Raw genomic sequence first — 53,027 nt, forward strand, 5'->3', positions numbered from 1 at the left:
CGTCATCGAGCGCCGCTACTGCCACATCAAGCAATGGCGCGGCCTCGCCACCCGCTACGACAAACACGCCGTCGTCTACCGCGCTGCCGTCGTCCTCAACGCCGTCCTCGCCTGGACCAAGACTTTGTCAGACACGCCCTAATCGGGCCGTAGCCGAGGTTGTTGCCGGACGGGGGCGGGGTGGTGCTTTCGGACTCGCTCACGGCGGGTCACCTCCTTGACGGATGCGGCCGAGAACTTGGTGTTCTCTAGGAGACCGCTGACCGTCAATGAGGCCCGGAGCGGGTGCCAGAACTGAACTGCAGCACCCGCAGGGTCTCAGTAAACGACAAGATCGCCCCGGTGCCAACCGTCCGATCGGACGCATCAAGCCGGTCGAGCTACGCCTTCGATCGAGGCGAGTGATGAGCGCAGTACCAGGCGTCCAGATCTTCTATTGCGGATTGAGCAAACGGCTAGATAGCATCGCGCCAGTAGCCAGGGTGGTCACGAATGGGGGGAAACATGAAGACCAAGGCTGGCATCGGCATCGCCGGTATCGTCCTCATCGCTGCGGGCACGCTGAGTGCACCGCTCGCCGCGAACGCCGCGTTGTCACAGTGCAACACCGGAAAGGCTTGTGGCTGGCTCAACAACAACCTCGACGCCCTTCTGATCGAACGCGGATCGAACACGGCCTACACGAGCAACACTCTGGGGGACGCCAACGACCGGATCAGCTCAGTCGCTAACCGTGGGTCGAAGGACATGGGGTGGTACACCGACATCAACCTGCAGGGATCGAGGCTGTGCAACAACTCGAACTCCTACTACAACAGCGTCGGCTCGTTCAACGACACGTTTAGTTCGATCATCGTCTACTCGAACGCGGTTACCTGCTGACGTGCTCCCTACGGAGGCTGTGAGCGGCAGCGTTCCTGCCGCGAGGGTGGTCGACGCAGTCAGAGTGTTCGTTTCGCGCAATGAGTCCGTCCGAGGTCTCCAGGGCTTCTCGATCGATCTGCACGCCGGCGAGGTCTGCGCCCTCGTCGGCATTAGTGGTAGCGGCAAGTCGACCCTGCTGAACGTGATTGGTGGGCTCGAGATGCTCGACAGCGGCTACGTCGAGGTTAACGGGGCACGCGTCTCCTCATTGTCGCGATCGGATCTTGCTCGATTTCGACGCGAAACCGTGGCGACCGTGTTCCAGGAGTACAACCTTCTCCCGATGCTGACGAGTCTCGAGAACGTGTCGCTCCCTGGACAGCTCGTGAGCGCGAACGTCGACGAGGTCTATGAGGCCAGCAGACGGGCCCTTGATGTGCTCGGGATGGCTGACCTGGTCGACAGATATCCGGGCGAACTTTCCGGCGGGCAACGGCAACGCGTCGCGATAGCCCGGGCGATCGCCGGAGCGGGCACAGCAGGAAAGGTGATTCTTCTCGCCGACGAACCGACGGGCTCTCTCGATACCTCGGCGACGCGTGATGTCATGCACGCGTTCCGAGAAGCTGCACGAGCGGGCCTTGCCGTTCTCGTTGCGACGCACGATCCGGAGGTAGTTGCGACGGCAGACCGGGTTGTCGCGATCCGAGATGGACAGAACGCTCAGGTACCCCTTCTAGCTGGAATGACCCCGCGTTGAAGCTTGTCGCGCATGTCGTCCGCCGAACGTTAACTCGCAACCGCAGTCGAGCGTTGCTCACCGCCGCATTGACCTTCGCTCTGACAGCAATCGTGACGGCCGGGTTTGTCTTCTTGAACGCATTGACCCCGTCGACGGAACAAATCCACGATTCAACGCTGCGCGGTGCCGACGTTGGTTTCAGCTACGGGTCGCTACCAGACGATGGCGTTGCTGCCGTGCGACTGGAATCACTACGGGCACTACTGACCGAGCGGTACGGCAGCGACACGCGAATAAGCGAAGGTCTCCAAGCTGTCGGCATCGATGTAGGTGTCAAAGGTGGTACTGCAATCGCGGCCAACCTATGGGAGTTGGACTCGGACAAGCTCGACCTCGCCAGCGCCGATCGACTCGTCACCGGCGCCTTCCCGAACCGCGCGTGCGACGGTGCGGTGTCGCAGGATCTCGCCAGCCGCCTTGGCGTGGGCGTCGGCGATGTCATATCTGTCGCTCTATCGGACCAACTGATCCGCGTTACCGGTGTCTACGAGCCTCGTCTCTCTCACAGCGGACAGAGCCTATTGGTCGCTCCTGGAACGTGGGAGCGCTGCATATCAGAAGCTCCCGGCGGCGCCAGTGCGACCGCGTTCCTAACCGCATGGGTGTCCATACCTCCGACGTCCAGCCGAACATTTGAGTCCGATTTCACTCCTCGCCCGAGTGATGGGGTTCTCCCAGTCGCCGAGTACCTTGACCCTGACGTCGCGATAACCGCCGTGTCGACAACCGACGATGGTTGGGACCCGTTCTGGGTACAGCGTCCGATTGCATTTGCACTCCCCGTCTTGAGCCTCATGGCGATTGCTGTAACTGCCCAGATCGCGATTCGAATGCGCCGAGAGACGCACTTGATGGGTTCTCTACAAGCCCTCGGATTCCAAAACGCACGAGTCGTGTCCATCGTGCTCCTTAGCTCCTTGTTGCCAATCGCAGCAGGAGCAGCGGCAGGCTTCGCGGTGGGTCTCGGGGTAGCCGTCGCATTGCAGGGTGTGGCGGCGGCGTTCGCTGGACGCGACGTGACTACAAACCCGCTCCCGGTAGACGCGATAATCTCGGGGGTGCTGGTCTTCATGGTGGTGTGCACCATTGGCCTCGGCCTCAGCGCGTGGGGTTTCGCCCGCAAGGGGGACCTCGCCCGTAGCTCGGTGCACTTCGTCGAGCGAATGCCTCCTCCACGCGCCTCCCGCGCCTTCACCGTGGCGTTCTACATTCTTCTGGCCGCAGCAGTCGGATGTTGGCTGCTACTGCCCCCTGACGATGTCTTCGGTCTCATCCGCGGCGCGCTCGTCTGTGCAGCTCTCATCGCGTCGGTTCCGCTGATGATCCAGTGGCTAGCCGTTCGCGCTGACCCGCGGTGTCCCATTCGCTGGCTTGGAGCTCGCGTCGCGCGGTCGCAGCCCGGACGCATGGCGACAATCGCGGCCGCTGTCGCAGTTGGCCTCGCGACCCCCCTGGCAATGCAGATGCTCCAGAGCACCTATGCGGCTGATGCGGAGCTTGCCTACCAACCCAGCATCCCGGCTGGCCAAGTCGTCGTGCTCCTGCAAAGCCCACTCGACAGCGGATCAATCCAACGACTCACGGACGCCGCAGGCGTAGACCCGGTAGTGCAATCTCGGGTCGTTTCATCAAGCGGCGGCGACGTCTTTGCGGCGCCTGCCGGGGTAGACGAAGCGCAGGCGCAGATCACTGTCGTGGATAATCCCGACGAGGCAGCAGTGACCCTCGGCTGGAGTATGCCTGACGATGCGTGGGAGGCGATCAACGCTGGTGATGCGCTATGGATAAACGATGCGTCGCAGCCCCGCAACATACAACTTGTGGCTTACGACAACGCGGGGGCGCCCGAAATCCTGGGCGAGATACCCGCCGTGAGCCTGACCCAAAGCGAAATGGTCCCGTCGACGGCCACCCACGATGGCGGGGTTATCATCACCAGCGAGACGGCTTCACGCTTGCAGCTCGACCTCGAGCCGTTCTGGCTGCGATTCCCAGATGCTGCCCCCCGATCCGAGGAAATCGTGTCTGCGGCTGCTGGCGTCGGCATCGCTAGCTCCGACGTACGAGTCGACACTGGACCAGAAGCAAGCTCACCCCCCTTGTCCTATTCTGTCGCGTTGGTCATGGCGCTTGTCCTTGTCGGCTGCGTGGTCTTCATCGTCATCATCAGCTCAGGCAAGGAGGATCGTAGAACGACGGGCGTCCTAATCTCACTGGGCGCCGACCGGGACTTGGTCCGGAACCTCTACCTTTACCTCTCGGCTCTTGCTCTGGTCGTCGGCGTCGTTGTTGGCCTTATCTCGGCGTTCGCGGTGTTCACGGCCGAGTACGTCTACGTCGGCTATTCCACGATCAGCGTCCCGTGGTTGGAAGTTCTCGTCACCCTGGGCGCCGTCCTGCTCGTCGGCGCCGCCGCCGCCATCACAGGAGCGCTGACTCAAGCCCCAGCTCGATCGACACAATCCTGATGCGCGTAGTTGCGAGCAGCAATGACACGCTGTTCGACGTGGCGTCTTTTGTCGTCCCGCGTCCAGGAGGTCCGTTCGGACTTCAATGGGCAGCGTGTCATGCGAGCGCTGCTACTCGATAACGTTGCGGCCGATCGCCACATAGATCACGAGCGCCGTGAACGCGAATGACGCGAATCGGAAAGCGACTCGGCCACCGGGCCCTTCTGATATCCCTCCGAGCCAGATCGCAGGACCGAGTACGAGCGCTCCTACGATGAGCGGATTGAACGCCAGCGAGCCGACCACGTCCCCACGAACCAATAGTGCGAAAGCTCGGAGTCCTCCGCACCCGGGACAGAGCCACCCGAAGCGTTCGCGGATTAGGCAGGGGGCCACGACCTCCTCGGAGAACGGGTCCCGAAGGACCGTCCATACGGCGAGTCCACCCAAACCGACGATCAGAGCGACGACGAGACTAGGCGACGCCGCGCAGCCGGGCGCCGGCACGCGGCAGCAGCTCCGCGAAGTCGTCAGGGGTGTCGAGGTCTCGCCGAAGCCCGGACGTCGCGCGCACCGGCAACGGCTGGCATCCCAGTTCACGGTGACGCGCGAACGAGTCGGGACCGTACGCCGACGCCCACACTGTCCCCGCCCGCGCGGTGAGGAGGGTGGACCCGGTGCCCGCGGCATCCGCCACCACCGCCCGCGGCACCGCAGCCGCGATCGCGAGCGCGGATGCCAACTCGGCCGGTGCGAGCGCGGCCAGGTCGGCCGGGAGCGCCGCGCGGTGGCGACGGAGCCCGATGCGCGACGCCGCGAGCGCCAGTGCCGCATCGATACCGGTCGCCTCGCGCTCCGGCACGAGCACGACACCCGCGGGCAGAAGCCGCGCGATGCCGTCGTCTGCCGTCACCACGACGACGCGTTCCACGCCCGACGTTCGCGCGGCGACCTCGATCGTGTCGAGCGCCAGAGCCCGGGCGAGGTCGGAGCGCGCCCCGCCGACCACCCCGAGCCGCGACTTCGCCTCGGCGAACGGCTTCACCGGGATCATCACCGTCCACGCCCCGCTCACGTGAACCGCTTCCGCAGCCGCGGCAGGATGTCGTCGGCATACCGCTGCAGGAAGGCGAGCTGGTCGTCGCCCGGATCGTGGAAGACGAGCTGCCGGAACCCCATCTCGACATACGCGGCGATGCGCTCGACGTGCTCGTCCGGATCATCCGAGACGATGAATCGGGATGCCGCGCGCTCGATCGGCAGCGCGGCGGCACGACGCTGCATCTCGCGCGGATCGTGGATGCCCATCTTCTCTTCCTGCGACAGCGCGAGCGGCGCCCAGAACCGGGTGCGCTCGCGCGCCGCCTCGATGTCGGGGTGATACGACACCTTCACCTCGATCATCCTGTCCACCTCGCTCGACGCCCGTCCTGCCTTGGCGATGCCGTCGTCCACCGCGGGCAGCAGCGTCTCGGTGTACAGGGCGGGATCCTTGCCACTCGTGGTGATGAACCCCTCGCCGATCCGCCCCGCCAGCCGCGCGGCGGCGGGACCGGCAGCGCCGATGTACACGGGGATCGGCTCGTCCGGACGGTCGTAGACCGTGGCATCCGAGACCCGATAGAAGGACCCGTCGAAGGTGACGCGATCTCGCTCCCATAGCTCGCGCATGAGCCCGATCGACTCCTTGAGCCGCTGGAACCGCTCCGGCCCGTCGGGCCAGTCGAGCCCCAGCGTCACCTCGTTGAGCGCCTCCCCCGTTCCCACCCCGAGGACGATACGGCCCGGATACAGCACGGCGAGCGTCGCCACCGACTGCGCAACGACGGCCGGGTGATACCGGAACGTGGGCGTCAGCACCGACGTGCCCATGACGATGCGGGAGGTGCGCGCACCGAGAGCACCGAGCCAGGGCAGCGCTGCGGGCGCATGCCCGCCGTCGTGCATCCACGGCTGGAAGTGGTCGGAGATGTAGACGCTGTCGAACCCGGCGTGTTCGGCGGCGACCGCGTACTCGAGCAGCTTCGCCGGGCCGAACTGCTCTGCCGACGCCTTGTAGCCGAAGCGGATGGTCATCGGGCTCCTTCCGTCACGGTGAACGCGTCGCGCACGGCGGCGCGCATCGCGGAGTCGAGGTCGTCCGTCGTGCCCGGCCACAGCAGCGTGACCCGGCCCGAGCGTGCGTCGCGGTACCAGCTGCGGCATCCGGCGACCCATGGCGTGCCCGCGACACGGTCCGCGATCGCCGCGGTGGCGGCACGCTCCGCCTCGGGCCGCGCGCGAACGACGCCGCCGGCAGCCGTCAGCTCCCGCACGAGCGCCGCTTGCCGTTCGAGCACGAGCAGCGACGACGAGTGCGGCAGCGCCGCGTTCGGACCGTTCAACACGAACAGGTTCGGAAAGCCCGCGACCGCCACCGTGCCGACGGCGGTCATGCCGTGCGCCCAGTGCTCGGCGAGGGTCACGCCGCCGTCACCGCGCACGAGAGCGGCGAACGGCTGCTCGCTCGTCTCGAACCCGGTGGCGAGCACGATGCGGTCGATTCCCCTGTGACGAACGCCCGACGAACCCACGAGGGTGTCGCCGTGCACCGCGGCCAGCGCCGATGCCTCGAGTGTCACGGCGCGCGACGCGACCGCAGGGTAGAACGTGTCGGACAGGACGACCCGCTTGCACCCGAACGGGTCGGTCGGGGTCAGCCGTCGGCGCAGCCCACGGCTGCGCACCTGTCCCGAGAGGTGCGCCTGCGCCGTGCGCACGGCACGAGCGGCTGCCGCGGCCTCGCCTGCCCGCGCCGAGAAGCGCTCGTCATCTCCGCCGAGAGCTTCGGCGCGCAGCGCCGCGATGCGACCGGGGTCGGCGGCGAACGCGGCGCGGTCGGCGGAATCGTACGATCGCCCGCCGCGCGGCAGGACCCACGCGGGCGACCGCTGGAACAACACGACCTCGGCCCCCGCCGCGACGAGCTCGGGCACGAGCTGCGCCGCGCTGGACCCGGTGCCGACGACGGCGATCCTGGTTCCCGCAACCGACTCCGAGGCATCCCATCGGGCCGTGTGCATGACGGCTCCGGGGAAGCCGGCGAGACCCGGGATGTCGGGGACGTGCGGTTCGGCGAGGCGGCCGCACGCGAGAACGAGCACGTCGGCCGTCTGCGGCCCCTCCCCCGAGAACGCCAGTCGCCAGTGCTGCGCGGCCTCGTCCCACGCGGCATCCGTCAACGCGCTCTGGAACCGGATCGATGAGCGGATGCCGCTCGCGTCGACGACCCGCTCGAGGTACGCGGCGATCTCGGCACCGGGTGCGAACTCGGCCGACCAGTCGGGGTTCGGGTGCCGCTCGAGGCTGTACAGGTGCGCCGGAACGTCGCATGCGACGCCCGGGTAGACGTTGTCGCGCCACGTGCCGCCGACCCGGTCGGCGCGCTCGACGACGACGACCTCTCGCCCGGCTTCGCGCAGTTCGATCGCGGCGAGGACGCCGGCGAAGCCCGCACCCACGACGACCGCGTCAACATGCCCGGTCATGCGGCCCGCTCGCGGGTCGCGGTTGGCGTGCCGTAGTCGGTCGTCCGCACCCGAAGGCGCCGGAACAGTCCCGACACGAGCCGCTCCGCCGCGTGCAGCGGCAGCTCGAGCCCCTGCTCGATGCCGGTGTCGGGGCGCACCCGGCCGTCGAGGAGCGTGCCGCCCAGGTCGTCGCCACCGGCCCGGAGCAACTCTGCGGCGGTCGCGCTGCCGTGGCGCGTCCACGGGATCTGGATGTGCCGGATGCCGTCATTCAGCAGCAGCCGCGACACCGCCACCATCGCGCGGTGCTCATCGAGCGGCGCACGGTCGGCGAGCGCCGCCCCGTGACCCGGCAGCGGAATCGGAACGAACTCGCTGAAGCCGCCGGTCTCGTCGTGGATGCCGCGCAGCGTCAGGAGGTGCGCGACGCGCTGCGCCGCAGTCTCGACGTGTCCGTAGAACAGTACCGAGGTGGAGCGGAGCCCCGCTCGGTGGGCGGCGCGGACGATCTCGAGCCAGCGGTCGACGTCGAGGTCGTCGGGCGCGACGCGGCGACGGACATCGTCATCGAGCACCTTCACGCCGGTCCCCGGGAACGTGTCGATGCCGGCGGCGAGGAGCTGCCGCAGAGCTTCCGTGAGCGGCATCCCGCCGCGGTCGACGAGGTCGGCGATGTCCTGCGGACGGTACGCGTGGAGGTGCAGCTCGGGTGTCGCGGCCCGGACGATGCGGACGAGGTCGAGGTACGCGGACGACGGGAGTGCGGCATCCATCCGCCCCTGGATGCACAGCTCGGTCGCCCCGAGCGCGGCGGCGTCGCGGGCGATGTCGGCGGCGTCGTCCAGGGTGAACTCCCCGAGTCCGGATGCCACGGTCCGCAGCCCCGACGACGTGAGGTTCCGGTTCACGACGATGCTGATGGTGTCGCCCACCGTGAGACGGCGCACCTCGTCGGCGACGGCGATGAGGCGCTCCAGGCCCTGCCCCTCGGCGACGAGCAGCCGTTCCCACTCGGCGGCGTCGAGGTCGCGGGGGGCTGTGGCCGCGCGATCGAGCAGGTCGTCGGCGCGACGTCGACCGGACGACCGAGGCCGATCGGTCGCGGCGAGCCCGGTTCCCGGGTCGGCGAGACGCGTGACCGCTCGGTGCAGCGCAGGGTCGATCCACTCGTCCGCATTGCGCACGAACTCGGGGTGGGCGGTGAGCCGCTCGGTGAGTGTGAAGCCTGCGGCGGCGGTGTGCGCCGCGAGGTCATCGAGGTGCGGCCACGGCCGCTCCGGGTTCACATGGTCGGCGGTGAGCGGCGAGACCCCACCCCAGTCATCGACCCCGGCGCGCAGCAGCATCGCGAGCTCGGCGGTGTCGCTGAGGTTCGGCGGTGCCTGGATGCGCATCGCGGGACCGAGCACAAGCCGTGCGACCGCGACGGCAGCGAGATACGCGTCGCGGTCGGCATCGGGTGAGTCGTACATCGCGGTGCGGGGCTTGGCCCGGAAGTTCTGCACGATCACCTCCTGCAGGTGACCGTGGCGGGCGTGCGCGTCGCGCAGCGCGAACAGCGACGCGGCGCGGTCGGCGAGCGTCTCGCCGATGCCCACGAGGATGCCGGAGGTGAACGGCACGCGCGCCGCACCGGCATCCTCGATCACTTGCAGTCGGAGTGCCGGGTCTTTGTCGGGCGAGCCGTAGTGCGCGGCACCGGGCGTCTCGAACAGGGCGCGGGACGTCGTCTCGAGCATCATGCCCATCGACGGGGCGACGGGACGGAGCGTCGCCAGCTCGTCCGGCGTCATGACACCGGGGTTCGCGTGGGCGAGCATGCCGGTCTCGGCCGTCACCAACCGCGCGGCGTGCGCGACATAGTCGATCGTCGTCGCGAAGCCGTGGGCGTCGAGCCAGGCCCGCGCCTCCGGCCAGCGCTCTTCGGGACGGTCGCCGAGGGTCAGCAGCGCCTCTTTGCACCCCTGTGCCGCCCCCGCCCGCGCGATACGCAGGATCTGCGCGTCGTCGAGATACGCCGGCGCCTTCTTCCGCAGGAGCTGGGCGGGTGTGTCGACGAAGGCGCAGTAGTGGCACCGGTCGCGGCACAGCGTCGTCAGCGGCAGGAAGACCTTGCGGGAGTACGTCACGATGCCGGGCCGCCCCGCCGCCGCGAGGCCGGCGTCGCGAACGGCGGCGGCGCGCATCATGAGCTCGTCGAGCTCCGGCCCGGTCGCGGCGAGCAGGCGCTCGGCCTCGCCCGGGTCGGTGAGGGCGTCGTCGAGGAGGGGCATGGCGGATCTTTCAGTCGTGCTGTGGGAAGCCCAGGTTGAGGCCGCCGTGCGACGGGTCGAGCCAGCGCGAAGTCACCGCCTTCTCCCGGGTGAAGAACGCGAAACCCTGCGGTCCATACGCCTTGGCGTCGCCGAACAGCGACGCCTTCCAGCCGCCGAAGGAGTGGTACGCGACGGGAACAGGGATCGGCACATTCACGCCGACCATGCCGACACTCACCTCGCGCTGGAAGCGACGGGCCGCGCCGCCGTCGTTCGTGAAGATCGCGGTGCCGTTGCCGTACGGGCTCGCCTCGATGAGCGCGAGACCCTCCTCGTAGCCGGCGACCCGCACGACCGAAAGCACCGGGCCGAAGATCTCGTCGGTATACACGGCGGACGAGGTCGGCACCTTGTCGATGAGTGTGGGGCCGAGCCAGAATCCGTCACCGTCGGCGTCCGGCGCGACGTCGCGCCCGTCGACCACGATCTCGGCGCCGTCGGCCTCGGCCACGCCGAGGTAGCCGGCCACCTTGTCGCGGTGCTCGCGCGTGATGAGCGGGCCCATGTCGCAGCCGCGGGTGCCGTCGCCGGTGCGGAGCGTCGCGACGCGCTCCGCGATCTTGCCGACGAGCGCATCGGCGATCGACTCGGTCGCGAGCAGCACCGACACGGCCATGCACCGCTCCCCTGCCGAGCCGAAGCCTGCGTTGACGGCGGCGTCGGCGGCGAGGTCGAGGTCGGCATCAGGCAGGACCAGCATGTGGTTCTTCGCACCGCCGAGGGCCTGCACACGCTTGCCCTGCGCGCTCGCCCGCTCATAGATGTAGCGGGCGATCGGCGTCGATCCGACGAAGGAGACCGCACCGACCGTGGGGTGGTCGAGGATCGCGTCGACGGCCTCCTTGTCGCCGTGGACGACGTTCAGCACACCGGCCGGCAGCCCCGCGTCGGCGAACGCGCGCGCGATCCAGTCCGATGCGGTGGGGTCCTTCTCGCTCGGCTTGAGCACGACGGTGTTGCCCGCGACGAGCGCGATCGGCAGGAACCAGAGCGGCACCATCGCCGGGAAGTTGAAGGGGCTGATGACCCCGACGACGCCGACCGGCTGCTTCAGGGTGTAGACATCGACACCGGTCGAGACGCTGTCGGAGTACTCGCCTTTGAGGAGGTGCCCCGACCCGCAGGCGAACTCGACGACCTCGAGGCCGCGGGCGATCTCACCGAGGGCGTCGGAGAGGACCTTGCCGTGCTCGGCGGTGAGGATCTCGGCGAGCTCCTGCTTGCGAGCGTTCAGGATCTCGCGGAACGAGAACATGACGCCCTGCCGCTTGGCGATGCTCGCGTCGCGCCACCCGGGGAGGGCCGCGGCCGCCCGCTCGACGGCAACGCCGACGTCTGCGGTGCTCGCCAGGCGGACCTGCCCGCTCACGCGGCCGGTCGCGGGGTTGTAGATCGGGCCGGTGCGGCTCGAGTCACCGCTCCATCGGGCGCCGTCGATCCAGTGTTCGAGCACGGGAATGGAAGTCTGGTCGGTCATGATTCCTCCGGAATGCGGTGCGGGTCAGAGTGCGGCGAAGGCCGCGTCGTAGATCTCGAGGGCGCGTCGCACCTCGTCGTCGGTGACGACGCAGGGCGGGACGACGTGGATGCGGTTGTCGGCGGCGAAGGGCAGCAGACCGCGAGCCATGAGGTCCTTCTTCAGCGCACCGATGACGGCGGGCGCGACGGGTTCGCGGGTGCCGGGGTCGGCGACCAGTTCGAGTGCCCAGAAAACACCCTCCCCGCGCACTTCCCCGATGATCGGGTGCTTGTCGGCGAGGGCCCGCAAGCCCGGCCCGAGGACGTCCTCGCCGATGCGGCGGGCGTTCTCGACGATCCCCTCGTCCTGCATGGCGTCGAGGGCTCCGACGATCGATGCCGCGGCCAACGGGTGCCCGGAGTAGGTCAATCCGCCCGGGAACACCCGCTCGTCGAAGGTGGCCGCAACGGCATCCGAGATGATGACACCACCGATGGGGACGTACCCCGAGTTCACACCCTTCGCGAACGTGATGAGGTCGGGCACGACGTCGTGCCCCTCGAAAGCGAACCAGCGTCCGGTGCGGCCGAACCCGGACATCACCTCGTCGAGGATGAGCAGGATGCCGTACTCGTCGGCGAGCCGGCGGACACCGGCGAGGTAGCCGGGAGGCGGGACCATGATGCCCGCCGTGCCGGGGATGGACTCGAGCAGGATGGCGGCGATGGTCGCCGGCCCCTCCGCTTCGATCACCCGGCGCAGGTGGTGCAGCGCGCGCTCGCACTCCTCCTCGGGAGTCGTCGCCCAGAACTCGGAGCGGTACAGGTACGGGCCGAAGAAGTGCACGTGGCCGCGAGCGTACTCGTTGGGGATGCGGCGCCAGTCACCGGTCGCTGCGATCGCCGCACCGGTGTTGCCGTGATAGCTGCGATAGCGCGAGAGCACCTTGTCCCGCCCGGTGTGCAGGCGCGCCATCCGGATCGCGTTCTCGTTCGCATCCGCGCCGCCGTTGGTGAAGAACACCTTCGAGAACCCGTCGGGCGCGAGGCCCACGATCCGTTTCGCGGCCTCGCCGCGGGCGAGGTTCGCGGTCGAGGGTGCGATGGTCGTCAGCAGCTCGGCCTGCGCCGTGATGGCGTCGACGACGGCCGGATGCTGGTGCCCGATGTTCACGTTGACGAGCTGGCTCGAGAAGTCGAGCCAACGGGTGCCGGCGTGATCCCACACGGTGGTCCCCGACCCGCCCGCGATCGGGAAGGGGTCGATGAGGGCCTGCGCGGACCAGGAGTGGAAGACGTGCGCACGGTCCAGCTCACGGGTGCGGGTGTCGAGGTCGTCGGTAGACATCGGGTGCTCCAGGGGTAGGGGACGGTCCCGGGGCGCGGGGTGCACGCCCCGGGACCGTCGTCGTGATGCGGTTACTGTCCGCCCTCGGTGAGGGTGACCTCGATCGGCGTGTACTCGCCGTCGAGGGTGACACCCTCATCTTCGAGCTCCGCGAGAGCTTTCTCGATGTATTCGTTCGAGAAGGCGGACGCGGGGGGCTCCGCGGTGATGAGGTTCAGGCCGTCCTGGTTGACCGCCGCCAGGGCGCCGTCGACAGTCTGATCCCATTTGTCCTGCTCGATCGTCCCGAACGGGGCGTCGGTCCAGATGAGCTTGTTGACCTCGTTGAGCTGCCAGAGCTGGTGCACCGGGCCGACCGGGAAGGCGGCTTCGGCGTTCGAGGCGACGTCCCACACGAGCTCCGCAGACTCTTCGACGTTGTCACGGGCGTAGAGCCAGCCCTTCGTGACGGCCTTGAGGAAGCGCACGGCGGCGTCGGCGTAGGCCGGGTCCTCCTCGAGGCGCTGGGTGTCGGCCCAGATCGCGTCCTGCAGCATGGCGCCCTCGGTGTCCTCGTACGAGACCACGTCGAGGTCGTCCAGCGTGTACAGCTCCCCGGTTTCGGGGTTCACGGTCTCGAGCACCTGGGCGAGCTCGTTGTAGGTCATCGCCTGCGCGGCATCCACATCACCGTCGAGCAGGGCGTTCATCGAGAAGTCCTGCGTCGTGATGGAGACGGTGGAGGCGTCGACGCCGTCGGCAGCCATCGCGGCGAAGATCTCCCACTCGTTGCCGAAGCCCCAGGACCCGATCCGCTTGCCTTCGAAGTCGGCGACGGAGGTGATGCCGTCTCCCTTCCACGACACCTGGGTGGTCCCCGAGCGCTGGAAGACCTGAGCGATGTCGGTGAGCTCGACGCCCGAGGTCTCGATGGTGCCGAGCACCTTCGGGACCCACGCGACGGCGAAGTCGACATCGCCTGCGGCGAGTGCGTCCTGCGGGACGATGTCACCGCCAGAGGGCAGGATGTCGACGCTGTCGAAGCCTTCCTCCTCGAAGTAGCCCATCTCCTGGGCGACGTAGTAGCCGGCGAACTGCGCCTGCGGCAGCCACTGCAGCTGCAGGCTGATCTCGGTGAGCGGCTCGAAGTCGTCGTCGCTGCCGGCGGGTGTGGTGCTGGTGGTGCCCGCGCACGCGGACAGGGCGAGTGCGCCGGCGGTCACGGTCGTGACGACCGCGAACCGGCGTCGGGTGCTGTGTCGCATGGTGTTCCTTTCGGGAGTTCGGGTGGTGCGGGTGGAGCCGGCCGGTCAGACGGGCGTCAGACCGGCCTCCGCCTGGTCACGAGGTGCTCGATGAGCACCGTGACGAGGAAGAAGACGAGACCGACGGCGATCGCGGCGCCGACGTAGGTCCAGGCGACGGCGGCGTTGCCGGTCTTGGCGTAGCTGGCGATCGCGGTGCCGAGGCCGTCGGTCGGTCCGCCGAAGTACTCCGCGACGAGGGCGGAGATGACGGCGACGGAGCTCGCGATACGGATGCCGGTGACGAGGTAGGGCAGTGCCACGGGCAGCGTGAGTCCTCGGAACTGCTGACCGGGAGTTGCGGCGTAGGCGAGGAACAGGTCGCGCTGCACGGGGCGCGACTGCCGGAGCCCGCGGAGCACGTTCACGAAGACGGGGACGAATGCGGCGATACCGGCGACCAGCTGCCGGCCGGTCTGAGCCGACGCGCCGAACATCGTGTTCAGCAGCGGGGTCAGTGCGACGATCGGCACCACCGCGATGGCCGCGATGATGGGCGCGAGCATGCCATCAGCCGGCCGCAGCCACGCCGCGAGCGCCGCGAGCGCCACGCCCAGGACCGTCCCCGCGACCAGTCCGACGAGCGTGTTCCCGCCCGTGACGAGCGCGTCCTCCGCAACGACGCCGCCGATGCGCGCCGCCGTCTCGGCGACGTCCGCGGGTGCCGGGATCAGCGCCAGCCGGCCGATCTTGACGCCCGACAGCACCTGCCACAGAAGAAGCAGCAGGATGCCGGTGGCCACCGGCGCGGCGACGCGGGAGATCCGATCGGTCATCGTCATCGTGTGCTCACCGCTCGTTCGCGCGGGCGACGGGTGCCCCGTGGAGCGCCTCGCGCACCTCGGTCACCTTCTGGAAGAACTCGGGCGATTCGCGAAGCGCGTCGGGACGGTCGCCGCCGAACGGGATCGTCACGAGATCGGTGATCCGTCCCGGGCGGGGGGACATCACGACGACCCGATCGGAGAGGTAGACGGCCTCGGGGATGGAGTGCGTCACGAAGACGACGGCGGCCCCCGTCTCTGCGGTGATGCGGGTGAGCTCGGTCTGCATCCGCTCGCGCGTCATTTCGTCCAGCGCACCGAACGGCTCATCCATGAGCAGGAGTTTGGGCTGCGACGCGAGCGCTCGAGCGATCGCGACGCGCTGCTGCATCCCGCCGGACAGCTCGTCGGGGTAGCGTCGCCCGAAGTCGGTGAGGCCGACCATCTCGGCGAGGTCCGTGGCGCGGGCCCGTCGCTCCGCACCGCCGACACCGTGGAGCTCAAGTGGCAGCGAGATGTTCTCGAGCACCGTCCGCCAGGGCAGCAGTCCCGCCTGCTGGAAGGCGATCCCGTAGTCCTGGTCGAGACGAGCCTTCTTCGGCGTCTTGCCGAAGATCTCCAGCGAGCCTGCGGTGGGCTGGTCGAGGTCCGCGATCAACCGCATGAGGGTCGACTTGCCGCATCCGGACGGCCCGATCAGCGAGACGAACTCCCCCGCCGCGATCTCGAGGTCGACCGCGGTGAGGGCGTGCACCTCCGTCGTGCGGCGGCCGCCGAAGGTGCGGCCGACGCCGGCGGCGCGGACGGCGATCTCGCTCATGCGGTGATTCCTCTCGGTAAGGCTCGGAAAATCATGCGGATGCCTCCCCGCGGCGATATCGGCGCAGCGCCGACGCGGCGAGGGCGACCACGCCGGCCACGACCAGACCGAGCAGCACCGCGCCGAAGAGCGGCCCCCACGGCAGCGCGGGATCGGCCGAGGCGGACTGGGCGGTCTGCAGCAGCATCCGTCCCAGTCCTCCGCGCAACCCGATCGACACCTCGGCGACGATGGCGCCGACGACGGCGTTCGCGGCGGCGAGGCGGACGGCAGGGATCAGATACGGGACGGCGGACGGGAACCGCAGGCGCCGGAGCGTCTGCCCGTAACCGGCCGCATAGCTGCGCATGAGGTCGAGATGGATCGCATCGGGAGACGACAGACCCTTGAGCGCCCCGATCGAGACGGGGAAGAACGCGAGGTACGAGGCGATGACGGCGACCGAGAGCCACTCCGGCCACGGGAGACCGGCGCGATCGATCTGCGACCCGATCCGCGCGACCAGCGGCGCGAACGCGATGAGTGGCACCGTCTGCGACACGACGATCCAGGGCAGCAGCCCCCGCTCGACGATGCGCCACCGCTGCATCAGCAGCGCGAAGGCCACACCGACCACGACGCCGATGACCCAGCCGACGAGTGCGATGCCGAGGGTGACAAGGCCCGCCCCCGCCACCGTGGCCCACAGCGGCGGGGTGTCGGCGCCGCTCGTGGCGTCGAACAGCCGCGCGATCATGTCGATGACGTGCGGCATCGCACGGTCGTGCGTGCGCGGCAGGATGCGCAGGCCATCTTCTCCGCCGATCACGACACCGTCCGCCGGACCGAGCCACTTGTACGACTCCCACAGCACGACCAGAGCCAGGACGCCCAGGGCGCCCCACCCCCAGGCGGCTGCGGAGCGGCGCGTCATGACTTGGCCGTGATGTGCTCGGAGAGGGCGGGGATGACGCGCTCGCCGTACACGCGCATCGTCTCCTCCTTGTTGTCGTGCTGGAGGTAGCCGGCGAACTGGGTCACGCCGAGGGCGCGGAGCTGCTCGAGCTTGGCGATGTGGTCCTCAGCAGTGCCGAGCAGGCAGAACCGGTCGACGATCTCGTCAGGGACGAAGTCGACGTGGTCGTTGTCGCTCTTGCCGTGCGAGTTGTAGTCGTAGCCGGTGCGGCCCGCGATGTAGTCGGTGAGCGCCTGCGGCACATCGCCCTCCGTGCCGTACTTCGACACGATGTCGGCGACGTGGTTGCCGACCATCCCACCGAACCAGCGGCACTGGTCGCGCATGTGCTCCCAGTCGTCGCCGATGTACATCGGGGCGGCGACGCAGAAAGCGATGGAGTCGGGGTCGCGACCGGCCGCCTCCGCGGCATCCCGCACGACCTTGATCATCCACGCGGCGATGTCGACGTCGGCGAGCTGCAGGATGAACCCGTCCCCGACCTCGCCGGTGAGCTTGAGCGCCATGGGGCCGTACGCGGCGACCCAGACGTCGAGTTCGGAGCCGCGGCTCCACGGGAACTGCAGCGTCGCACCCTTGTACTCCACCGGCCGGGAGTTGCCGAGCTCCCGGATGACGTGGATCGATTCGCGCAGCTCCCGCATCGTGACGGGCTTGCCGTTGGTGACCCGCACCGCCGAGTCGCCGCGCCCGATGCCGCAGATGGTGCGGTTGCCGTACATCTCGTTGAGGGTTGCGAAGACGGATGCCGTGACCGTCCAGTCTCGGGTGGCGGGGTTCGTGACGAACGGCCCGACCGTGATGCGCTTCGTGGCATTGAGGATCGCCGAGTGGACGACGTAGGGCTCCTCCCAGAGGAGGTGCGAGTCGAAGGTCCAGACGTGGCTGAAGCCGTGGGCCTCGGCGAGCGCGGACAGCTGCACGGTGCGTGAGGCGGGCGGGTTCGTCTGCAGGACGACGCCGAAGTCCATGAGTGCTCTCTTTCGGGGTTCGGGTCAGATGAGGTACTGGCTGAGACCGCGCTTGACGAAGCGGCCGTCGCCCTTTCGACCGAGGTAGGCGCCGTCGTCGACGATGACCTTGCCGCGGGAGAGCACGGTGTCGACGTGTCCGTCGATTTCGAAGCCCTCCCACGCGGAATGGTCCATGTTCATGTGATGGGTCTTCTCGTACCCGATCGAGGTGTGCCCATTCGGGTCGTAGACGACCACGTCGGCATCGGCGCCCGGGGCGATGACGCCCTTCTTGCCGTACATGCCGAACATGCGCGCGGGAGTCGTGCTGGTGAGCTCGACCCAGCGCTCGAGCGTGATCTCCCCCGTCACGACGCCCTGGTACATGAGGTCGAGGCGGTGCTCGACCGACCCGATGCCGTTGGGGATGGCGCGGAAGTCGCCCCGACCGAGCTCCTTCTGGTCCTTCATGCAGAACGGGCAGTGGTCGGTGGAGACCATCTGCAGGTCGTTCGTGCGCAGGGCCTGCCACATGTGGTCCTGGTGCCCCTCGGCGCGGGAGCGCAGCGGGGTCGAGCACACGTACTTCGCGCCTTCGAACGATCCCCACTCCGCACTCTTCGCCCCGAGGTGCTCCTCGAGCGATAGGTAGAGGTACTGCGGGCAGGTCTCACCGAACACGTTCTGGCCGCGGTCGCGCGCCCAGGCGAGCTGCTCGACGGCTTGCTTCGCGCTCACGTGCACGACGTACAGCGGCGCCCCCGTGATGTTCGAGAGCATGATCGCGCGATGTGTCGCCTCCTCCTCGGCCTGCCACACGCGGGCCTTGCCGTGGAAGTAGGGATCGGTGTTGCCGGCGTTCACAAGCTGCTCAGCGAGGACGTCGATGACGGGGCCGTTCTCGGCGTGCATCATCGTCAGGAGGCCGGTGTCGGCCGAGACTTGCATCGCCTTGAGGATCTGCGCGTCGTCGGCGTAGAACACCCCGGGGTAGGCCATGAACATCTTGAAGCTCGTGATGCCCTCGTCGATCAGCGTCGGTAACGCCGCGAGCGAGTGCTCGTCGACCCCGCCGATGATCTGGTGGAAGCCGTAGTCGACGGCGCACTCCCCCGCCGCGAGGGCATGCCACGCCGCGAGCCCGTCTTCGACCCGCTCGCCCTGTCGCTGCACGGCGAAGTCGACGATGGTGGTCGTGCCGCCCCATGCGGCGGCGCGGGTTCCCGTCTCGAAGGTGTCCGACGCGCTCGTGCCGCCGAACGGCAGCTGCATGTGCGTGTGCGCGTCGATGCCGCCCGGGATCACATACTTCCCCGTCGCGTCGATGACACTGTCGACGGATGCCGCAAGGTCGTGCCCGAGCAGGGTGGAGCCGGGCGTCAGCACGGCGACGATCGTCTCGCCGTCGATGAGGACGTCGGCGGGGCCGCGACCGGTAGACGAGACGACGGTGCCGCCGGTGATGAGGGTGGTGGGCATGTGTCCTCCGAGTGCAAGCGGGGTTACGGGGCGACGATCTCGGCGTACGAGTCCGGCCGGCGGTCGCGGTAGAACTGCCAGTCGTCGCGCATCTCCCGGACGAGGTCCATATCGAGGTCGCGGATGAGGATCTCCTCGTCGGTGCCCGACCCGAGCTCGCCGACGTAGTTGCCGCGCGGGTCGACGATCTGGCTCGTGCCGTAGAAGGTGACCGCCTCGTCGCCGTACTCGTTGTCCTCACGCCCGACGCGGTTGGGCGCCAGCACGAAATACCCGTTGGCGACGGCCGCGGCCGGCTGCTCGACCTCCCAGAGGCGGTTCGACAGGCCCGGCTTGGTGGCGTTCGGGTTGAAGGCGAGGTGGGCGCCGTTCAGTCCGAGCTCGCGCCACGCCTCGGGGAAGTGCCGGTCGTAGCAGATGATGACCCCCACCTTCCCGACGGCGGTGTCGAAGACGGGGTAGCCGATGTTGCCCGGACGGAAGTAGAACTTCTCCCAGAACTTCTCCACGTGAGGGATGTGGTGCTTGCGGTACGAGCCGAGGATCGTGCCGTCGGCATCCACCACTACTGCCGTGTTGTAGTAGACGCCCGTTTGCGCCTCTTCGTAGATGGGGAGGACCATGACCATGCCGAGCTCCTTCGCGAGCGCCGCGAAGCGCTGCACGATGGGGCCGTCGACGGGCTCGGCGTACCGGTAGTACTTCTTCTCCTGCGTGATGCCGAAGTAGGGACCGTAGAACAGCTCCTGGAAGCAGATGACCTGCGCGCCCTGGGCTGCGGCCTCCCGCGCGAACTGCTCGTGCTTGTCGAGCATCGACTCCTTGTCGCCGGTCCACGTCGTCTGCGTGATCGCCGCTCTCACCGTTGCCATCTCGGCCTTCCTTCCCTCGGTTCTGTTACTGTCCTGCTTGAACATTTCTCGACAGTTTCCGAGTGTGTCGCGGCCGTTAATCCTCCGGACACCGTCGGTTCCGGCGAACAGGAGGACGGATGCTGCGCCCCGAAGCGCTGGAGAGCCGCACACCCCTGGGCATGGCGGGCGAGATCGCCCGACTCGTGGCCGACGGATCGCTCGAACCGGGCGAGCGCCTGCCGACCGTGCGGGAGATGTCGGCCGCGCTCGGCGTCTCGGCGGGGACTGTCGCCGCCGCGTGGCGGGCCCTGTCGGACGCCGGCACGATCGTCTCGCGCGGCCGCGCCGGGAGCTTCGTGCGCGCTGAGCCGCGGGAGTGGCTGAGTCCACGGGTGCAGGGGCTGGCGGGAACCTCGCAGCCGGTGCGCCTGGACCTCTCGCACGGAACCCCCGATCCGGCGATGCTGCCCGCGCTCGAAGGTGCATTCTCACGGGTCGCCCCCCGCGCCGACACGGGGCGGTACCACGACCTCCCCGTGCTCCCCGAACTGCACGCCCACATCGCCGAGACCTGGCCTGCCCCGGGCGTCGAGACCTTCACCGTCGTCGACGGCGCCCTCGACGGCATCTCCCGGACCCTCGAGCAGGTCGTCCGCTTCGGGGACCGCGTGGCGATCGAGTCACCGGGCTTCCCCTACTTCTTCGATCTGCTCGAGGCGCTCGGCGCGGAGCCCATCCCCCTCACCCTCGATCGGGACGGCGTGACCCCCGGCTCGCTCTCGCGCGCACTCGCCCGCAAGCCCGCGGCCATCGTCCTGCAGCCACGCGCGCAGAATCCGACCGGCATCTCGATGACCGTCGAGCGCGCCCGCACCCTGGCGCAGCTCATCATGAACGCGCCCGACGCGCGGCGCGTCACCGTGATCGAGGACGACCACTCGGCGCTCATCGCGTCGGCGCCCGACGTGACCCTCGCGCGCTGGATCCCGAACCAGGTCGTGCACGTGCGGAGCTTCTCGAAGTCGCACGGACCCGACCTCCGGATCGCCGCCCTCGGCGGACCCGCCCGCGTCGTCGAACGCCTCATCGCGCGCAGGATGCTCGGCCCCGGCTGGACCTCACGACTGCTGCAGACCGTGCTCCTCGGGCTGCTGACCGATCCCGGCTCGGTCGCGCGCGTGCGGACCGCGCGGCTCATCTACCGCGATCGCCTCGACCGGATGGCGACGGCGCTCCGCAAACTGGGCGTCGATGTCGGCGATCCCGACGGCATCAACCTGTGGCTGCCGGTCGCCGACGAGCGGGCCGCTCGGATGCGACTGGCCGCTTCGGGGATCGCGGTGTCCGCCGGCATCCCGTACCGAGCGCCGGGCGATGAGTCGACGACGCCCCACGTCCGCGTGACCGCCGGCGTCGTCACGGAGAACGTGCGGTTGGTCGCCGAGGCCCTCGCCGAAGCTGCGGAGGCGCCGCCGTTGCCGTGAAGCCGGCTGCGCCCCGTCAGAGCCCCGCCGCCAACGCCGCGACCGCGAGAGCGCGAGTGCGACCGGCATCCGACATCCAGAGGGGCTCGACGCGGGCACGGATGCCGAGTGCGTCCACCTCCGCAGCCGCACGGGCGTCCTCCTCGGCGAGGAGCCAGGCATCGAGCAGACCGCCGTTCGATCGGGCGCCGTAATGGCCCGCCACGCCCGCAGCGGTGCACGGCACGCCGGCGACCCTCAGGCACACGTCCGCCATACCGCGGACCGGTGCGTCGCCGATGATGGGCGAGACACCGACGACGGGCGCGGAGGCCTGGCGGAGGGCGTCGCCGAGCCCGGGAACAGCCAGGATCGGACCGATCGAGACGATCGGATTGGACGGGGCGATGAGGATCACGTCGGCGGTGGCGATGGCCTCGATGACGCCCGGGGCGGGGACGGATGCCTCGATGCCCGGATTCTCGAAGCGGACCGGTTCCAACCCGGCGCGGTGACGGGTCCACCATTCCTGGAAGTGCATCCGCCCGGAATCCAGCACGACGTGGGTGTCGACCTCCGTATCGGTCATCGGCAGCAGCGTCGCGCCGAGATCCCACCGCGACTGGAGCCGCGTGATCGCCTGGCTCGGGGTCAGCCCCTCGCGCAGCCACGAGGTGCGGGCGATGTGCGCGCCGAGGTCGAGGTCGCCCAGGAGGAACCATTCCCACCCGACACCCCACGCGGCGAGCTCATCGGCGACGCGACGCGAGTCACCCGCGCGACCCCACCCCTGACCGAGGTCTTTCACCCCAGCGAGGGAGTACAGCATCGAGTCGACGTCGGGCTGCAAGCGCAGGCCGCTCAGCCACAGATCGTCGCCGGTGTTGCAGACGACGGTGAGCTCACCGCCGCGCTCCCGCACCTCGTCGCGCAGACCACTCGCGAAGGTGGAGCCGCCGACGCCACCGGCGAGCAGGACGACGCGGAGGCTGACGGTGAGGTCCTCGGTGGTCATCTCCTCAGCGTAGGGGGACGTATCCTGACGCCATGCCCGACTCCGATGCGCTCACGATCTGGCCCCTGAGCGGCATCGGCGAGGTTCAGGCGGGCGATGACCTGGTGGGCACGATCGTCGCTGCGGCGCGCGGACGTCTCGCCGACGGCGACATCCTCGTCGTCACCAGCAAGATCGTGTCGAAGGCCGAGGGACGCTACCGCCCTGCCGCCGACCGCGACGCGGCGATCGCCGAGGAGACCGTACGGGTCGTCGCCGAAAACGAGGCCGGAACCGTCCGCATCGTCGAGAGCAGGCTCGGCATCGTCGCCGCCGCGGCGGGAGTCGATGCGAGCAACACCCCCGACGGGCTCATCCTGCTGCTGCCCGTCGATCCTGACGCCTCCGCCCGCGCGCTCGCGAGCGGCATCCGATCCCGCACCGGAGCCCACGTCGGTGTCATCGTGTCGGACACCCTCGGCCGCGCATGGCGCGAGGGTCAGACGGACTGCGCGATCGGGGCCGCCGGAGTCGTCGTGATGGAAGACCTCCGCGGCGGAACGGATGCCTCCGGTCGCCCGCTCGCGGTGACCCTGCCGTGCGTCGCCGACGAGCTCGCCGCGGCCGGGGATCTCGTGAAGCGCAAAACGAGCGGGATGCCGGTGGCCGTCGTCCGCGGTCGCGCCGACCTCGTGGGCGGCCTCGATCTGCCGGGAGCACGCTCGATCGTCCGCCCCGCCGAACGCGACCTCTTCAGCGAGGGCACCCGCGAGGCGTACGCGCGCGGACGCACGGATGCAACCGGGGGATAACCCGAAACGAGGTCTCCGGACCGCCCCGATGTGACGGTTCGCGCGCCGCCCTACGTTGGTGACATGACTTCCGACACTCCCCCGCTGGTGCGGCGCCACCGCGTGCTCGTGCGGCTCGGCGCCCTCGCCCAGCTGGCCGCGATCGCACCCCTGGGCATCGCCTTCGTGACGATCATCGCGACGCTCTTCTCCACCGGCATCGGCACCCTCCTCGTGCTCGGCTTCGGGGCGCTCCTGCTCATCGCCTCCCTCTACATCGCGTGGGCGGCATCCTGGATCGAACACGAACGAGTCGAGGGTCTCTACGGCTACGGCCTGCCTTCGCTCCGGCCGCGCACCAGCGGTCAGCCCGGCTTCGGTGGGTTCCTCCGCACCCTGTGGGTCCAGTTCACGGATGCCGCGATGTGGCGGGGCATCGGCAGCGCGGCGATCGCCACGGTCCTCGGCTGGGTCGTCGTCGGCGCGGTGTGGAGCACGATCTCGAGCATCGGCCTCGCGCTCTCTCCCCTCTACGACCGGTCGGCCGGCAGACTCCCCTTTACCGGCATCGCCGTCACCGACGGCTGGGTCGTCGTCGGCGGTATCGGCGGGGCGCTGCTCTCCCTCGGCATCCTGTTCGGTATCGCGCTTCTCGACGGGATCATCACCCGTGCCGTCCTCGTTCCCTCGAAGGAGGCCATGCTCGCCGAGCAGGCCCGCACCGCAGGCATGCAGCGCGCCGGCGCCGTCCGAGCCAGCGAAGTGGAGCGCACGCGCATCGAGCGCGACCTCCACGACGGCGTGCAGCCGCGCCTCGTCTCGGTGGGGATGACGCTCGGCATGGCGCAGCAGAAGATCGACACCGATCCGGCGGCCGCTCGCGCGCTGATCGACGAGGCGCACACCTCGACGAAAGCCGCGATCACCGAGCTGCGCCAGCTCGCCCGCGGCATCCACGCCTCCGTCTTGGACGACCGCGGTCTCGACGCCGCACTGTCTGCCCTCGCCGCCCGGTCGCACGTGCCCGTCGCCCTCGACGTCCGCGTCGACGGCCGCTGCAGCAGCACCAGCGAAGCCGCCGTCTACTTCGTCATCGCGGAGTCGCTCACCAACGCCGCCAAGCACGCCCGGGCCACCGACGTCCGCGTCGTCGTCCGCAGCCGCGACGGGGCGAACGGCCGAACCCTCTGGGCCCGCGTCGAGGACAACGGCATCGGCGGGGCCACCGTCCTGCCCGGCGGCGGACTCGACGGCATCATGAACCGCATCGTCGCCGCCGGCGGCACCGCCCGCCTCGACAGCCCCGTCGGAGGCCCGACCGCCCTGGAGGTGAGCGCCCCGTGCGCATCCTGATCTGCGAAGACTCCACCCTGCTGCGCGAAGGCCTGGTGCGCGTGCTCGAAGACGCCGGCCACGTCGTCGTCGCGTCCCTCGCCGACGCCCGCGGCCTCGTCGAGACGGTCGCCGAGACGGCGCCCGAGCTCTGCATCCTCGACGTGCGGCTGCCTCCCACGTTCACCGACGAGGGCATCCGGGCCGCGCTCGACCTGCGCACCCAGCATCCTGCCCTCCCGGTCCTCGTCCTGAGCCAGTACGTGGAAGAGCGTTACGCCAGCGACCTCATCACCGGGCAGAACGCCGCCCTCGGCTACCTGCTGAAGGACCGGGTCGCCGACGTGCGGGACTTCCTCGAGTCCGTCGACCGGATCGCCGCCGGCGCCACCGTCCTCGACCCCGAGGTCGTCGCGCAGCTGCTGACACGGCGATCGCGAGACGACCGGATGGCGCGCCTCACCGACCGGGAGCGATCCGTCCTCGCGCTCATCGCCGAGGGCAAGAGCAACCACGCCATCGCCGCGACCCTCTTCGTCTCGGAGGCGAGCGTCGAGAAGCACATCACGTCCCTCTTCCAGAAGCTCGGCCTCGAGCAGGACGAACACGGCAACCGCCGCGTGCTCGCCGCACTCGTCCACCTCGAACACGGCCAGAGTCCCCCTCCCTCGAACGGAACAGTCCGATGAACACCGACCTGACCCCGCCGGCCGCCACGACCCCCGCTGCCACTCCGCCCCCATCTCCGCCCCGCACCTCCGCCCGCGTTGTCGCGATCACCGCGATCGTCGTTGGCGGCGTCATCATCCTCGGCACCCTGTCGACCGCCCTCGCCTCGACCCTGTGGGCGGCGGGCGACCGAATGACGGGCTCGCGCTCCGCCGAGGTCGGCGGGGTGTCCCGGCTCGTCGTCGACGTGGCATCCGGTGATGTCGACGTCGTCTACGCGGATGCCGCGCGCGCCACGCTCCAGATCGACGGCAACCCCCGCAACTGGAGCCTCGAGCGCCGCGGCGACGAGCTGCACGTCTCGAACAGCCGCCCCTGGTGGGCGGGGTGGAATTTCGGGTCGTGGACCGACCGCGCCACCCTGACCCTGCCGACCTCCCTCGCCGACGCGGACCTCGACGCGACGTTCGACGTCGCGGCGGGCTCCCTCTCCGCCACCGGCGATTACGACGAGGTTGACCTGCACGTCGGCGCGGGCGAGGCAGAGCTGAGCGGCACCGCCCGGTCGGTCTCGGTGGACGTCAGCGCCGGCCGCGCCGACGTCGACCTCGACGGCGTCGCCGAGGGCGCCCTCGACATCGGGGCCGGGGAGATCGTGGCATCCCTCAACGGCACCGTCCGCGACCTGACCGTCGACGTCAGCGCAGGGTCACTGACCGCGTCGGTCCCCGACACCACCTACGACGTGACGTCGGATGTGTCGGCGGGGTCACTGGACAACCAGCTGTCCACGGCGTCTGACGCACCCCGCAGCATCCAGGTCGACGTCTCCGCGGGCGACGTCACCCTGCTCCCCCTGCCCTGACCGGGCGCGATGGCCGCTCCGACACGTCGGGGCGGCCATCTGGCGATACAGATGCACGACCGGTGGGGCGGGAGTGAACTCCTGCGGCCCATGAGACCCGTTTCGCCGTGTCCGTCGTGCATCTGTATCCGGATGCCGCACCTCACCCGACCAGCCCTCCGCCCCGTGCGGGTGAGAGACGATCACCCGAGCCGCCATGGCTAGCTTGAATGGATGCGCACGTTCACCGGACACCTTCCGGGGACGCGCGCATATCGGCGGCTTCTGGTGGGCATGTTCTTTGCGGGGATCGCGACGTTCGCGCAGCTCTATTCGACGCAGGCGGTGCTCCCCTCGATCGCGGCGGAGTTCGACGCGTCGGCGGCCGATGTCGCCCTCACCGTCTCGGCCACGACGCTCGGGGTCGCCGGCGCCGTGCTCGGCTGGTCGGCCGTCGCCGACCGGATCGGGCGAACCCGGGCCATGGCGATCGGAATCGTCGCGGCGACGACGCTCGCCCTCCTCGCCCCGCTCGCTCCGACGCTAGGCGCCCTCATCGCCGTCCGACTCGGCGAGGGGATCGCGCTCGGAGCCGTCCCCGCGATCGCGCTCGCCTATCTCGCGGAGGAGGTCGCCCCCGAGCACACGGCTTCCGCCGCCGGAAGCTACATCGCCGGCACGACGGTCGGCGGTCTCGTCGGCCGCCTCGTGACGGGGCCGTTCGGCGATATCGAACAGTGGCGACTCGGTGTCTTCGCAGCCGCGCTCGTCTGCGCCCTGTCTGCAGCTCTCTTCCTGCGACTCACACCGCCGGCCCAGGGGTTCACCCGGCGCGCGACGCGCGGGATCGGGCACGCGATCGCCGTCAACCTGCGCGACCAGCACCAGATCTCGATCTACCTGCAGGGATTCCTCCTCATGGGCGGGTTCGTCGCGGTCTTCAACTACCTCGGCTTCCGACTGACGGCCGCCCCGTTCCACCTGCCCGCCTGGCTCGTCAGCCTGCTGTTCCTCGCGTACCTGGCCGGGTCGGTCTCCTCACCGTGGGCGGGCCGGGCCGCCCGCCGGTTCGGTCGCCGACCTGTGCTTTTCGTCTCGCTCGCGCTGACCGCTGCGGGCGCCGCACTCACCGTCGTCGATCCGCTGCCGCTCGTGCTGATCGGACTGCTCGTGTTCACCGCCGGGTTCTTCGGCGCGCACACCGTCCTCTCCAGCTGGGCCCCCGCCTCCGCCCGCCCGGAAGCGCGTGCGCAGGCTGCCTCGCTCTACTACCTCGGGTACTACGGCGGCTCGAGCCTGTTCGGCTGGGCGCTCGGTCTGCCGTTCGCCGCGCTGGGATGGCCGGCGGTCGCGTGGGGCGTCACCGGCATGGTGCTCCTGGCCGCCGCGGCATCCCTCCTCCTCCGCCGTACTCCGGCGTCGCACCCGGCGTAACCGACCGGTCGCCCGCGGCACGACGGACTACCGTAAAGGGGTGACCACTACGCCGATCGATGCCACCACCACCACCGCCTGGGCCGAGCTCGAGGCCCTGAAGGCCGGCTTCACGCCCGATCTGCGCGGATGGTTCGCTGCCGACCCCGGCCGCGTCGATCGCCTCACCCTCGATGTCGCCGATCTGCACGTCGACCTGTCGAAGAACCTGGTCGACGATGAGATCGTCGCCGCCCTTGTGCGCCTCGCCGAGCAGACCGGCGTCGCCGAGCGCTACGCCGCGATGCTGGCCGGCGAGCACATCAACACGACCGAGGACCGCGCCGTCCTCCACACCGCGCTGCGCCGCCCGAAGGGCACGCTGCCGAGCCTCACGGTCGACGGGCAGGACATCGACGCCGACGTGCACGAGGTGCTCGACGCCCTCGCCGAGTTCGGCGAGCGCGTGCGCTCGGGCGAGTGGACCGGCATCACCGGCAAGAAGGTCGACACGGTCGTCAACATCGGGATCGGCGGCTCCGACCTCGGGCCCGCGATGATCTCCGCGGCTCTCGAACCGTACGCGGATGCCGGCATCTCAGCGCGTTTCGTCTCGAACATCGACCCGTTCGACATCGCCGCGAAGCTGAAGGGCCTCGACCCCGAGACGACCCTGTTCATCGTGGCGTCGAAGACCTTCACGACGCTCGAGACCCTCACCAACGCACGGCTCGCTCGCGACTGGCTGTGGGAAGGGCTCGCGGCATCCGGCGCCATCGACGGCAGCGACGAACAGAAGAAGGACGCCGTCGCGCACCACTTCGTCGCCGTGTCCACCGCGCTCGACAAGGTCGCCGACTTCGGGATCGACCCGGCCAACGCGTTCGGTTTCTGGGACTGGGTGGGCGGCCGCTACTCCGTCGACTCCGCGATCGGCCTGTCGCTCGTCATCGAGTTCGGGGCCGACACGTTCCGCGAGCTGCTCGCCGGGTTCCACGCCGTCGACGAGCACGTGCGCACGACGCCGCTCGCGCAGAACGTGCCGGTTCTCATGGGCCTCCTCAACGTCTGGTACACGAACTTCCTCGGCGCGCAGTCGCACGCCGTGCTCCCCTACGCGCAGCAGCTGAGCCGGTTCGCCGCGTACCTGCAGCAGCTGACGATGGAGTCCAACGGCAAGTCGGTGCGCTGGGACGGCACGCCCGTCACCAGCGACACCGGCGAGGTCTTCTGGGGCGAGCCCGGCACCAACGGCCAGCACGCGTTCTACCAGCTCATCCACCAGGGGACGCGGCTGATCCCGGCGGACTTCATCGCGTTCGCGAACCCTGCTTACCCGCTCGCCGACGGCGGCCGCGACGTGCACGGGCTGTTCCTCGCGAACTTCCTCGCGCAGACGAAGGCGCTCGCGTTCGGCAAGACGGCCGAGGAGGTCGAGGCCGAGGGCACCACCGGCGCGCTCGTCGCTGCGCGGACGTTCCCGGGCAACCGTCCGACGACGTCGATCTTCGCGCCGTCTCTGACACCCTCCGTGCTCGGCCAGCTCGTCGCACTCTACGAGCACATCACCTTCACGCAGGGCGTCATCTGGGGCATCAACTCCTTCGACCAATGGGGTGTCGAACTCGGCAAGCAACTCGCGCTGCAGATCGCCCCGGCGATCGAGGGCGACAGCGCGGCACTCGAGGCGCAGGACGCCTCGACGAAGGCGCTGCTCGAGTACTACCGCGACCACCGGGCCTGAGGGTCAGTCGTCGAGCTCCTGTTCACGCCACGCTGTACAGCTCCGGCGTGTCTCGCGACGCGTGCCAACGTTCGCATGTCGCTAATCTCGTGCTGTGATCCATCTCGTCGCTCGGCGCCTTCGCCCTGATCATCGCGATCGAGTGATCGATTGGTTGCGAGAGCTCGATGGGCCTCGTCGTGCCGAGGCGCTGGAATCGTTGGCGGCGGAGGGCGTCGATCACGAGACGGCGATGATGATCGACACACGCGAGGGTCCGATCATCGTCTATGCGATGCAGACGGATGATCTCGAGCACTCTCGGGCGGTCGCGGACACGTCCCCACGTCCCGTGGACGCGGAGCACCGGTCCGTGATGCGCGCCGCGGACGACGGCCCAGCAGCTGCCGAGATCGTCCTCGATCTGCGCGCGGATGGACGCTAGCCGAGCGTCGCAAGATATCGTTTCCGCCACGCGGCTTCGCGGGCCACGACGGCGCGGCACGTCATGGCGCGGGTGTTGATTCGGCGACAACGCGAGCGCGGGCGGGCGGGTCAGTCGCGGGCGGCGGCGGCCGCCGCGGCGGCGCGGGCCAGCCACGCGGGGGGATCGCCGTAGCGCTGGAACGAGACCAGCTCGCCCGCCGAGCAACGCGCCACGAGCTCAGCGATCCTCCGGGCGCGGGTGTCCTCACGCTTGGCACCGGTGATCCAGTGCGTCACGGCGCGCCGGTACGAGGGCGTCGCGGCATCCCAGAACGCCTGCGCAGCGGCATCCGCTGCGAGGGATGCCGTCTGCTCGGCCGACGGTTCGCTCAGGTTCTCGTGCGAGTAGACGCCGGAGCGCTCGGGCGTGCGGGCGGCGAAAGCGGCGAGTCCGGAGGGGTGCATGCGCCCCTCGGCGATGAGGCGTTCGACGTGCGCGATGTTGACGTCGCTCCACACCGAGCCGCGGCGGCGCGGCGTCCACCGCTGCCGGCGCGCGGTATCGTCGATGCGCTTGCTGGTCGAGTCGATCCAGCCGAAGCAGAGCGCCTCGGGAACCGCGTCCTTCCAGGTCAGTCCCTGCCGGGGATCGCCAGTGCGGTAGAAGCCGGTCCAGATCTCCGTCGCGGTCTCGTGGTTCGCGTCGAGCCAGGCGCGGAACGCCGCGGCATCCGCGAAGAAAACGACCTCGGGTTCGTCCGACATGGCGCGACGGTACCACCCGGGTCCCCCACGCCCCGCTCAGGTACGTGCGATGAGGACGGACGCGAGGTAGGCGAGGTACGCGGCGACCATGACGCCGCCTTCGAGACGGGTCAGGGCGCGGCCGCTGATCATCAGGACGCCGATGACGAGGGTCGCGGCGATCATCATCGGCAGGTCGACCAAGATGAGCGCCGGCTCCACCGCGATGGGCGCGGCGAGAACCGCGGCACCCAGGATGAACGTCAGGTTGAACGTGCTCGAGCCGATCAGGTTGCCGATCGCGATGTCGCGGTCGCCGCGGATCGTCGAGACGATGGCGGTGACCAGCTCGGGTGCGCTCGTGCCGATCGCGACGATCGTGAGGCCGATGACCACGCTTGAGACGCCGGCGGCCTCCGCCAGATCGACCGCGCCCGTCACCAGCCACTCCGCACCGACGATGACGATGACGATGCCGACTCCCAGCAGCAGGAGCGGGAGGAGCATCGACCGCCGGCGCGTCGTGATCGGCTCGGTGAACTCGTGCGCGAACTCCGCGACCACCTCGGCGTTCTCCCGCCGAGCCGCGCGGACGATCGCCACGGTGTAGGCCACGGCCACCACGATCAGGAGGACGCCGTCGAACAGCGAGAGCACGCCGTCGACGCAGACCGCGAGCAGCAGGATCGCGACAGCGCCCATGGTGGGCAGGTCGATGCGCAGGGTCTGCATCGTCAGCGGCAGCGGCAGCAGCACGGCGCTGAGCCCGAGGATCAGCAGCAAGTTGACGAGGTTCGTGCCGGCGATGTTGCCGATCGCGAGAGATCCCTCACCCGCCAGCGCCGCGTCGATGCCGATGGCGAGTTCGGGGGCGCTCGTGCCGACCGAGACGATCGTGAGGCCGATGATGAGGGGCGGGATGCCGAGACGTGCGGCCAGCCGGGCTCCGTACCGGACGATCAGCTCGGCCCCGACCACCAAGAGGATCAGGCCCCCGATGATCGCGGCCCACTCCATGATCCGACCCTATCGTCACGCGATAGGCGAGCTCGGGGCGGTGCCTCCCGCGGGTGGGGCGGGGACGCGGGGCCGCGGCAGTGCGGGGCGGTCAGCGCAGCGCGGGGCGTTCAGCGCAGCGTGGGGTGGTTCCAGGCGCCGGGCTCGTCGAGTTCGCCGTAAAGGACCTCGGCGCCGGCGGCGGTGACGGATGCCGCGCACACGAGCAGCGAGAGCGTCGGGAATCCGTGCGGCCTGTTGTCGCGGATGATCGCGCGATCGTCGGTCGGCGGCACCTCGGTCGTGGCCTCGAGCGCGGCCAACCACGGACGCCACCAGTCATCGCCCGGGGCGGGCGTCGGAAAAGCGTCGTGCCAGGCGGCGATGCGCGCCGTCTCGGTGTCGTCGACGTCGCCGTGCGCGATCATGTGCACGCCCGGGCCGAGCTCGACGGTGCGGACGGCGTCGCCGTCCCAGTGGTGCACGCGCGTGCGTCCGCCGACGACCTCGACGAGGTTGAACCCGTGCGTGGGCGGCGCGTCCGCGACTCCGCGTCCCGCGACGGCCTCGAGCACGACGTGCCCCCGCGACCCCGTCGCGCGCTCTTCCGGCAGCATGTCGGCACGGTTGAGGACGACGGCGAGCCGACCGGCATCCGTGTCCGCCGCAAGCCACGCCCCGCCGGCGCGCGTGTCGCGAACACCGACGACGCCGGGCAGCTCCGGCCACCAGGAGCCGAGCGGATCCCACGCTCGCGTCGGGTCCTCATCGCGGACGGCGAGCACCCGCGTGGGGGCGTCGGCGGTCTCGGGGACGTGGACGATGACGGTGCACATCGGTGTTCCGGCCTCTCGGGTCCGCCGCCGTGGCAGGATCGGACCATGTTCGTCGTCGTGGGCGTCTCGGGCGGCATCGCCGCGTACAAGACGGTGCAGCTCGTGCGAGCGCTGGTGGGAGGCGGGCACGAGGTGCACGTCGTTCCCACCGAGGACGCGCTGCGTTTCGTGGGGACCGCCACCTGGGAAGCGGTCAGCCGCCATCCTGTCACGACGAGCGTGCACGAGGACGTCGCCGAGGTCCGCCACGTCGCGCTCGGCACCCGCGCCGACCTCGTCATCGTCGCCCCCGCGACCGCCAACACCCTCGCGAAGATGGCCGGCGGCATCGCCGACAACCTGCTCGGCGTGACCCTGCTCGCCACGACCGCTCCCGTCGTCGTCGCCCCCGCGATGCACACCGCGATGTGGGAGCACGCCGCCACGCAGGAGAACATCGCCACCCTGCGCGCCCGCGGCGTGCACGTCGTCGGCCCTGCCGACGGTCCGCTCACGGGGGGCGACTCCGGCCCCGGCCGCATGGCCGAACCCGACGAGATCGCCGCCGCAGCCCTCGCCGTCATACAAGAAGCGGATGCCGCGGCTGCCCCCGCCTCCCCCGCGGCGCAGGATCTCGCGGGCCTCACCGTCGCGGTCTCGACCGGCGGGACGCGGGAGCCGATCGACCCGGTGCGCTTCCTCGGCAACCGTTCCAGCGGGCGACAGGGCGCCGAGGTCGCCCTCGCCGCCGCCGACCGCGGTGCCACCGTCCGCCTCGTCGCCGCGCACGTCGACGAGGGCGTGCTGGCGGCGGCGGAGCGGCATCCGCTCATCGATGTCGTCCGGCTATCGACGGCGGCGGAGCTGGAAACGGCGATGACGGATGCCGCGGCCTCCGCCGACGTCGTCGTCATGGTCGCCGCGGTCGCCGACTTCCGGGTGGCCGAGGTCTCGCACGAGAAGATCCGCAAGGAGAACGGCGCGGCGCACCTCGACCTCGTCGAGAACCCCGACATCCTCGCGGGGCTCGTCGCCGCCCGCCGGCCCGGGCAGACGGTCGTCGGCTTCGCCGCCGAGACGGCCAGAGACGATGCGGAGCTGCGGGAGCGCGGTATGCGCAAGCGCGCCCGGAAGGGCGTCGATCTGCTGGCGGTCAACCGGGTCGACTGGGACGCCGGGTTCGAGGCGGCCGACAACGCCGTGCTGCTCATCGACGGGACGGATGCCGTGGTCGCCGAGGCCGCCGGCAGCAAGCGCGCCGTGGCCGACGCCCTGTGGGACGCCGTCCTCGCTCTCCGCTGACCCCGTTCGACCGGCGTCGGTCGCCATGGCCGGCCGGCGCCGATACAGATGCACGACGCCTGGGGCGGGTGTGAACTCACGCGCCCGGTGAGACGACACCAGTCCCACCGGTCGTGCAGGTGTATCGGCACAGCCCGCGAAAGTGATCCGCTCCTGTTCGTCATCGCCCGCTTCGCGAAGCGGCGCGAGGGGCGGAGTGCCCGCGCGTCGTGATCGGACGTGCATCTGTATCGGCACGGTCTCGCGCAGGACAGCGAGCGCGGCCGCCGAGACCTCCCGCCCCGCGCCGTAGGCTCGAGGGATGGCCATCGGCTCCGTCATCCACACCTTCACCGTCGCGCTGGCCGACGTCGACCGCGGCGTGTACGAGGAGCTCTCGCTCCGCACGGCGCAGCACCCGTCGGAGACGAGCGTCAACCTCCTCATGCGGGTGCTCGCGTACGCACTCCAGTACGAGGAGGGCATCGGCTTCAGCGAGGGCATCTCCGCGACCGACGAACCCGCCGTGCACATCAAGGACCTCACCGGGCGGCTCCTCGCGTGGATCGAGGTGGGGGCTCCGGATGCCGCGCGCCTGCACACCGGCAGCCGCGCCGCCGAACGCACCGTCGTCTACACGCACCGCGAACCCCAGCGCCTGCTGACCTCGTGGGCGGGGAAGACGATCCACCGCTCCGCCGAGATCATCCTCTACAGCTTCGATCGCGCCGTCATCGAGGACGCCGCCACGCACCTGGAGCGCCGGAACACGATGACCGTCTCGGTGACCGAGCGCCAGCTCTACCTCGACCTCAACGGCGCGACGTTCACGACCGAGATCACAGCGCAGCAGCTGCCCTGACAGCGACCGCTTTCCCGCCCTGGCCGAGACCGCGAGCGTCGGATCAGACCTCGAGGCCGACGGCCGCCGAGCACCGCGCAAGCTCGTCCGCGGTCAGCTCCAACCCCATCGCCTTCGCCGAGTCGGTGATGGATGCCGCGCGGCTCGCGCCCGGGATCGGGATCACCGTCTCGCCGAGCGACAACTCCCACGCCAGCACGACCTGCTGCGGGCTCACCCCGTGCGCATCACCGATCTCGCCGAACGCGGCGAACCGCGACCCGACCGCGCGCGCACCGCCGCCGGTGCCGCCGAGCGGACTCCACGGCAGGAACGCGATGCCGCGCTCCGCGCAGTACTGGAGTTCGTCGAAGCTGCCCGGATGCCGCGGCGAGAACTCGTTCTGCACGCTCGTGAGGTTCCCCTCCCCCAGCACCTGCTGGGCGATCTCGATCTCCTCGACGCTCGCGTTGGAGATGCCGACCGCCCGGATCTTGCCCTCCTGCTGCAGCGTCTTCAGGTTCTCCATCACGTCGCCGTAGACCATCCACCGGTCGGGCCGGTGGTACTGGTAAAGGTCGATCACGTCGACCTGCAGGTTCCGCAGCGACGCCTCCACCGCTGACCGCAAGTAGGCGAGCGACCCGTCGCGGCCCCACTTCTCCCCCTCCGACCGGGTGATGCCGCCCTTGGTCGCGACGACGATCGACGACCTGTCCCCGCCCCACCCGGCGAGCGCGTCGGCCACGATCTTCTCGTTGTGGCCCATCGTGTCCCAGCTGGGCGCGTAGATGTCGGCGGTGTCGACGAGGGTCACCCCGGCGTCGAGTGCGGCCCGCACCGTCGCCACCGCATCGTCGTGCGACGGATACGTCTTGTCGTTGTTCATCGACACCGGCATGGCGCCGAGGCCGATGGCCGAGACGGTGAACGGTCCGAGGGTGCGCTGCCTCATGGGTCTCCTTCGAGGGATGCCGGATAGCGGATGCCGGGGATGCGGCATCCACTCTCTCAGCCCCCGCGCACCCCCGGGCGAGGGCTTGACAGGGTCAGCGTGCGGTGATGCGCTCGCGCACCTGGCGGCGCAGCACCTTGCCGATCTGCGAGCGGGGCAGATCGTCGACCTGCACGACCCGCTTGGGCACCTTGTAGTCGGCGAGGTGGGCGCGGGCGAAGTCCTTCAGAGCGGCGGCATCGAACCGGGCGCCCTGGCGTGCGACCACGGCCGCGACGACGTCCTCGCCTCCCGACGAGCGCTGCACACCGACGACGGCGACCTCTGCGACATCGGGGTGGAGGATCATCACGTTCTCGACCTCGCTCGGGCTCACGTTGAACCCGCCCGTGATGATGAGCTCCTTCACCCGGTCGACGACGGTGACGAAGCCGTCCTCCGACACCGTCACGATGTCGCCGGTGCGCAGCCAGCCGCCTTCGAGGAGCACCTCGGCGGTCTCGGTCGGGCGCCGCCAGTACCCCTGGAACACCTGCGGTCCGCGCAGCATCAGCTCGCCCTCCTCGCCGATCGCGCGATCGACGGTGGGGTCGGCGGGATCGACGACGCGGATCTCGGTGCTCGGGAACGGCACGCCGACCGTCCCTGGCCGGCGCGTCGGACCCATCGGGTTGCCGAGAGCGACGGGCGAGGTCTCGGTCATGCCGTAGCCCTCGACGAGCAGACCCCCGGTCGCCTCCTCCCAGCGCCGCACGGTCGGGACCGGCAGACTCATCGCCCCCGAGATCGCGAAGCGGATGGAGGAGAGGTCGACCCCCGGGCGGGTGCTCGCGCGCGAGAGCGCGTCGTAGATCGGCGGCACACCGGGCAGGAACGTGGGCGGCGACTTCGTCAGCGCGTCGACGACGAGCTCGAGGTCGAACTTCGGGAACAGCACGATGCGGGCGCCGATCGACACGGCGAAGGTCAGGCAGAGCGTCAGACCGTACGCGTGGAACATCGGCAGGACGGCGTAGAAGGTCTCCTTGCCTTCCCGCAGTCCCTGCACCCACGCCTCGCCCTGCGCCGCGTTGGAGCGGAGGTTGCGGTGCGAGAGGACGGCGGCCTTCGGCACGCCGGTCGTCCCGCTCGTAAGCTGCAGCAGCGCGACGTCGTCGAGCGTGGGCGCCGGCCACTTGCGGGGCAGGCGGGGCGCGCGCACGAACTGGGCCCAGCGGATGACACCCTTCGCCGTGGGCTTCGAGGTCATCGCCTCGCGCTTCTCGCGGGCGACGGGGACCGGCAGTCGCAGCGCGAGACGCTTCCCCAGCGGAAGCTCCTCGGTCATGTCGACCGAGACGATCGCGGCCGGGGCGATGTCCTTCGGGAACTCGGCGACCATGTCCGCGACCTTGTCCCAGACGATCGCCACGACCGCCTCGTGCACTTCGAACTGGTGGCGCAGCTCCCGCGCCGTGTACGTGGGGTTGTGCTCGACGACGATCGCGCCGATGCGCAGCGCGGCGTAGAAGGCCACCACGTGCTGAGGACAGTTCGGCATGACCAGCGCGACCCGGTCGCCCTTCTCGACGCCGAGCTTCCGCAGCGCGTTCGCCGCGCGAGAGACTTGCTCGCCGAGCGTCGCATAGCTCGTCCCGGCACCGAAGAACTCCAGCGCGGTCTTCGAGCCGTGACGCGCGACCGCGTGCGCCAGCATCTCCGGCAGCGTCTCGGTCACGGGGTCGATGTCGTGCGGCACCCCTTCGGAGTAAGCGTGGAGCCAGGGGCGACTCTGCAAGGCGGATGCGGCGTCATCGGTCACGGATATCTCCTTCGGTGTCCAGCCAGCGTATGTTGTCCGATGACAGTGATTCTGTCGTCCGTGCCACCGATCCTGTGATCGCCTTCCGCGTCTTCGCGCTGCTTGGCCGTTGGGGGCACCTCGACGGTGGCGGTATCAGCGCCAGCGGATGTGTAGTTCGTCGAAGCGGCATATGCATCTGAGTCACCTCGGCCGAACGGCCCGTGTTTGGATCGACGTGAGTATTGGGCGGATTCGCGCATGGGTTGTGTGAGGACGCACGCGGGGAAGCCACGTGGGCGACAAAGCTGTATGCGTGTCGAAACGCGCGGACCCCGACAGTCCTCACTTCCCCATGGCAGGCCAGTACTCATCCACGGAGGTTGTCGGCACGCAACGGTGGGGGCACATATCCCGGTCCACCGGCCGATATGGCAGCGTCACGACGCATCTGGTCGTATACCCGCCCGACTCGTTCGACCGGGAACGTCTCTGGGCCGACGCGTCTCGCACACTCACCCCCCTCGGCATAGGCGGCGCGGTTATCGCCGCGATCGTTCTGCTGGGAACCGGGGCGTCGCCCGAGCTGACGCTGCTGTCGATCGCAGGCCTCTTCGTGATCGGCTGGGTGGTTCTGTCTTCCCGGACGATCGGGGTCCGTCGCAAGTCCGCATCCATCTGGGTGTGCACGTCGGCGATCTCGCCCGACCACGATCGTTCCCGGGCGCAGACTCATCTCGAGGCTCTCGCGGAGACGATGACGGAAGCAGCGAGCGCCCGTCGCGCGGGAACGATCACGGCAGACCAGTACACGAGAGCCTGGCGTAACGTGTTCGGCGAGGTGACACTGCTCAGTCTGCAACGAAACGGCTAGCCATCGGCTGGCCGTCGGGCAGAGGACATCGCCCCCGCCTGGTTTCGATCGCGGTGTGGCCGCGATCAGGCGAAGATCTCCGCGGCCACGTCGTGGACGGATCGGTCACGGACGTCCGCCCAGTCCAGCGAGAGCGCGCCCCAGATATTGGGGGAAGGGTGCGTGCGGACGTACTGGAGAAGCCGAGCGTTCAGCCGCGCGTGGGACGCGCAGTCGGTCACGTCGATAAAGACGACATCGACGTCCCACCCCAGTTCTCTCTCGGCCCGCGCGTGAAAGTCTGTGGCCGCCGCGTAAGCGAACCGTTTGCAGGAGCGAGGGCGATGGCCGGGACCCCGCCGGTACAGCACGATCACATGATGCACGGTCGGCGAGCGACGCAGCACATCGCGAATGGGCCGCCAGGAACCGCGGAGGCGGTTGCGTACCTGTAGCCCCGCTGCGCTGTCCTCCAGCTGGATCCCCCACACGATGCCGCCCACGAACGAAGAGCTCGCACCTTTGTCCGTAGCCGGCTGCTCTGCGTCGGGTCCATGTAGAGATCCGCCGGTCAGCAAGCACATCCTGCCGGAGGTGGAGGTGCGGAAGGTCATTTCGCGCATCGCGTCCACGTCTCCATCGAGTTTCTTTCGTTTGGGGTCGTGGCGGGGTGGTGCCGTACGGTGGCCAGCGCGATCGTTCCCGCGCACGGGACGACCAGAAGATCCCCAGCCTGGATTTCCTGGGGCACCTCACCCGGCAGCGGTGCTGCTCCGATCGTTTCGATGCTGGCGGGCGCCCGACTGCCAGCGTCGGGGCGGCCGAGCACGGTCGACCCCGCCCAGTCCGGGGTGACTTCCGTCATGTCGCCGTCGACGCGGACGTGCAACGCGCCGCGCGTGTCCCCGGCGACAGCGAGGACACGCGTGATTACGAGGGTGACATAGGCGTCAGAACCTCCAGTCCGTTCGGGGTGTCCGGCGGGGTGGATGAGTACCGCGGGTGTGCCCCGCGTCGTGGCGAGTCCGAGCAGCGAGTGCCCACCGACCAGCACGTCCTCGCGAGTGTGAACGGTGTCCATGGGCCACCCGTGTGCCCGCGGCGTCGCTGCAGGGATCCGGTTCCGGAGGAGTCGGGCGCTGAGGATGGTGTGTAACAGAGTCACGTCAACTGTCTCCGTTTCAGAGCTGGGGGGTCAGGGCGGACAAGAGACCTGGGGCGATGTCGATGGCCGGGGACACCGCGATAGCCGGAGACAACGGTGCTGTGTCATGGCGCGGCAGTGGCACCGGACGCACGCGCCCCAGGGGCACTGTGCCTTCGCACGGCAGTGCCAGCAGGTCGCCTTCGGCGAGGTCGGCGGGAAGCCGCACCGGAGGAGACGGGTAGGCCGGGGCGGCTGCTTCCGCGGCCAGCAAGATGCCAGGAGCCGACGCGGCGGCGGAGATCCGGTCGATCAGGCGCGCCTCGGACCACACCGCAGGGACGTCGCTGAAGTTCGCGTCGATGAGGATGACGCGTTGGGAGTCGAGGTTGTTCACTGTCATCACGACACGGGTGATGACGACCGACACGTCCGAGCGGAGCACCTCGGCCTGGCGGGGGTTCGTGCGAATGATGCGGTCAGTGTTGTGGACGCAGGGGGTGCCGCACATCTCGGCCAGACGCCGCATCGACACTCCGGCGACGACCACGTCGGTCGTCGTCGGCGTCGTGTGATCCGGCCAAGCCCTCGCCCGAAGTGGAACGGGAAGGGTGCGTCGCAGCGTGGGGACGATATCGGTGAGAGTCACACCGTCTGTCCTAGCCCGCCCATCCGCACGATCGGTGGGGTCCGAACGGAATACATGCGCGGAACGGCCCGCTTCGCCCGGATTGCTCACGGTCTGCTGACATGACGAGCAGAAGCCGGGCGGGGTATGAGCACTCGGGGCGGAGGTGGTCGCCGGCATCGGGGAGGGCGCGGGACGTCGGGGATGTATGGACGGCCGTTAGCTTTCGACGGGTGGCCGTATGCGTTTCGTTAGGGCTGTGATTTCGCCGTGAGCGCAGGTGTTTGATCGGGAGTTGCGTCTGAACGACGCGCGGCCCTCGCCCGGGGGTTCGACAGCTTTCGAATGGAGTTCCTCGTGCTCGACATCGTGTACGTGCTGGGCGTTATCGTCCTGTTCGCGCTGGTCGGTCTGATCGGCAAGGCGGTGGAGAAGCTGTGATCGTCTTCGACCTGCTCGCCGCTGCCCTCGGCCTCGCGGCGCTGGTGTATCTGGTGACCGCTCTGGTGAAGCCGGAGAAGTTCTGATGGAGTGGCTGTTCCTTGCCGCCAGCCTGGCGACTCTGATCCTGTTCCTGGGCGTCGCGTACCGCCCCGTCGGCGACTACATGGCCTGGGTCTTCACCTCTCGGAAGGACTGGAAGGTCGAACGCGGGATCTACCGCGTCATCGGCGCTGACCCCAGGTCCGAGCAGACCTGGCAAGCGTATCTGCGCGGAGTCTTGCTGTTCTCCCTTGTCGGGGTCCTGCTGCTCTACCTGCTGCAGCGCACCCAGCAGTGGCTTCCCTACGCTCTGGGTCTCCCCGCTGTCCCGGAGGGGCTGTCGTTCAACACCGCGATCTCGTTCGTGACGAACACGAACTGGCAGGCATATTCCCCCGAGCTCACCCTCGGTTACACCGTGCAGTTCGCAGGACTCACGGTGCAGAACTTCGTCTCCGCCGCGACCGGCATCGCCGTCGCGATCGCCCTCGTGCGCGGGTTCGCCTATCGACGCACCGGAACGATCGGCAACTTCTGGGTCGACCTGGTGCGCGGCTCGTTCCGCATCCTCCTGCCGTTCTCCGTGATCGCGGCGATCGTCCTGCTCGCCGGAGGGGTCGTGCAGAACTTCGCCGGGTTCACTGACATCACCACCGTATCCGGCGGATCACAGGTCCTGCCCGGCGGTCCCGTCGCGTCGCAGGAGGCGATCAAGGAGCTCGGCACGAACGGCGGAGGGTTCTTCAACACCAACGCCTCCCACCCGTTCGAGAACCCCGCGGCGTGGACGAGCATCTTCGAGGTGTTCCTCCTGCTGCTCATCCCGTTCTCGCTCCCGCGCACGTTCGGGCGGATCGTGGGCGACAACCGCCAGGGCTACGCCATCCTCGCCGCGATGAGCACCCTGTTCGTCGTCTCGCTCGGCGCGCTGGCCGCGTTCGAGTTCGCCGGAAACGGCACCGCCCCGCAACTCGCGGGTGCCGCCATGGAAGGCAAGGAGGCCCGGTTCGGTCTGGTCCAATCCGTGTTGTATGCGAGCGGCACCACACTGACCTCCACCGGTTCGGTCAACTCGATGCACGACTCCTACACCGCGCTGGGGGGCATGATGCCGATGCTGAACATGATGCTCGGCGAGATCGCCCCTGGAGGTGTCGGGGCGGGTCTGTACGGGATGCTCATCATCGCAGTGATCGCCGTGTTCATCGCCGGGCTCCTCGTCGGACGCACCCCCGAGTACCTGGGTAAGAAGATCGGGCCTCGCGAGATCAAGCTGGCCAGCCTGTACATCCTCGTCATGCCGACCCTGCTCCTGGGAGGTGTCGCCCTCAGCTTCGCGATCCCCGGAGTCCGAGAGGACGTGGAAACGACCTCGATATGGAACCCCGGCGTCCATGGCCTGTCGGAGCTCGTGTACGCGTTCGCGTCCGCGTCCAACAACAATGGGTCCGCGTTCGCCGGCCTCACCGCGAACACGCCGTGGCTGAACGCCGCGCTGGGCGTGGCGATGCTGCTGGGCCGGTTCGTGCCCATCGTCCTCGTTCTCGCCCTGGCCGGTTCCCTGGCCGCACAGGACAAGGTACCGGCCACCGCCGGCACCCTCCCGACCCACCGACCGTTGTTCATCGGCCTCGTGGTCGGCACAGCGGTCCTGGTGACCGCGCTCGTCTTCTTCCCCGTTCTCACGCTGGGTCCCCTAGCGGAAGGGCTGCTGTAAACCATGACCACCATCACACCCACCCCCGAATCCCCTGCCCCTTCCCGGGGCGATGCCCCGCGGGCACCGCGGAAGGCCTTTACCTGGGCACAGGTGCGGGCTGCCCTCCCGGGCGCGTTCCGCAAGCTCGATCCGCGCGCCCAATGGCGTAACCCTGTCATGTTCCTCGTGTGGGTCGGTGCGGCATTGACCACCGTGCTCGCGATCGCGGAACCCTTCCTCGGCGGTCCAGCACCCTCCGGCGGCACCGAGGTGCCGTGGCCATTCACCGCGGTGATCGCGATCTGGCTGTGGCTGACCGTCCTGTTCGCGAACCTCGCCGAGTCCGTGGCGGAAGGACGCGGGAAGGCGCAGGCGGACACGCTCCGCAAGACACGCACCAGCACCACCGCCCACCGAATCGATGGGTACGACTCCGCCACGGATGCCGGCGCCGAACAGGCGACGACCACTGATGTGTCCTCCGCGGACCTGCGCCTCGGCGACATCGTGGTGATCTCCGCCGGTGAACTGATCCCCGGGGACGGGGACATCGTGTGGGGAATCGCAAGCGTGGACGAGTCCGCGATCACCGGCGAGTCCGCACCCGTGGTCCGCGAATCGGGCGGCGACCGTTCCGCCGTCACGGGCGGCACCCGGGTGCTCAGCGACCGGATCGTCGTGCGCATCACCTCCAAGCCCGGCGAAACCTTCGTCGATCGCATGATCGCCCTGGTCGAAGGCGCTGCTCGACAGAAAACGCCGAACGAGATCGCGCTGAACATCCTCCTGGCGAGCCTGTCGATCGTGTTCGTCGTCGTCGCGCTCACCCTCAACCCCATAGCGTCTTACGCCGCCAGCCCGGCCAGCATCACGGTGCTGATCGCGCTGCTGGTGTGCCTCATCCCAACGACGATCGGTGCACTGCTCTCTGCGATCGGCATAGCGGGCATGGACCGGCTCGTGCAGCGCAACGTGCTCGCCATGTCCGGACGCGCCGTCGAAGCCGCCGGCGACGTGACCACCCTGCTGCTGGACAAGACCGGCACCATCACCTACGGCAACCGGCGCGCCAGCGAGTTCGTCCGGATGGACGGGGTGCGTGAGCAAGAACTGGTCCACGCTGCCGCCGTCTCGTCCCTCGCGGACCCGACACCGGAAGGCACCTCGATCGTCGACCTTGCCCGCGCCCAGGGCGAGGACGTCGACACGAGCACCGCCGGCGAGATCGTCCCGTTCACCGCGCAGACCCGCATGTCCGGTCTCGACCTTCCCGACGGTGCTCAGATCCGCAAGGGCGCCGGGTCCGCCGTCACCGCATGGTTGGAATCGGAGGGGAGGAGGTTGCCGTCCAGCGAGCTGGCCGAGCTCGAGGACCACACCGAACGCATCGCACAGTCCGGCGGCACCCCGCTGGTCGTCGCCGTGAAGGACCCCTCCGGCGAGGGCCGGGTGCTAGGTGTGGTCCACCTCAAGGACATCGTGAAGGAGGGACTCACCGGGCGGTTCGCAGAACTGCGTGCGATGGGCATCCGCACCGTGATGGTCACCGGCGACAACCCGCTCACCGCGGCCGCGATCGCACGGGAGGCGGGCGTGGACGGCTTCCTCGCTGAGGCCACTCCGGAACAGAAGCTCGCCTACATCCGCAAGGAGCAGGAGGGCGGCAACCTCGTCGCGATGACCGGCGACGGCACGAACGACGCGCCCGCGCTCGCGCAGGCGGATGTCGGGGTGGCGATGAACACCGGCACGTCGGCCGCGAAGGAGGCCGGCAACATGGTCGACCTCGACTCCGACCCGACCAAGCTCATCGACATCGTGCGCATCGGCAAGCAACTGCTCATCACCCGCGGGGCGCTGACCACGTTCTCGATCGCCAATGACATCGCGAAGTACTTCGCGATCATCCCGGCGATCTTCATGGGTGTGTTCCCGGGCCTGGCGGCGCTGAACATCATGGGGCTGCACTCCCCCGCCTCTGCGGTGCTCTCGGCGATCATCTTCAACGCGATCGTGATCATCGTCCTGGTCCCCCTCGCGCTGCGCGGCGTGAAGTACCGCGCGGCGAACGCATCCAAGATCCTCGGCCGAAACCTGCTCGTCTACGGACTCGGCGGGATCATCACCCCCTTCATCGGCATCTGGCTCATCGACCTCGTCGTGCGCCTCATCCCCGGGTTCTGACCCGGGATCGTCAAGGAGACAACACGTTCATGAACACCGCTACCCGCAGCACCGGCCGCAGCCTCTGGGTCGCCACCCGTGCCCTCCTGCTGTTCACCGTGGTGCTCGGCATCGGCTACACCCTGCTGATCACCGCGGTCGGTCAACTCGCCTTCCCTGCACAAGCCAACGGAAGCCTCGTCCGGAACGCTGAAGGCGAGGTCGTCGGGTCGTCTTTGATCGGCCAGAACTTCACCGCCGCTGACGGTGAGCCGCTACCGGAGTACTTCCAGCCCCGGCCCTCCGCAGCCGGCGACGGCTACGACGGAGGCGCGTCCTCAGGTTCCAACTGGGGTCCCGAGAACGAGGACCTGATCGCGGCGATCGAGGAACGCAAGGCACAGATCGCCGAGTTCAACGGAGTCTCTCCCGATGAGATCCCCGCGGACGCGGTCACCGCATCCAGTTCCGGACTCGACCCGCACATCAGCCCCCAGTACGCACAGCTGCAGGTGCAGCGCGTCTCCGACGCGCGGGGCCTGACCGTAGACCAGGTGCAAGGCATCCTCGACGAGCACGCCCAAGGTCGAGACCTCGGATACTTGGGAGAACCGACAGTCAACGTCGTGGAACTTAACCTGGCGCTAGACCAGTTGGAGGACTGACAGATGAGCACACGGGGGCGGCTTCGCGTACTCCTCGGCGCCGCCCCCGGCGTCGGCAAGACCTACACCATGCTCGAGGAGGGCAGACGCCTTCTCAGCGAAGGCAAAGACGTGGTCGTCGCGGTCGTGGAAACCCACGGGCGCGCCGCCACGTCCGCGATGACCGAAGGCTTGGAGATCCTCCCCCGCCGCGTCGTCTCCCACCGTGGCGTCGAGCTCACCGAGATGGACATCGACGCCACCCTCGCACGCAACCCGGCTGTCGCTCTCGTTGATGAGCTCGCCCACACCAACGCTCCCGGATCCCGCAACGAAAAGCGGTGGCAAGACGTCCACGAACTGCTGGACGCAGGCATCGACGTCATCTCCACCGTCAACATCCAACACATCGAATCTCTCAACGACGTCGTCGAAAAGATCACCCGAGTACCCCAACGAGAGACCATCCCCGACCGCATCCTCCGCGAAGCCGACCAGGTCGAAGTCATCGACCTCGCCCCGCAGGCCCTGCGAGACCGCCTCGCAAGCGGCGTCGTCTACCCCGCCGAACGCATCGACGCCGCCCTGTCCAACTACTTCCGGCTCGGTAACCTGACCGCGCTGCGCGAACTCGCACTGCTGTGGCTCGCCGACGAGGTCGATCAGGCGCTGAAAAGCTACCGCAACGAGCACGGTATTGACAGCCAATGGGAGGCCCGGGAACGCGTGGTGGTCGCCCTGACCGGCGGACCCGAAGGTGAAACCCTTCTCCGCCGCGGCGCCCGTATCGCCGCCCGCTCCGCCGGCGGAGAGCTGATCGCGGTGCACGTGACCAGCCAGGACGGACTGCGCACCTCCAGCCCCACCGCGTTAGCGGCGCAACGCTCCCTCGTTGACAAGCTCGGCGGTACGTATCACCAGGTCATCGGGGACGACATCCCCCACTCGCTCGTCGAGTTCGCCCGGTCCCTCAACGCGACACAACTCGTGATCGGCGTCAGCCGCCGCAGCCGGCTCAGCGCGGCGCTCACCGGCCCCGGTATCGGTGCCACGGTCATCCGCGAGTCCGGCGACATCGACGTGCACATCGTCACCCACTCCGCCGCCGGCGGACGCCTCGCCCTGCCCCGCAGCGGCGGCGCGCTGACCATGAAACGCCGCATCGCCGGGATGATCCTCGCCCTGATCGGCGGCCCCGCTCTCACCTGGCTGCTCGCGACCTTCCGCAGCCCCGAGTCCATCACCAGCGATGTGCTCAGCTACCAGCTGCTCGTCGTCATCGTCGCTCTCGTCGGAGGGATCTGGCCCGCCCTGTTCGCTGCCGTGCTGTCCGGGCTCACCCTGGACTTCTTCTTCATCGAACCGTTCTACACCGTCACCATCGACGATCCCCTCCATCTTCTTGCACTCACCCTGTACGTCACCATCGCAGTGCTGGTCAGCTTCATCGTCGACCGCGCAGCTCGACAGACACGCGTCGCACGTCGCGCTGCCGCCGAATCCGAACTCATCCAAACCATCGCCGGAAGTGTCCTGCGAGGACAGAACGCCATCGAGGCGCTCGTGGAGCGCACCCGCGAAGCGTTCGCCTTGGCTGGCGTGCGACTGCGCGAAGGGGACACGGTGCTGGTAACATCCGGCGAACCCCTCGCCGACGGCCGATACTCGACCGTCCCAGTAAGCAAACGCACCGTGCTCGAACTGCACGGCCCTGACCTCCCAGCCCGCGAACAACGCCTCCTGACCGTCGTCGCCGCGCAAATCGCCGTCGCGCTCGAACACCGTGAGCTCACCGAGACTGCCAGCGGCATCGCCCCACTCGCCGCCTCCGACAAGATTCGCACTGCCCTACTGTCCGCACTCAGCCACGACCTCCGCCGGCCACTAGCCGCCGCGACCGCCGCCGTCAGCGGCCTCCAAGCCGCCGGAGACTCCCTCACCCCTGCCGATATGGCTGAGTTGGTCACCACCGCCGGCGAAAGCCTCACCACCCTCTCCGTCCTCGTCACCGACCTTCTCGACGTCAGCCGTCTTCAAGCCGGGGTCCTCGCCATCCTCCCCACCCACGTCGACGCCGCCGACGTCATCGTCCCCGCGCTCGATGAGCTCGGCCTCGGACCCGACGAGCTCGAGCTGGACCTCAACCCCGAGATCCCCCTAGTCTCCGCCGACCCAGGCCTGCTGCAACGCGTCGTCGTCAACCTCCTCGCCAACGCCACGCGCCACTCCCCAGACGACTCCAAGGTCCGGATCACCACCAGCTCCTTAGACGACATCGTCGAGATCCGCGTCATCGACCACGGCCCTGGAATCCCACCCGACCGCATCGACGACGTCTTCGTTCCCTTCCAACGCCTCGGCGACACCGACAACACCAGCGGCCTCGGCCTCGGCCTCGCGCTCTCCAAAGGGTTCGTCGAGGGCATGGGCGGCACCCTCACCCCCGAAGACACGCCCGGCGGCGGACTCACCATGGTCGTCGCTCTCCCCACCCACAACAGCACCACAGCCCAGCCAGAGGACACCCCGTCATGAAGATCCTGATCGCCGACGACGACCCTCAGATCCTCCGAGCCCTTCGCATCACCCTGACCGCCAAAGGGTACGAAATCATCACCGCGACCAACGGCGCCGAAGCCATCAGCGCCGCTATCGACCACAAGCCCGACATCTACCTCCTCGACCTCGGCATGCCCGAACTCGACGGCATCGACGTCATCCACGGCATCCGCGGCTGGTCAGAATCCCCCATCCTCGTCGTCTCCGGCCGCACCGGCGCCGCCGACAAAGTGGACGCCCTCGACGCGGGCGCCGACGACTACGTCACTAAACCCTTCTCCGTCGAAGAACTCCTCGCCCGCATCCGAGCCCTCACCCGCCGCCTCTCCCCACACGACAGCAACCCCGCTGTCCACCTCGGCGACATCGTCATCGACCTCGCCGCCCGAAGCGCCACACGGACCCGTGACGGACACGACGCGCCGATCCGCCTGACCCCGACCGAATGGCAGGTCATCGAGATCCTCATCCGCAACACCGGCAACCTCGTCACCAGGCAAACCCTGCTCACCAGCATCTGGGGCACCGAGCACGCCACCGACACCGGCTACCTCCGCCTCTACGTGTCTCAACTGCGCAAGAAGCTCGAGCCCGAACCCTCCCACCCGCGCTACCTCATCACCGAAGCAGGCATGGGCTACCGCCTCCACATCGACAGACCCAACACCGCGGCCGCGATAACGGCCGAAGACACCACGCCGCCGCTCAACCCCTGATCGGAATACCCGACACGTCGCCCCCGGACATCCGCTAGGAGACCAGGTCAGGAGGACGACACCGTGCTCACAGTCCGCGCCACCGCACCCCACACGGGTGATGGGGCGTATACGCGCGACCCTCGCCGATGACCCCGGGGAGCTTCTCAAGTCGCTCGGCGCACTCGAGTTACGGCCGATCGTAGACGTCAGGGATGCCGTCGTTGTCGGTGTCTTCCGCGTCGTTCTGGGCGATCTTGCGGTAGCGGCGGTTCCGGCTGGCGAGCAGGGCCGAGGCGATCACGGCCGCGACGACGGAGGCGAGCAGGATCGCGACCTTGGCGTGGTCGTGGTGCGGGTCGGTCGCGGTGAAGCTGAGTTCGGTGACCAGGAGCGACACCGTGAACCCGATCCCGGCGAGCAGGCCGACGCCGGTGATGTCGACCCACCTCAGCGAGGGGTCAAGTCGGATGCCGCGGACTCGGGTGGTCAGCCAGGTCGCCAGGACGATGCCGACCGGCTTCCCGACGACCAGTGCGGCGATGATCCCGATGGTCACCGGGTCGGTGAGCGCGGAGAGGAAGCCCTCCGCCCCGCCGATGGCGACCCCTGCGGAGAAGAATGCGAACACCGGTACGGCGAACCCGGCGGAGAGCGGGCGGAAACGGTGCTCGAACTCCTCCGCGAGACCTGGTTCGGTGTCGGGCACCTGGTCGCGGCGGCGGTGAATGACGGGGATGGTGAAGCCGAGCAGCACGCCGGCGATGGTGGCGTGGATGCCGGAGGCGTGGACGAATGCCCACGCGACCACGCCGATGGGCAGCAGGATCAGCCATGCGGCGGCGGGCTTGAGGTGGAAGAACTGCCGGTACCGCTGCGCGAGTACGGCGTACACGGCGATCGTGAGCAGGCCCATCAGCAGCGGCACGATGGCGATCGTCTCGGTGTAGAAGATCGCGATGATGCTGATCGCGATGAGATCGTCGACGACGGCGAGGGTGAGCAGGAAGATCCGCAGCGGGCCCGGCAAGTGAGAGCCGATGAGCGCGAGAACGGCGACCGCGAACGCGATGTCGGTCGCGGTCGGTATCGCCCATCCGCGCAGGAGACCGGGAGTCTGGGCGACGATGGCCACGTAGACCAGGGCGGGGATGATCACGCCGCCGGCCGCGGCGACGACCGGGACGATCGCGGTGCTGAAGCGGCGCAGGTCGCCGGCGACGAACTCGCGTTTGAGCTCGAGGCCGATGAGGAAGAAGAAGATCGCCAGCAGCCCGTCGGCGGCCCACGCGCCCAGACTGAGCTGCAGATGCCACGGCTCGTAGCCGACCTCGAGGTCGCGGAGGGTGAAGTAGGCCTCTGCCCAGGGCGAGTTGGCCCACAGGATGCCGATCGCGGCCATGAGCACGAGAAGCCCGCCGCCGACGGTCTCCTTGCGTAGCAGTGTGCCGATGCGCAGCGCTTCGGCGTAGCTGCCGCGGAGAGGGAACTGCGCACTCGCGGGAGTGTTCCGGGCAGGGTCGGGAGAGGTCATAGGCGGTTCCGATCGGGTCGACGAAGGACGGTGTCGACCAGGCTTCCCGACGCGCCTCCCCCAGCCTACAAGAGGCCGCATGGAGGTGCCCTGGCAGGTCTTCAGAACATCCTCGGCGGTCCAAAACCCCGCGGCATGGAGGGGGTTCGGATCAGCCGAACTATGCTTGTCGCCGGAGTGCCGGGAAGCCTGGTCGGCGGCGACCCTCGGGTCGTCTGATCTGATGAGGAGACCCCGGTGGCGCGAGACCGCGGTATGCGATGGTTGCCCGAGACGGTGCTGCGGCCGGGTCGCTATCTCCGCGACCTGGCGAAGCGGTCGCCGTCGCGGATGGCGGTGCTGATCTTTTTTCTCGCCGCCGTGCTGTTCTCCGGCCTGCTCACGCTGCCGGTCTCCTCTGCAGATGGGCGCGCCGCGCCGCTGCAGGATGCCGTGTTCACCGCCACCTCCGCCGTCACCGTCACCGGGCTGACCAGTGTCGATACCGCCACACAGTGGTCCTTCTTCGGGCAGGTCGTGATCCTGCTCGCGATCCAGGCCGGCGGGCTGGGGATCGTGACGATCGCGCTGCTGCTGATGAGGGCCGTCACCCGCCACCTCGGGGTGCGAGGGAAGCTGTTCGCGCAGCAGAGCATCGGCGGCGCCTCCAAGCTCGGCGAGGTCGGGCAACTGCTGCGCATCGTCGTGGTCACGACCCTGACCATCGAAGCGATCCTGGTCCTCGCGCTAGTCCCCCGGTTCGTGATGATCGAGGAACACTGGTGGGAGGGGCTGTGGAATGCCCTGTTCTATGGCATCTCGGCGTTCAACAACGCCGGGTTCTCCATCCACGAAGGCGGGCTCGCCCCGTTCGACGGCGACCTGTGGATCCTGGTCCCGATCATGATCGGAGTGTTCGTCGGCAGCTTCGGATTTCCAGTGTTCCTCACTCTCATCATCCACAAGTGGCACCGGCGCAAGTGGAGCCTGCACACCAAACTCACCCTCACCACGACCACCATCCTGCTCGCGGTCGGCGCGCTCGCGTGGGGTCTGCTCGAGTGGGGTAACGACCGCACCATCGGCCACCTGAACCCCGCCGAGAAAGCGTTCCACGCGCTGTTCGCCTCGGTCATGATGCGCTCTGGCGGGTTCGCGCTCACCGACACGAACGAGTCCACCCCGATCACCTTGCTCGTCTCCGACGCGCTGATGTTCGTCGGCGGCGGCTCGGCGTCCACCGCCGGCGGCATCAAGGTCGCCACCCTCGCGGTGCTGTTCCTCGGCATCATCGCCGAAGCACGCGGCGACCGGCACGTCATCGCGGCAGGACGCCACATCCCCGACGGCTCGCTCCGCCTCGCGATCAGCGTCACCTTCCTCGGCGCCACCCTGGTGCTCGTCGCCACCGGGCTGGTGATGACCGTCAGCACCGCGCCGCTGGACCGGATCCTGTTCGAGGTGATCTCCGCGTTCGCGACCTGCGGACTCTCGGTCGGCCTGTCCGCCGAGCTCGAGCCGTTCGGGAAGTACGTGCTCAGCCTGCTCATGCTCGCCGGCCGCATCGGCCCCATCGGCTTGGCCGCCGCCCTGGCGCTACGGCAACGGAACCTGCTCTACACCCTCCCCGAGGAACGCCCCATCATCGGCTGAACCCCGGAGGCCTTGTCGCGGGTGAGAGGCTGGTCAGTAGTAGTCGGCCATTGTGGCACGCGCGATCGAAGTGCCGCGGATATCCGCCCACGTCAGCGCCGCCGCCGAGTAAGCACCGGCCCGGCCACTGATCCGCTCCATGATCCGATCCGCCAGAACCGTCGTGTCGTCGCACTCGGTCACATCGAGCAGGGTCACATCGACGTAGCGGGCGGCGCTGCGCTCCAGCATCGCGTGCGCCCGCAGGGCGGCACCGTCGGCGGCTCCCTGAACGCGGCTCGGGTCCAGGCCCCGAGGGATCTGGTAGGCGATCAGCAGGTGGATCGCTCCGGGATACCGGCGCGCCGCTTCGGCCCACCGGGTCACCTGTCGCTTCAGTTCCGCCCGCACCTCTCGTGCAGACCGGGCGCCCGTCAGGTCCACCCCGACGACCAGCCCACGCACGCCGCCGCGTGGCTCCAGGTCCTCGTCGGAGTCGATCACGCCGCGGTGCGGGGTCAGCTGGCGTAGGGAATCGAGATGGTCGCCCAGGGCGACGACGGTGTGTGTCACCGCTTCTCCGTCTGTTCGGTGTGCCGGAGCGGTCGCGCGACCGCTGCCGACCAGACTTCCCGGCTCACCGTGACCCCGGAGGGGGATCCACGACCAACGGATTCGACTGGCCCGGCCTCGTCCTGCTGTGGGGCGGCTCCGCGCTGCTGGTCGCGATCGGAACCGCGGCACTGGCACGGCGCGACATCCTCGGCTAAGGAATGGGGTGAGTCGTCATGTGTGACGGCCCACCCCAGTTCCCACCTCTTCTCAGCTAGTCTCGCGTCGGTTCAACACGGCCTAGCGTGCGCCGTCGAGATGCGACACGATCGTCTGCGTGACCGCAGGCATATCGGGGTACGGGAACAGGTGCCCCACCCCTTTGAGCCAGAGGGACCGGGCGCCGGGGATCAGCTCGACGAGCTTTCGTGCATGCTCGATCGGGAGGAAGTCGTCAGCGGTGCCGTGGATGACCAGGGTGGGAACCCGGAGACCACCAAGCAGTTCGTATCGGGAGCGGGTGGCGGCCACCGCGGCCTGGTGCTGGCCGATGGCCCGGAAGTTGATGCCGCGCCGGTAGCGGAGGTCGTAGAGCACGAGTTCGGCGGTCTCCTCGATGTCGAGGTTCTCGTAGCCGATCCCGATGATGGTCTTCGCCACGACCTCTTTGACGAGGTTCCTCTCGCCACCGAGCAGGCGGTATCGCAGCAGCGGGATGCCAGCGAGCCCGGCGCGCAGCATGCGGCCGAACCGCGGCCCGGGGAGGCTCGTGTCGGTGGGGTCGGCGGCCGTCGACATCAGGGTGAGGGACGCCACGCGGCCGGGATGGCCGATCGCGATCTCCTGGGCGACGAATCCGCCGAGGGAGAGCCCGATGACGTGCGCCCGCTCGACACGCAGCGCGTCGAGCGCCGCGGTCGCATCGGCGGCCATGTCGACCAGCGCGTACGGGTGCGCACGGCGCCACGCGGGCATCCAGTCCGAGGCGCCGGTGCCGCGCTGGTCGTAGCGGATCACCCGATACCCCGCCTGCCGGAGGCTTCGGATGAAGCCGGGCGGCCGAACAGGGAGTTCCCGGCCATCGAGATGTTGAGCAGCACCACGCCCTTCTCGGGCGCCTCGGCAGGGATGCTCTCGTACCAGATGCGCACGCCGCTCGAGTCGGCATACCCTGCCTCGCCGGCGACGACATGCGACAGGTCGCTCGCCGACACCCGCTCGATGATCGCGTCCGTCTCGGGCGGGAGCCTCGGCCCACCGCGCAGGAACCAGAGCGCCAGGCCGGCAAGACCGGCCAGGGCCACGACTGCTGCCCCGATTGCCGCCGCGCGGATCTTCACAGCCCGATCATCTCAAGAGAGGGAGTTGTCAGCGCAGTTGGCTGAACGCCTCAGCGGTGCGGGGCGGTTTCAGGTTGTCAGCGCAACACCGTTGATCAGTTCGTTGATCATGTCAGCTGGTTTCCGGTAGCCGAGGGTGCGACGCGGTCTGATGTTCAGGAGTCGCTGGGTTTCGGTGAGTTCGTCGTCGGTGATCTCGTT

The 53,027-nt window shown here is 69.0% G+C and carries 49 protein-coding genes and 1 pseudogene; 23 read left to right on the plus strand and 27 right to left on the minus strand.

Annotated features, from left to right (window positions below):
• From ACHFGS_RS11045 to ACHFGS_RS11060, 4 genes and pseudogenes are all read left to right on the plus strand, one after another.
• A pseudogene (locus tag ACHFGS_RS11045) lies at positions 1-142 on the plus strand (IS5/IS1182 family transposase); the annotation flags it as partial.
• Between the two features lie 362 nt (positions 143-504).
• Entirely contained in the window at positions 505-882 is a 378-nt protein-coding gene (locus tag ACHFGS_RS11050; RefSeq protein ID WP_394278524.1) for a peptidase inhibitor family I36 protein, read from the plus strand.
• A gap of 46 nt (positions 883-928) precedes the next feature.
• A complete protein-coding gene (locus ACHFGS_RS11055; RefSeq protein ID WP_394289465.1) occupies positions 929-1,624 on the plus strand; it encodes an ABC transporter ATP-binding protein in 696 nt (231 codons plus the stop codon).
• Between the two features lie 53 nt (positions 1,625-1,677).
• Positions 1,678-4,134, plus strand: coding sequence for an FtsX-like permease family protein (locus ACHFGS_RS11060; RefSeq protein ID WP_394278522.1), 2,457 nt, complete (start codon positions 1,678-1,680; stop codon positions 4,132-4,134).
• 111 nt (positions 4,135-4,245) lie between these two features.
• Here the strand turns inward: ACHFGS_RS11060 and ACHFGS_RS11065 are convergent, their stop codons facing one another.
• The 14 genes from ACHFGS_RS11065 to ACHFGS_RS11130 form a co-directional block, all read right to left on the minus strand.
• Complete coding sequence (locus ACHFGS_RS11065) at positions 4,246-4,623, minus strand: DUF2752 domain-containing protein (RefSeq protein WP_394289466.1); 378 nt, start codon at positions 4,621-4,623, stop codon at positions 4,246-4,248.
• Positions 4,592-5,191: a 2-phospho-L-lactate guanylyltransferase gene (gene cofC / locus ACHFGS_RS11070; RefSeq protein WP_394278521.1), complete on the minus strand. Its 600-nt coding sequence runs from the start codon at positions 5,189-5,191 to the stop codon at positions 4,592-4,594. The genes ACHFGS_RS11065 and cofC overlap by 32 nt, the downstream gene beginning before the upstream one ends.
• Positions 5,188-6,192, minus strand: coding sequence for a glucose-6-phosphate dehydrogenase (coenzyme-F420) (fgd, locus tag ACHFGS_RS11075; protein WP_394278520.1), 1,005 nt, complete (start codon positions 6,190-6,192; stop codon positions 5,188-5,190). Before fgd ends, cofC begins: the two co-directional genes overlap by 4 nt.
• Positions 6,189-7,643, minus strand: a complete 1,455-nt coding sequence (locus ACHFGS_RS11080) for a flavin-containing monooxygenase (RefSeq protein ID WP_394278519.1) — start codon at positions 7,641-7,643, stop codon at positions 6,189-6,191. The genes fgd and ACHFGS_RS11080 overlap by 4 nt, the downstream gene beginning before the upstream one ends.
• Positions 7,640-9,898 (minus strand): 7,8-didemethyl-8-hydroxy-5-deazariboflavin synthase CofG, encoded by a 2,259-nt coding sequence (gene cofG, locus ACHFGS_RS11085; protein WP_394278518.1) that lies wholly within the window; start codon positions 9,896-9,898, stop codon positions 7,640-7,642. Before cofG ends, ACHFGS_RS11080 begins: the two co-directional genes overlap by 4 nt.
• Positions 9,899-9,908: 10 nt before the next feature.
• Entirely contained in the window at positions 9,909-11,417 is a 1,509-nt protein-coding gene (locus ACHFGS_RS11090; RefSeq protein ID WP_394278517.1) for a CoA-acylating methylmalonate-semialdehyde dehydrogenase, read from the minus strand.
• 24 nt (positions 11,418-11,441) lie between these two features.
• Positions 11,442-12,746 carry an aspartate aminotransferase family protein gene (locus ACHFGS_RS11095; RefSeq protein ID WP_394289467.1) on the minus strand — a complete coding sequence of 435 codons (1,305 nt, stop codon included), beginning with the start codon at positions 12,744-12,746 and terminating at the stop codon, positions 11,442-11,444.
• A 71-nt stretch (positions 12,747-12,817) separates the two neighbouring features.
• Positions 12,818-13,990 carry an ABC transporter substrate-binding protein gene (locus tag ACHFGS_RS11100; RefSeq protein ID WP_394278515.1) on the minus strand — a complete coding sequence of 391 codons (1,173 nt, stop codon included), beginning with the start codon at positions 13,988-13,990 and terminating at the stop codon, positions 12,818-12,820.
• 56 nt (positions 13,991-14,046) lie between these two features.
• Positions 14,047-14,811: an ABC transporter permease gene (locus ACHFGS_RS11105; RefSeq protein WP_394289468.1), complete on the minus strand. Its 765-nt coding sequence runs from the start codon at positions 14,809-14,811 to the stop codon at positions 14,047-14,049.
• 7 nt (positions 14,812-14,818) lie between these two features.
• Positions 14,819-15,613, minus strand: coding sequence for an ABC transporter ATP-binding protein (locus ACHFGS_RS11110; protein WP_394278513.1), 795 nt, complete (start codon positions 15,611-15,613; stop codon positions 14,819-14,821).
• A gap of 31 nt (positions 15,614-15,644) precedes the next feature.
• On the minus strand, positions 15,645-16,526 hold the full coding sequence (locus tag ACHFGS_RS11115; protein ID WP_394278512.1) for an ABC transporter permease: 882 nt from the start codon (positions 16,524-16,526) through the stop codon (positions 15,645-15,647).
• The gene (locus ACHFGS_RS11120) at positions 16,523-17,539 is read right to left on the minus strand and encodes a TIGR03842 family LLM class F420-dependent oxidoreductase (RefSeq protein ID WP_394278511.1); all 1,017 of its coding nucleotides are present in this window, start codon (positions 17,537-17,539) and stop codon (positions 16,523-16,525) included. The genes ACHFGS_RS11115 and ACHFGS_RS11120 overlap by 4 nt, the downstream gene beginning before the upstream one ends.
• 24 nt (positions 17,540-17,563) lie before the next feature.
• Positions 17,564-19,000, minus strand: a complete 1,437-nt coding sequence (gene hydA / locus ACHFGS_RS11125; RefSeq protein WP_394278510.1) for a dihydropyrimidinase — start codon at positions 18,998-19,000, stop codon at positions 17,564-17,566.
• Positions 19,001-19,023: 23 nt separating this feature from the next.
• Positions 19,024-19,872: a nitrilase-related carbon-nitrogen hydrolase gene (locus ACHFGS_RS11130; protein ID WP_248171239.1), complete on the minus strand. Its 849-nt coding sequence runs from the start codon at positions 19,870-19,872 to the stop codon at positions 19,024-19,026.
• A gap of 119 nt (positions 19,873-19,991) precedes the next feature.
• Here ACHFGS_RS11130 and ACHFGS_RS11135 point away from each other — a divergent pair, with 119 nt between their 5' ends.
• Positions 19,992-21,338: an aminotransferase class I/II-fold pyridoxal phosphate-dependent enzyme gene (locus ACHFGS_RS11135; protein ID WP_394289469.1), complete on the plus strand. Its 1,347-nt coding sequence runs from the start codon at positions 19,992-19,994 to the stop codon at positions 21,336-21,338.
• Positions 21,339-21,354: 16 nt separating this feature from the next.
• On the opposite strand, the gene cofD is transcribed toward ACHFGS_RS11135, so the two are convergent.
• Entirely contained in the window at positions 21,355-22,332 is a 978-nt protein-coding gene (gene cofD / locus ACHFGS_RS11140) for a 2-phospho-L-lactate transferase (protein ID WP_394280095.1), read from the minus strand.
• A 32-nt stretch (positions 22,333-22,364) separates the two neighbouring features.
• On the opposite strand from cofD, the gene cofE reads away from it, so the two are divergent.
• The 7 genes from cofE to ACHFGS_RS11175 all read left to right on the plus strand — a co-directional run bounded on the left by cofE (position 22,365) and on the right by ACHFGS_RS11175 (position 29,528).
• Positions 22,365-23,123: a coenzyme F420-0:L-glutamate ligase gene (cofE, locus tag ACHFGS_RS11145; RefSeq protein ID WP_394280096.1), complete on the plus strand. Its 759-nt coding sequence runs from the start codon at positions 22,365-22,367 to the stop codon at positions 23,121-23,123.
• A gap of 63 nt (positions 23,124-23,186) precedes the next feature.
• Positions 23,187-24,455: a histidine kinase gene (locus tag ACHFGS_RS11150; protein WP_394280097.1), complete on the plus strand. Its 1,269-nt coding sequence runs from the start codon at positions 23,187-23,189 to the stop codon at positions 24,453-24,455.
• Positions 24,443-25,123 carry a response regulator gene (locus ACHFGS_RS11155; RefSeq protein WP_394280098.1) on the plus strand — a complete coding sequence of 227 codons (681 nt, stop codon included), beginning with the start codon at positions 24,443-24,445 and terminating at the stop codon, positions 25,121-25,123. The genes ACHFGS_RS11150 and ACHFGS_RS11155 overlap by 13 nt, the downstream gene beginning before the upstream one ends.
• Entirely contained in the window at positions 25,120-25,968 is an 849-nt protein-coding gene (locus ACHFGS_RS11160; protein ID WP_394280099.1) for a hypothetical protein, read from the plus strand. The genes ACHFGS_RS11155 and ACHFGS_RS11160 overlap by 4 nt, the downstream gene beginning before the upstream one ends.
• 213 nt (positions 25,969-26,181) lie before the next feature.
• The gene (locus ACHFGS_RS11165; protein ID WP_394280100.1) at positions 26,182-27,381 is read left to right on the plus strand and encodes an MFS transporter; all 1,200 of its coding nucleotides are present in this window, start codon (positions 26,182-26,184) and stop codon (positions 27,379-27,381) included.
• A gap of 40 nt (positions 27,382-27,421) precedes the next feature.
• Positions 27,422-29,104, plus strand: a complete 1,683-nt coding sequence (gene pgi, locus ACHFGS_RS11170; RefSeq protein ID WP_394280101.1) for a glucose-6-phosphate isomerase — start codon at positions 27,422-27,424, stop codon at positions 29,102-29,104.
• A gap of 94 nt (positions 29,105-29,198) precedes the next feature.
• Positions 29,199-29,528 (plus strand): DUF6176 family protein, encoded by a 330-nt coding sequence (locus tag ACHFGS_RS11175; protein ID WP_394289470.1) that lies wholly within the window; start codon positions 29,199-29,201, stop codon positions 29,526-29,528.
• 110 nt (positions 29,529-29,638) lie between these two features.
• Here the strand turns inward: ACHFGS_RS11175 and ACHFGS_RS11180 are convergent, their stop codons facing one another.
• The 3 genes from ACHFGS_RS11180 to ACHFGS_RS11190 all read right to left on the minus strand — a co-directional run bounded on the left by ACHFGS_RS11180 (position 29,639) and on the right by ACHFGS_RS11190 (position 32,085).
• Positions 29,639-30,274 (minus strand): YdeI family protein, encoded by a 636-nt coding sequence (locus tag ACHFGS_RS11180; protein WP_394289471.1) that lies wholly within the window; start codon positions 30,272-30,274, stop codon positions 29,639-29,641.
• 36 nt (positions 30,275-30,310) lie between these two features.
• Complete coding sequence (locus ACHFGS_RS11185) at positions 30,311-31,270, minus strand: calcium/sodium antiporter (protein ID WP_394289472.1); 960 nt, start codon at positions 31,268-31,270, stop codon at positions 30,311-30,313.
• 110 nt (positions 31,271-31,380) lie between these two features.
• Entirely contained in the window at positions 31,381-32,085 is a 705-nt protein-coding gene (locus tag ACHFGS_RS11190; protein WP_394289473.1) for an NRDE family protein, read from the minus strand.
• A 45-nt stretch (positions 32,086-32,130) separates the two neighbouring features.
• Between ACHFGS_RS11190 and coaBC the strand changes: the two genes are divergently transcribed.
• Both coaBC and ACHFGS_RS11200 read left to right on the plus strand, forming a co-directional pair.
• The gene (gene coaBC, locus ACHFGS_RS11195) at positions 32,131-33,366 is read left to right on the plus strand and encodes a bifunctional phosphopantothenoylcysteine decarboxylase/phosphopantothenate--cysteine ligase CoaBC (protein WP_394289474.1); all 1,236 of its coding nucleotides are present in this window, start codon (positions 32,131-32,133) and stop codon (positions 33,364-33,366) included.
• Positions 33,367-33,667: 301 nt separating this feature from the next.
• Positions 33,668-34,207 carry a YaeQ family protein gene (locus tag ACHFGS_RS11200; RefSeq protein WP_394278422.1) on the plus strand — a complete coding sequence of 180 codons (540 nt, stop codon included), beginning with the start codon at positions 33,668-33,670 and terminating at the stop codon, positions 34,205-34,207.
• Positions 34,208-34,250: 43 nt separating this feature from the next.
• Here the strand turns inward: ACHFGS_RS11200 and ACHFGS_RS11205 are convergent, their stop codons facing one another.
• Positions 34,251-35,141 (minus strand): aldo/keto reductase, encoded by an 891-nt coding sequence (locus ACHFGS_RS11205; protein WP_394278421.1) that lies wholly within the window; start codon positions 35,139-35,141, stop codon positions 34,251-34,253.
• 94 nt (positions 35,142-35,235) lie between these two features.
• Positions 35,236-36,942 (minus strand): long-chain-fatty-acid--CoA ligase, encoded by a 1,707-nt coding sequence (locus ACHFGS_RS11210; RefSeq protein WP_394278420.1) that lies wholly within the window; start codon positions 36,940-36,942, stop codon positions 35,236-35,238.
• Positions 36,943-37,276: 334 nt separating this feature from the next.
• Between ACHFGS_RS11210 and ACHFGS_RS11215 the strand changes: the two genes are divergently transcribed.
• Positions 37,277-37,795 (plus strand): DUF6611 family protein, encoded by a 519-nt coding sequence (locus ACHFGS_RS11215; RefSeq protein WP_239281055.1) that lies wholly within the window; start codon positions 37,277-37,279, stop codon positions 37,793-37,795.
• A gap of 65 nt (positions 37,796-37,860) precedes the next feature.
• Here ACHFGS_RS11215 and ACHFGS_RS11220 read toward each other — a convergent pair whose 3' ends face one another.
• The 3 genes from ACHFGS_RS11220 to ACHFGS_RS11230 all read right to left on the minus strand — a co-directional run bounded on the left by ACHFGS_RS11220 (position 37,861) and on the right by ACHFGS_RS11230 (position 39,567).
• Complete coding sequence (locus ACHFGS_RS11220) at positions 37,861-38,406, minus strand: hypothetical protein (protein WP_077049431.1); 546 nt, start codon at positions 38,404-38,406, stop codon at positions 37,861-37,863.
• The gene (locus ACHFGS_RS11225) at positions 38,385-38,855 is read right to left on the minus strand and encodes a hypothetical protein (protein WP_077049432.1); all 471 of its coding nucleotides are present in this window, start codon (positions 38,853-38,855) and stop codon (positions 38,385-38,387) included. Before ACHFGS_RS11225 ends, ACHFGS_RS11220 begins: the two co-directional genes overlap by 22 nt.
• A 100-nt stretch (positions 38,856-38,955) precedes the next feature.
• Entirely contained in the window at positions 38,956-39,567 is a 612-nt protein-coding gene (locus ACHFGS_RS11230; RefSeq protein ID WP_139340550.1) for a hypothetical protein, read from the minus strand.
• Between the two features lie 416 nt (positions 39,568-39,983).
• Between ACHFGS_RS11230 and ACHFGS_RS11235 the strand changes: the two genes are divergently transcribed.
• Genes ACHFGS_RS11235 through ACHFGS_RS11260 form a run of 6 tightly spaced genes read left to right on the plus strand, consistent with a single transcriptional unit; the run spans position 39,984 to position 47,810 of the window.
• The gene (locus ACHFGS_RS11235) at positions 39,984-40,073 is read left to right on the plus strand and encodes a potassium-transporting ATPase subunit F (protein WP_077049434.1); all 90 of its coding nucleotides are present in this window, start codon (positions 39,984-39,986) and stop codon (positions 40,071-40,073) included.
• Positions 40,073-41,746: a potassium-transporting ATPase subunit KdpA gene (kdpA, locus tag ACHFGS_RS11240; protein ID WP_077049435.1), complete on the plus strand. Its 1,674-nt coding sequence runs from the start codon at positions 40,073-40,075 to the stop codon at positions 41,744-41,746. The genes ACHFGS_RS11235 and kdpA overlap by 1 nt, the downstream gene beginning before the upstream one ends.
• Before the next feature lie 3 nt (positions 41,747-41,749).
• Positions 41,750-43,912, plus strand: a complete 2,163-nt coding sequence (gene kdpB / locus ACHFGS_RS11245; protein ID WP_077049436.1) for a potassium-transporting ATPase subunit KdpB — start codon at positions 41,750-41,752, stop codon at positions 43,910-43,912.
• 29 nt (positions 43,913-43,941) lie between these two features.
• Positions 43,942-44,556 carry a K(+)-transporting ATPase subunit C gene (kdpC, locus tag ACHFGS_RS11250; protein WP_077049437.1) on the plus strand — a complete coding sequence of 205 codons (615 nt, stop codon included), beginning with the start codon at positions 43,942-43,944 and terminating at the stop codon, positions 44,554-44,556.
• 3 nt (positions 44,557-44,559) lie between these two features.
• Positions 44,560-47,070: a sensor histidine kinase KdpD gene (locus ACHFGS_RS11255; protein ID WP_077049438.1), complete on the plus strand. Its 2,511-nt coding sequence runs from the start codon at positions 44,560-44,562 to the stop codon at positions 47,068-47,070.
• A complete protein-coding gene (locus ACHFGS_RS11260) occupies positions 47,067-47,810 on the plus strand; it encodes a response regulator transcription factor (protein ID WP_077049439.1) in 744 nt (247 codons plus the stop codon). The genes ACHFGS_RS11255 and ACHFGS_RS11260 overlap by 4 nt, the downstream gene beginning before the upstream one ends.
• Before the next feature lie 169 nt (positions 47,811-47,979).
• On the opposite strand, the gene nhaA is transcribed toward ACHFGS_RS11260, so the two are convergent.
• A complete protein-coding gene (gene nhaA / locus ACHFGS_RS11265; RefSeq protein WP_077049440.1) occupies positions 47,980-49,323 on the minus strand; it encodes a Na+/H+ antiporter NhaA in 1,344 nt (447 codons plus the stop codon).
• Positions 49,324-49,578: 255 nt separating this feature from the next.
• Between nhaA and ACHFGS_RS11270 the strand changes: the two genes are divergently transcribed.
• On the plus strand, positions 49,579-50,955 hold the full coding sequence (locus tag ACHFGS_RS11270) for a TrkH family potassium uptake protein (protein ID WP_083734896.1): 1,377 nt from the start codon (positions 49,579-49,581) through the stop codon (positions 50,953-50,955).
• A gap of 33 nt (positions 50,956-50,988) precedes the next feature.
• Here the strand turns inward: ACHFGS_RS11270 and ACHFGS_RS11275 are convergent, their stop codons facing one another.
• Entirely contained in the window at positions 50,989-51,507 is a 519-nt protein-coding gene (locus ACHFGS_RS11275; RefSeq protein ID WP_077049442.1) for a hypothetical protein, read from the minus strand.
• On the opposite strand from ACHFGS_RS11275, the gene ACHFGS_RS11280 reads away from it, so the two are divergent.
• Positions 51,501-51,704: a hypothetical protein gene (locus ACHFGS_RS11280; protein WP_394289475.1), complete on the plus strand. Its 204-nt coding sequence runs from the start codon at positions 51,501-51,503 to the stop codon at positions 51,702-51,704. The two genes, ACHFGS_RS11275 and ACHFGS_RS11280, sit on opposite strands and share 7 nt — an antisense overlap.
• 82 nt (positions 51,705-51,786) lie before the next feature.
• Here the strand turns inward: ACHFGS_RS11280 and ACHFGS_RS11285 are convergent, their stop codons facing one another.
• Together ACHFGS_RS11285 and ACHFGS_RS11290 are read right to left on the minus strand one after the other, a co-directional pair.
• Positions 51,787-52,503, minus strand: a complete 717-nt coding sequence (locus tag ACHFGS_RS11285) for an alpha/beta fold hydrolase (protein ID WP_077049446.1) — start codon at positions 52,501-52,503, stop codon at positions 51,787-51,789.
• On the minus strand, positions 52,500-52,826 hold the full coding sequence (locus ACHFGS_RS11290; protein WP_077049447.1) for a hypothetical protein: 327 nt from the start codon (positions 52,824-52,826) through the stop codon (positions 52,500-52,502). The genes ACHFGS_RS11285 and ACHFGS_RS11290 overlap by 4 nt, the downstream gene beginning before the upstream one ends.
• Between the last annotated feature and the right edge of the window lie 201 nt (positions 52,827-53,027).

This window comes from Microbacterium sp., assembly GCF_043427715.1.
In the GTDB taxonomy this organism is placed as follows: domain Bacteria; phylum Actinomycetota; class Actinomycetes; order Actinomycetales; family Microbacteriaceae; genus Microbacterium.

Excerpts from the sequence above, each read along its gene's own strand:
- ACHFGS_RS11050 (WP_394278524.1), top strand. The coding sequence starts at position 505 with ATGAAGACCAAGGCTGGCATCGGCATCGCCGGTATCGTCCTCATCGCT.
- fgd (WP_394278520.1), bottom strand. The coding sequence starts at position 6,192 with ATGACCATCCGCTTCGGCTACAAGGCGTCGGCAGAGCAGTTCGGCCCG.
- ACHFGS_RS11080 (WP_394278519.1), bottom strand. The coding sequence starts at position 7,643 with ATGACCGGGCATGTTGACGCGGTCGTCGTGGGTGCGGGCTTCGCCGGC.
- cofG (WP_394278518.1), bottom strand. The coding sequence starts at position 9,898 with ATGCCCCTCCTCGACGACGCCCTCACCGACCCGGGCGAGGCCGAGCGC.
- ACHFGS_RS11090 (WP_394278517.1), bottom strand. The coding sequence starts at position 11,417 with ATGACCGACCAGACTTCCATTCCCGTGCTCGAACACTGGATCGACGGC.
- ACHFGS_RS11095 (WP_394289467.1), bottom strand. The coding sequence starts at position 12,746 with ATGTCTACCGACGACCTCGACACCCGCACCCGTGAGCTGGACCGTGCG.
- ACHFGS_RS11100 (WP_394278515.1), bottom strand. The coding sequence starts at position 13,990 with ATGCGACACAGCACCCGACGCCGGTTCGCGGTCGTCACGACCGTGACC.
- ACHFGS_RS11105 (WP_394289468.1), bottom strand. The coding sequence starts at position 14,811 with ATGACGATGACCGATCGGATCTCCCGCGTCGCCGCGCCGGTGGCCACC.
- ACHFGS_RS11110 (WP_394278513.1), bottom strand. The coding sequence starts at position 15,613 with ATGAGCGAGATCGCCGTCCGCGCCGCCGGCGTCGGCCGCACCTTCGGC.
- ACHFGS_RS11115 (WP_394278512.1), bottom strand. The coding sequence starts at position 16,526 with ATGACGCGCCGCTCCGCAGCCGCCTGGGGGTGGGGCGCCCTGGGCGTC.
- ACHFGS_RS11120 (WP_394278511.1), bottom strand. The coding sequence starts at position 17,539 with ATGGACTTCGGCGTCGTCCTGCAGACGAACCCGCCCGCCTCACGCACC.
- hydA (WP_394278510.1), bottom strand. The coding sequence starts at position 19,000 with ATGCCCACCACCCTCATCACCGGCGGCACCGTCGTCTCGTCTACCGGT.
- ACHFGS_RS11130 (WP_248171239.1), bottom strand. The coding sequence starts at position 19,872 with ATGGCAACGGTGAGAGCGGCGATCACGCAGACGACGTGGACCGGCGAC.
- ACHFGS_RS11135 (WP_394289469.1), top strand. The coding sequence starts at position 19,992 with ATGCTGCGCCCCGAAGCGCTGGAGAGCCGCACACCCCTGGGCATGGCG.
- cofD (WP_394280095.1), bottom strand. The coding sequence starts at position 22,332 with ATGACCACCGAGGACCTCACCGTCAGCCTCCGCGTCGTCCTGCTCGCC.
- cofE (WP_394280096.1), top strand. The coding sequence starts at position 22,365 with ATGCCCGACTCCGATGCGCTCACGATCTGGCCCCTGAGCGGCATCGGC.
- ACHFGS_RS11150 (WP_394280097.1), top strand. The coding sequence starts at position 23,187 with ATGACTTCCGACACTCCCCCGCTGGTGCGGCGCCACCGCGTGCTCGTG.
- ACHFGS_RS11160 (WP_394280099.1), top strand. The coding sequence starts at position 25,120 with ATGAACACCGACCTGACCCCGCCGGCCGCCACGACCCCCGCTGCCACT.
- ACHFGS_RS11165 (WP_394280100.1), top strand. The coding sequence starts at position 26,182 with ATGCGCACGTTCACCGGACACCTTCCGGGGACGCGCGCATATCGGCGG.
- ACHFGS_RS11180 (WP_394289471.1), bottom strand. The coding sequence starts at position 30,274 with ATGTCGGACGAACCCGAGGTCGTTTTCTTCGCGGATGCCGCGGCGTTC.
- ACHFGS_RS11185 (WP_394289472.1), bottom strand. The coding sequence starts at position 31,270 with ATGGAGTGGGCCGCGATCATCGGGGGCCTGATCCTCTTGGTGGTCGGG.
- ACHFGS_RS11190 (WP_394289473.1), bottom strand. The coding sequence starts at position 32,085 with ATGTGCACCGTCATCGTCCACGTCCCCGAGACCGCCGACGCCCCCACG.
- coaBC (WP_394289474.1), top strand. The coding sequence starts at position 32,131 with ATGTTCGTCGTCGTGGGCGTCTCGGGCGGCATCGCCGCGTACAAGACG.
- ACHFGS_RS11200 (WP_394278422.1), top strand. The coding sequence starts at position 33,668 with ATGGCCATCGGCTCCGTCATCCACACCTTCACCGTCGCGCTGGCCGAC.
- ACHFGS_RS11205 (WP_394278421.1), bottom strand. The coding sequence starts at position 35,141 with ATGAGGCAGCGCACCCTCGGACCGTTCACCGTCTCGGCCATCGGCCTC.
- ACHFGS_RS11215 (WP_239281055.1), top strand. The coding sequence starts at position 37,277 with ATGGCAGGCCAGTACTCATCCACGGAGGTTGTCGGCACGCAACGGTGG.
- ACHFGS_RS11225 (WP_077049432.1), bottom strand. The coding sequence starts at position 38,855 with ATGGACACCGTTCACACTCGCGAGGACGTGCTGGTCGGTGGGCACTCG.
- kdpA (WP_077049435.1), top strand. The coding sequence starts at position 40,073 with ATGGAGTGGCTGTTCCTTGCCGCCAGCCTGGCGACTCTGATCCTGTTC.
- kdpB (WP_077049436.1), top strand. The coding sequence starts at position 41,750 with ATGACCACCATCACACCCACCCCCGAATCCCCTGCCCCTTCCCGGGGC.
- kdpC (WP_077049437.1), top strand. The coding sequence starts at position 43,942 with ATGAACACCGCTACCCGCAGCACCGGCCGCAGCCTCTGGGTCGCCACC.
- ACHFGS_RS11255 (WP_077049438.1), top strand. The coding sequence starts at position 44,560 with ATGAGCACACGGGGGCGGCTTCGCGTACTCCTCGGCGCCGCCCCCGGC.
- ACHFGS_RS11260 (WP_077049439.1), top strand. The coding sequence starts at position 47,067 with ATGAAGATCCTGATCGCCGACGACGACCCTCAGATCCTCCGAGCCCTT.
- nhaA (WP_077049440.1), bottom strand. The coding sequence starts at position 49,323 with ATGACCTCTCCCGACCCTGCCCGGAACACTCCCGCGAGTGCGCAGTTC.
- ACHFGS_RS11270 (WP_083734896.1), top strand. The coding sequence starts at position 49,579 with ATGCGATGGTTGCCCGAGACGGTGCTGCGGCCGGGTCGCTATCTCCGC.